Genomic DNA, 56,845 nt, shown 5'->3' with positions numbered 1-56,845 from the left:
TCGGCGGCATATTCAATCGTCGCCAAGTAACGCCACCATGCGGTGGTTTGCTTTTCTGACAACCGCTTATCAGGAAACTCAATGGTCCAAGTGAGCGATGAAGCCGGTGCGGGCTTTTTCAAACGCGGCAGTACGGCCGGTGGCCACGCATCCACTAAACCTAGAACAGCCGCAATAGTCATTTCGTGCTGTTCGTTTCTAAACCGTACCCAACCGCCGAATTCTCGTTCGACTTGACCGCTAAACGGCATACCGCCGCGCAAAATACGATAGTCGAAATGTTTAGCAAACTCAGGCGTTACGGGCGAATCGGGAATACCCATACCATGTTCGGGAGCAGCAAACTCAGGCGCAGGCTCTTGGTCTTCAAACACCTGCGACTGGCGTGCTTTACCTAAGCTTGCCAGTGCAAATAAGGTCACTTCGCCATTTTGAATAATTTGCGCACTGACCTGCACAACCGAGGATCCCTGACGTAATATATTCAGCGATAAATCCGCACTCCCGGGCGCCGTTGGCGCTACAAAAGACACGTTAAATGCGCGCATGTGATAAGCCGCATCAAACTGCTTAAGAATAAAATCAGCGGCAATACCGGCGCTAAACCCACCAAAAAATGCACGCCCTTGCGCCCACCCTTCAGGTAACTCAATACTTTGTTGATGTTTATCTTTTACAATCTGCGCTAACGTTTCAAAAAACATACAAACCTCTTTAGGTTAACTACTCAGCAAGCCCAGCACGACCAGTGCTAAGAAAGCGGCTGCTATTAAAAAGACATAAATAAAAGAGCAAATGAAAAACTTAAAGAGCGTCATGGGCCATGACTGCTGATAAAACAGTTTCTGGGTAAATAGCAGGTACGCCACCATCCACATCAGTAGAATGTTCTCTGCATAACTGGCGAGCTCATCAATCCATGGATAGTCGAATTGTGTACTCAACCAAGCCGCACTGGAATCCGTGATTGTCAGCATCATAAACGACAACAACAAAAAGGCATGGGTATGCAATGCAACAGCCAAGTGCTCAATGTAATAATGCTTACTGAAGGGGTAACACAGTTTAAGCAATAGTGCCCAGAACGGGAGCATGAGCAACATCGCTTGAGGCGCATTCCCCACTAGCCGCTCAATAAATGCGTCAGGATTCTGTTGCATTAACTTAAGCTTTTGCTCAAGCAACTTTTCATCCTCGGCATCTAATAACGGAAACTCTTTTAAATCGAGATTGAGCGTTGCCGGCTCTTCATCCGGTGGTGTTATATCCGCAGTGGGTTCTTTCTGTGTCGCCAGAACTGCGTCGGCTTTATCAATCTGCTGTTGAATTTCGGCTTGTTGCTCAGGCGATAGGTCTTGATTGACTTGTGGCGTAAAATCGACCAACGCACGCATTACCATGAACGAAATCAACGACATGAAGAAATACATACGTAACGGGGGCACGTATGAGGCATGTCGTCCTCGGACAAATTCAAGTGACAAGAAGCCTGGACGCATAAATAAGCCGCTGAGCGTTCGGTAAAACCGAGAGTCCCAATGACCCAATTCGCCCATTAAGTCGCCGACAACGGCAAATATACTGCGTAAGTAGCGTTTATCCTGCTGACCACAACGATGACAATACTCACCTTGAAGGGGGGTATCACAGTTTTTGCATAAAATGTGGGTCGCGGGTGGTTGGCTCGCTTCCATGAGGCGCACTCCATCTCTTATTATTGCCTCAGTATATTCAGCAACGCAGGTGAAGTACAATAGTAGGCTAAAACGAAAAAAGCCCGCTCAATGAGCGGGCTTTTCGAAATTTGGCGGAGAGGGAGGGATTCGAACCCCCGGTGGGTGTGAACCCACGCCTGATTTCAAGTCAGGTGCATTCAACCGAGCTCTGCCACCTCTCCGTTGTCCTTGGGGCTTTCCCCTGAAGACGAGGCGAATATTAAAGACCTTCGCGGCGCTTGTAAAGTAAAAATTTAAATAAAGTCGTCAAATGTGGTTCGTTTGGCGATGATTTAATCAAAGCGATCACTTTTCGAGCTAACTCACGGTGATAAACCGAATTTCCTACCTAAGAAACTACTTTAAAGGTAGTATCAGTACCCATATACTAAGGGTATACAAGCATCATTTATAAAGAAACTTTTTAAAAAATTTTGAGTCTTAAAAACTAGCGTTAATCAACGGAGAAAACTATGAACGATCGTAGTCAGATGTATGTCGGTCAGCAGCAGGTTGCCGGCTCAGTGAATAAGGTGTTACGTAACACCTATGCACTGCTTGCCATGACACTTGCTTTTAGTGCTGTGACGGCAACAATTAGTACCATGATGAATTTGCCTTATCCAGGCTTTTTCATCACCTTGATTCTTTATGTTGGTTTGCTGTTTGGTATTCATAAAACCAAAGACAGCGCCATGGGCATCGTTTTGACCTTCGCCCTTACCGGGTTCTTGGGTTATACCTTAGGTCCACTACTTAATATGGCGTTGCAAATGCCAGGTGGTGGCGAGATGGTTGCAACCGCTTTAGGTGGCACCGCATTGACGTTCTTTGCGACATCAGGTTATGTACTGAGTACTAAGAAGGACATGTCTAAGCTCGGCGGTTTAATTACTGCGGGTATCATCATGGTGGTTGTAGCGATGCTCGCTAACTTCTTCTTCCAGATGCCTGCGTTGCAATTAGCACTATCGGCTATCATGATCCCATTGATGGCGATGTTGATTATGTATCAAACCAGTGAAATTATTCACGGCGGCGAGCGTAACTACATCTTAGCCACGGTGACTTTGTATGTTTCGCTTTATAACTTGTTCGTTAACTTGCTAACATTATTGATGGCATTTAACGGCGACGATTAAACACACAATAGCGTGTTTAATTGAGCCCCGCCTTTTGCGGGGCTTTTTTTTACCAATAGACTCATTGAGCATCATGAACCTGACACTCATTATCAAAGCAGGTATGCACGCCGATGCACGACATCGCGCGGCGCTGCGCTTTGCAGAACAAGCAATTAACGATGGCTATACGTTGACGGGCGTTTTCTTCTACGCCGATGCGGTGAGCCTTGCCAGTGCCGCTGCGGCCAACAACCCGTACAGCCAAAGCTGGTGTGGGCTGGCAGGACAGCATCACTTCGACTTGGTGGTCTGTCATACGGCTGCAGAACGTCAGGGTATTGAGCAATTTAACCCCGCCTTTGAACCTGCGGGACTCACTCAGTTGGTAAGTTGGATGAATACGGCGGATAAAGTGGTGACCTTATCATGAGTAAGAACTATGCCATTGTTCAATTAAGCCCTGAACTTGAATGCGCCCGTTCAGCGCTCGATTTAGTCTTATCGCTCGCCAGCTTAGATCAGTCAGTACAACTCATCATGCTGGATAATGCTTGGATGTCGTTACAGTCTGAGCTTCATAAACGCTACGGTATGTTAGAACTACTCGATGCCGAACCTATCTTGATAGCTAGCGATTTTGAGCCCCAACTGGACAACGATGATATTGAATTCGAGTGGACAGCCAAACGCGATTTAAACGCCTTACTGCTTAATTTTGCGGAGGTGATCACATGCAACTGAATTTCACTCATTGGCTTCAAACGCGCCCCCTCATGAGTTGGCTTGAGCAACAGCACGCATTGCTCACTGAGCATACCGCGATCCTCCTGACCGCTGATTCTGCAAAGGACTTACCCGCGACGTGTCCCCAGGCTTTGCAATTGTGTAAAATAGTCATCCCAGCGCATGAGATGACTATAGCACCGGTCGATTGGGTCGAGGTGATTAGCGATGCTCAATGGGTGGAGCTTATAACGCATACGCAACATTGGATTTGGTAGTATGATTGAATTTAACGGTAAGCAGTACGAAACCGACAAACACAACTATTTAGCTCACCTTGACGATTGGAGCGAGCCGCTCGCTCTGCATTTTGCTGAGCTTGAGAATATCGAGATGACGCCTGCTCATTGGGAAGTGGTGCATTTTGTGCAGGATTTTTATCGCGAATATGACACCAGCCCAGCCATGCGTGTGCTGGTAAAAGCGATGAAGAAGAAACTCGGCGAAGAAAAAGCAAACAGCCGATATCTCTACCGACTGTTTCCTAAAGGGCCTGCTAAGCAGGCAACACGCATTGCGGGCTTACCAAAACCCGCGAAGTGTATTTAACCGATTACGCCTCAATGCGCTCGATACCACCCATGTACGGGCGCAATACTTCTGGAATCACAATTGAGCCATCGGCTTGTTGATAGTTCTCGAGTAATGCCACCAATGTACGCCCTACTGCCAGACCTGAGCCATTTAACGTGTGCAATAACTCGGGTTTCTTCGCGCCTTTACGACGGAAACGTGCTTGCATACGACGCGCTTGGAAATCACCCATGTTTGAACATGAGCTAATCTCACGATAGGTATTTTGCGCAGGTAACCAGACTTCAAGGTCGTATGTTTTAGTTGCACCAAAGCCCATGTCACCAGTACACAACAACACTTTGCGATACGCTAAGCCAAGCTTTTGTAAGATGGTTTCAGCGTGCTGGGTGAGCTGCTCAAGCGCATCCATTGACTGCTCTGGGTGCGCGAGCCAAACCAATTCTACTTTATCAAACTGATGCTGACGAATCAGACCGCGCGTATCACGACCGTGTGAACCGGCTTCACTGCGGAAGCATGGTGTATGCGCGGTTAATTTTACTGGCAATTCAGCTTCATCGAAAATCTCATCACGCGCTAAATTAGTGAGTGGCACTTCAGCGGTCGGAATCAGTGACAGTGGGATCTGCTCTTCTGTCTCACCCTGAATATGGAAGAGGTCTTTACCAAATTTAGGTAACTGCCCCGTGCCATAAAGGCTGTCATGATTTACTAAATAAGGTACATAGGTTTCAGCGTAACCATGGGCTTCTGTATGCGTATCCAACATGAACTGGGTCAATGCACGATGCAGACGCGCAATCTTGCCACGCATCACGACAAAGCGCGCGCCGGTTAATTTAGCTGCGGCTTCAAAATCCATACCTTTTGCCAAGGCTTCAGCCAATTCAACATGATCTTTGGGTTCAAAATCCAGTTGCGGAGGCTCGCCCCACACGCTGATTTCTTGATTTTCCGATTCATCTTTACCCTCAGGCACGCCCTCAGCTGGCAAATTCGGCACACCCATAATCAACGCGCCGAGTTTGTCTTGTACTTCACGCAGCTCTTCTTTTGCTGCATCAAGCTGTGAACCTAAATCACTCACCGCGTCTAATAACGGCTGGATATCCTCACCCGCCTGCTTTGCCTTACCAATCGCTTTCGAGCGACTGTTACGCTCAGCCTGCAACTGCTCTGTTTTTACTTGGATCGATTTACGCTGTTCTTCGAGTGCTTGGATCTCATCGATGTTCAGCTCAAAGCCGCGTGTTTTTAAACGCTCAGCGGTTTGTTGCAGTTCCTCGCGGAAATATTTTGCATCTAGCATGGATATCCTACTTCACTTAATTCGGTTTAATGATAAAGAAATTATACAACGCCATGGCTGCTGCGACACCTAGCACGCAGAGTCCCACGTTGAGTACGATATTTACTGAGGCTCGCCCCCACTCGCCTTGAGTCACCAACTGCACCACTTCAACTGAGAACGTGGAGAACGTTGTGAAGGCTCCGAGCAAGCCAACGCCGACAAATAACCGCACGGACTCTGAGAGTCCTTGATGTTGCACATGTGCGTATACAGCGCCTAATAAAAAAGAACCTATTATGTTAACGATCAACGTCGCAAAAGGGAACCGCCAACCGGTGCTTAACATCAATAAAGCCACGCCGTGCCGTGCACTTGCGCCAATCGCGCCACCCGCGGCGACCATTAACCATTGACTAAGGCTTGTCATCAGACTTTCCTCGTTGCCATTCGCTACGTTCGTCTTGTTGACGAAGCCAGAGCAATTTGTCTTTAATTTTTATTTCTAAACCACGCGGTTCAGGCTGATAGAAGTATGCGTCTGCGAGCGCATCCGGTAAGTAGCGCTCTCCTGCCACATAGGCATTAGGATAATTATGAGCATAACGGTAATCTTCACCGTAGCCTTGCTCTTTATGAATCTTGGTCGGTGCATTACGCAAATGGCTCGGCACCTCAGCCGTTGGGTGAGCTTTTGCGGCCGCGACGGCAGCTTTAAACGCATTGTAAACGGCGTTACTTTTCGCAGCACTGGCACAATACACTACCGCTTGTGCAATCGCCCGTTCACCTTCTGCGGGACCGACACGGTGAAACGTATCCCATGCATTTAAGGCAATCTGTAATGCACGCGGGTCGGCATTACCGATATCTTCCGATGCAATGGCGAGTAGTCTTCTTGCGACAATCAAAGGGTCACCGCCCCCGACAAGAATACGTGCATACCAATACAGTGCGCCGTCGGGTGATGACCCACGCACTGACTTATGAAATGCCGATAAGATGTCGTAGAAATGATCACCTTTATTATCAAAGGCCGCTTGCTGCTCGCCGACTGCGTGCAAGAGTAATTCAGTGTTAAGCTCAGCCTCGCCTTCGGATAAATAATCCGCTGCAACTTCAAGATAGTTGAGCATGCGGCGTGCATCACCGCCCGCTAAGTCCAGCAGCCTGTCTTCCGCTTCTGGGGTGAGCCTGATGTGACGCGCGCCTAGACCGCGCTCAGGATCTTGCAAGGTGCGCTGTAAAAGCGCTCGCAAATCTTCAGCCTTGATAGATTCAAGACGATACACGCGGGCGCGAGACAATAGTGCATTATTGAGCTCAAAACCGGGATTTTCAGTCGTTGCACCAACAAAGATTACCGTGCCATCTTCGATAAAAGGTAGGAAAGCATCTTGTTGGCTTTTATTAAACCGATGTACCTCATCAACAAACAGTAAAGTGCGGCGACCTTGTTGCTGAGCGCGCTGTTTTGCTTCATCAATGGCTTGGCGAATCTCTTTCACACCTGAGGTAATAGCACTTAAACGTGATACGGTCGCATCGGCGGAGGTCGCCATGAGTTCTGCCAGAGTGGTTTTGCCTGTTCCGGGCGGTCCCCACAAAACCATTGAGTGCAAACGTCCTTGCGCGACCGCTTGCCACAGGGGTTTACCTTCGGCAAGTAGATGTGTTTGACCTACATACTCGTCCAGCGACTGCGCACGCATTCGCGCAGCCAGTGGCCTAAAGTCATGTTCTTCTTCAAACGCCAGTTCACCGTTGGTCATCGACCTCGACACCTTCAGGGATAGCAAATTGAAATAGGTCGGTCGGCAAGCTTTCGTTCATTACCACATCAGTGAGTGCGATAGTGGTGGTATCCCCTTGCTTTTGTTTAAGCACGATACGAGTCAACTTATCTCCGGTGAAGCTCAAGTTTAGCTCGCTACCGGTATTCTCGTTCACCACTTCAAACGCGCCCTCTGCACCGTCGTAAGTCACGTCAAACTGCTGCCAACGCTCTTTTGAGCCTTCCATCAACAATAACAATGGACTGTTTTCAACTGCATTACTCTGGGCATAAACAGTGACTTGCTCAACAAACGGATTGTAGTACCAAACCGATTCACCATCTGCGATAAGCAAGGTGTCATCGGGGGGATTACTACGCCAACGCAACATCGCAGGTCGTTGCAACGCCAGTTCACCGGTGAGGCTTTGTAATACCTCACCACTACTGCCGGTAACCGTTTGTTCAAAGCTGGCTTGCACACTCTCGAGTTGCTGCATTTTATCTTGCAACTGCTGTTTGGCTTGTTCTGTTGCCCAACTTAAGGGGCTCATTACCACACTCGCGATAAGCGCCAGTGCGATTCCATACTGCTTCATATTAATCCCTCGGTGGTCTCGGTGCGAGTACATCACGCTGGCCATTATTGCCAGCACTACTTACGACACCCGACATTTCCATTTGTTCGACGATACGCGCCGCGCGGTTATAACCAATTCTGAATTTACGTTGTACACTCGACACAGAAACACGCTGGGTCTCGGTCACGAAGGCAACCGCCTCATCATATAAAGGATCCGATTCAGCCTCGTCCATTTCTTGTTGCTCACCCGGTAATAACGCGTCTTCGCCTTGATCACCCGAAAGGATTTCCTCGAGGTAATTCGGTTTACCGCGTTTCTTCCAATCCGCAACCACCGCGTGTACTTCGTGGTCATCAACAAAGGCGCCGTGCACACGGACGGGTGAACCGCTGCCCGGAGGCAAATACAACATATCACCCTGCCCTAATAGCTGCTCCGCGCCCGGCTGATCGAGAATGGTGCGTGAGTCGACTTTTGACGATACTTGGAACGCAATACGCGTAGGAATATTGGCTTTAATCAAACCGGTAATAACATCCACCGATGGCCGCTGCGTTGCCAAAATTAAATGAATACCTGCCGCACGCGCTTTCTGCGCAATGCGCGCGATCAGTTCTTCGACTTTTTTACCGACAATCATCATCATATCGGCAAATTCATCGATGACTACGACGATATTCGGCAGTTTTTCGAGCTCAGGCGGCATTTCATCCATCGAATCACCCGGCTTCCAAATAGGATCTTTGAGCGGTTCACCCGCTTCTTTAGCGGCCACGACTTTGGCGTTGTAGCCTTTAAGATTGCGCACACCTAAGGCCGACATGAGTTTATAACGGCGTTCCATTTCGCCCACACACCAACGCAAGGCATTGGCGGCGTCTTTCATATCTGTGACCACTTCCGTCAGTAGGTGTGGAATCCCCTCATACACCGACAATTCGAGCATTTTCGGGTCAATCATAATCAGGCGAACATCTTCCGGTGTGCTCTTGTAGAGCAAGCTTAAGATCATCACATTCACACCGACTGATTTACCCGAACCTGTTGTACCTGCCACCAATAAGTGAGGCATCTTCGCCAAGTCAACAACCACAGGCGAACCCGCAATATTTTTACCAAGAATCATGGTCAGCGGCGATTGGCTGTTTTGAAACGCGTCGCGATGAATAACTTCACTGAGCTGAACCACTTCACGGTGTTTATTAGGTAACTCCAAACCGACGTAGGATTTACCCGGAATGACTTCAACCACGCGTACGGCGACGGCTGATAGAGTACGAGCAATATCCTTCGCTAAGTTAGAAATCTTCGATACTTTAACACCGGGGGCAAGGTCGAGTTCAAAGCGGGTGATCACGGGCCCTGGCTGCACGTTGGCAACGGTAACATCCACGCCAAAGTCTTTGAGAACGGTTTCAACCGTGCGTGACACTTGGTCAAGCTCTTCTTGAGTAATGGGGTTCTCTTGCTTATTCGGTCTATCGAGCAACTCAATCGAAGGTAATGGTGGTAACGCTTCCGCCTCGTTACTTTGGGTATCGCCCTGCCCTGCTTGCTCGACTGGCGATTCAGCTTGTGCTTTGGCTTCCGTTGCGGGTGCAGGTTCACTGCGCTTACGTGCTTCCGCCGCTTGTTTCGAAAACCGTGGCGCATCGCTGTCATCTATAACGGGATCCGGTTCGAACGGCGGTTCGTCTTCATTATCAATTTCGTGTTCATCTAATGCCGATAATGAAGGTAAGTTCAGTACAGGTTCTTGCTTAGCCTCCGCCTTTTGCTCTACTAATGTGGACTCATCCCAATCCGAGGTATCGAGTGTATCATCGCCGTGTTCGTTGTCAGCTGCTGCCTTTTTAGTATCGCGATCGTGACCTTTAGTGCCATCCGACTGCCATACGCTGCGAATACGTTCATAACACCATAGTGCACCAGTAATGCATAATTCACCGAGCTTATCGGCGACCTGCAGCCAGCTAATTCCGGTCACCAAGGTGAGGCCCGTGGCTAAGAACGTCAGTAATAAGATGGTTGAGCCGACAAAATTCAAGTACGGCATCACCGAGGCTGCGATTACGTCACCAAATACGCCCCCGGCTGAAAAGTAATAAATATCATCAAAGTTAATAGAAGAGAGTGCGGCCGCACCAATGAGCGTGAGCATGGCACCGACGAGGCGCAAACTAACAGCCAGATAGTCGAGTTCGAGTAGTTGATGGGTTTTACGAAATAGCATATAACCCAACCCAGCAAAGGCAAAAGGAATTAAATATGCAACAAAACCAAACGAAAATAACATTACATCAGCAAGCCACGCACCGACCGCTCCGCCGGCATTATTGATGGTGCCTTCGAAACCCGTCTGCGACCAACTCGGATCGGCGGGGTTAAAACTCACTAAAGCGAGAAATAGAAAAATCGCGAGCGCACCGCTGATCAGTAGGCCAGCTTCTAATAATCGTTGTACACCTGTCATTGCTCGTCTTATGCTTCCTGTCATTGGGATCTTATTATAGTGGAGGCTCTCTGCCCCCGATTGTAGCGAATCTCGCTATTAATGTTAGCCCTTTACTAGAACTTTATTCTCTTGTTTTACTTCTTCCATTACAACATAGGTACGCGATTCGTCGACACCCGGCATCATCAGCAAGGTTTCACCGAGTAATTTACGGTAAGCGCGCATGTCAGGTACCCGCGCCTTAATGAGGAAATCAAAGTCCCCTGCCACTAAATGACATTCCAAAATCTCTTCGGTTTTACGCGCCGCCTCACTGAATTCAGCGAAAGCATCCGCCGATGTACGCGACAAGGTAATTTCGACAAACACCATCAAGTTAGCGCCGAGCTTGGCTGGGTTAATACGGGCATGGTAACTCTCTATAACACCCTCTCGCTCAAGCTTTTTTACCCTTTCTAAACAAGCCGTTGCGCTCAACCCCACTCGCTTCGCAAGCGCCACGTTGGCAATACGTCCATCGTCTTGCAGTATGCGTAAGATCTTACGGTCAATTCTGTCAATAGTGATTTCATCGGTGTTTTCTGGAAATCTCATGATTTTATCGCGTCATTTAATTAGTTAACCCTAATATATCACTATAAACTAGGTTAAAAAAAGTGCGTAATCCAGTTTGTTTTCAGTCTATAATTGCGCCACGAAATTTACCAATCACATCAGCAGATAAAACGCACTCAATGCGTGTCAATTATAGAGGGTGAGTATGTTAATAGGTGTTCCTAAGGAAATTAAAAACCACGAGTATCGTATCGGTTTAACGCCTGCAGCTGTTCGCGAATATGTTGCGAATGGTCACGACGTTATCGTTGAAAACAACGGCGGTGCTGCGATTGGTTTTACTAACGAAGACTATCAAGCCGCAGGTGCTTCAATTGTTGAAACGCCAGAAGAGATCTTCGAGCGCGCTGATATGATCGTCAAAGTTAAGGAACCTCAGCCAAACGAATGTAAGATGTTACGTGAAGGCCAAATCCTTTACACCTTCTTGCACTTGGCACCTGATCCAACACAAACTAAATTATTGGCTGAATCAGGTTGTACTGCTATCGCATACGAGACAGTCACTGATAACCGCAATGGTCTTCCGCTTTTAGCACCTATGAGCGAAGTTGCGGGTCGCATGTCAATTCAAGCAGGCGCGCATTACCTTGAAAAAGCGCACGGCGGCAGCGGCACATTGCTAGGTGGCGTTCCTGGCGTTGCGCCGGGCAAAGTACTCATCATCGGTGGTGGTGTTGTCGGAACTAACGCTGCGAAAATGGCGTTGGGCTTAGGCGCTGACGTCACCATTCTTGACCGCTCATTGCCGCGTCTACGCGAGATCGATGATATCTTCAATGGTCAAGTCACCACGATCTATTCAACCGTAGATGCTATCGACAAGTATTCACGTGAAGCTGATTTAGTTGTTGGCGCAGTGCTGATTCCAGGCGCAGCGGCACCTAAACTCTTGACGCGCGAGCACATCAAAAACATGAAACCAGGTTCAGTGTTGGTAGATGTTGCGATTGACCAAGGTGGTTGTTTCGAAACTTCATACGCAACAACGCACCAAGATCCGGTATACGTGATTGATGATGTTGTTCACTACTGTGTTGCGAACATGCCAGGCGGTGTTGCACGTACGTCAACTATCGCGCTTAACAACGCAACCTTGCCTTACGGTATCGCGTTGGCTAACAAAGGCAACCAAGCCATGTTAGAAAACGAACATCTGTTGCGTGGTTTGAACATGCACGGTGGTAAAATCACTTATAAAGCGGTCCACGATGACTTAGGCGAAGAATTAAGCCTCGACTACATCGATCCGCGTGAAGCGCTCTCTAAATAATTAGACAAGTAAGCGCAACTGAACAGAAAAGCTCACCTAAAATGGTGAGCTTTTTTTATGTTGTTCTTGTGCCTTTTCCTTGCAATCCATACAATCGACCCCATAGCTAAACATATAACTGAAACACATTCTGTAGTAGGAGCAACACCATGGCTGAAGCCAAGCATTGTAAACTTTTGATTTTGGGTTCTGGGCCTGCGGGCTATACCGCCGCAGTCTATGCTGCGCGCGCAAACCTTGACCCGGTATTGGTCACCGGTATGCAACAAGGTGGTCAGCTAACGACCACTACCGACGTTGAAAACTGGCCGGGCGATGCTGAAGGGTTAACCGGACCTGATTTAATGGTGCGCATGCAGCAGCACGCCGAGCGCTTTGACACAGAAATCGTGTTCGACCACATCAACAAAGTCGACTTCTCAGAGCGCCCTTTCCGCTTAAAAGGCGATGTAGGCGAATATACGGCTGACTCAGTGATTATCTCAACCGGCGCATCCGCCAAATATCTGGGTTTGGACTCAGAAGAGGCGTTTATGGGCAAAGGCGTTTCTGCTTGCGCGACCTGTGACGGCTTTTTCTACAAAAATCAGAAGGTCTGTGTTGTCGGTGGCGGTAATACTGCGGTCGAAGAAGCGCTTTATCTGTCTAATATTGCCAGTGAAGTGCATGTCATTCACCGCCGTGATACGTTCCGTTCTGAGAAGATCTTGTCGGATCGTCTGATGGAAAAAGCCGAGAACGGTAACGTGACCCTTCACTTGAACAAGACCTTAGACGAAGTCTTAGGTGATGACTCAGGCGTGACGGGTGTTCGTATCAAAGACACAAAAGACGGTAGCACGTCGGAGCTAGATGTTGCTGGTTGCTTTATTGCTATCGGTCACCAGCCCAACACAGGCCTATTCGACGGCCAACTCGAAATGAACAACGGCTATATCGTCGTTCAAAGCGGCCTTGAGGGTAACGCAACTGCAACCAGCATTCCGGGCGTATTTGCCGCCGGTGATGTTATGGACCACGTGTATCGCCAAGCCATTACCTCGGCAGGCACGGGTTGTATGGCGGCATTGGATGCTGAACGTTATCTGGACGCATTAACTAAGTAATCCTATTGTGAGTCGCCGCCTATGATAGTCGAGCTGAGTTCTAGCTCAGTCAGCTTTCCGCCAGTGTCGATGGCACTGGCAGAGCCTAACGGCTTACTTGCCGTGGGCGGCGACCTCTCAGAGGCACGCTTGGTGAGTGCCTATCGCTCAGGTATTTTCCCGTGGTTTGCGGCCGATGATCCGATTTTATGGTGGTCCCCCAATCCTCGCGCTGTTTTTGTACCTGGCGATATCCATTGCTCGCGTTCGTTAAAGAAAGCCATGCGACGCCAACCTTGGCGAGTCACACTGAACCGTGCCTTTGAAGAGGTAATTGATGAGTGTGCAACAATACGCGCCGAGCACGAAGGCACATGGATTACCGAACCTATGCGTGAGGCGTATATTGAACTGCATAGAAAAGGACATGCCCATTCGGTTGAAGTTTGGCTAGATAATTCGTTGGTCGGTGGCTTATATGGTGTCAGTGTCGGTCGTCTGTTTTGTGGCGAAAGTATGTTTCACCGTGCGACTAACGCATCTAAAGTGGCTTTGCACTGTTTTGCGAACGCCTTTGTTGAGCACGGGGGTCAATTAATTGATTGCCAAATGGAAAATCCCCATTTAACGTCACTCGGCGCGGTACCAATGGCCCGCGAGCATTTTCTAGAGCAATTATTTGCGTTACGCGATCGCCCACTAACTGACGACTTTTGGTCGTTAGGAGATATTAGTCGTTATTTATGAGTGTTAAACTCGGTATTACAGGCACCCGCCCCTGTGGTTATCTCAAGGATCAGGAAGAGCGTTTAATCGTTACCGTTGCCGACGAAGAAACACCCATGAATGCTCATTTGTATGAGCACTTAATGGCACACGGGTTTCGTCGCAGCCATAACGATGTCTATCGTCCCCACTGTGAATCCTGCCAAGCCTGCGAATCGCTTCGTATACCGGTCAGCGATTTTAGTTTCAGCAAAAACCAAAAGCGAGTGTTAAATAAAAATCGCGATTTAGTACTTTCAGTTGTCGATAAGCCTCAACCTGACTATACCTCACTCTTTTGTCGCTTTATTGAGGAACGTCACGCCGATGGCGCAATGTATCCGCCCGATCCAGAATCATTTTGGCTTTGGTGTGATGCTGATTGGATGAAACCGCAGTTTTTTGAATGGCGCGATAGTGCGGGCGAGTTAATGATGGTGAGTATCGTTGATGTGCTCAGTTGTTCTAGCTCTGCCATGTACACATTTTTTGATCCGGATGAAGCTAAGCGTTCGCTAGGCACCTACTCTATTTTGAGTTTAATCGAGTGGACAGAGGCGCAAGGACTCGATTATCTCTACCTTGGATACCAAATTGATAACTGCGATAAGATGAACTACAAGGCCCGTTTTACACCAAATGAACGGCTTATTGGCAATCAATGGAAAAAAGCGGTAAAATCTAACACACAAAAATGAACCCTATGCGTACAATGTGCGCTCATTAGTTAAATTCTAGAGGATTTTAATGGCGAAAGAAGACAGCATTGAAATGCAAGGAACCGTATTGGACACCTTGCCAAATACTATGTTTCGAGTTGAACTAGAGAACGGTCACGTTGTGACTGCACACATCTCTGGCAAAATGCGTAAGCACTACATCCGTATTTTAACGGGTGATACTGTAACCGTTCAGCTTACCCCTTACGACTTGAGTAAAGGACGCATCGTCTTCCGCGCCCGTTAATCACGGTTCAAATAAAAAAGGGGCGAAACGCCCCTTTTTTATTATTCGAACTAACTCAGTCGATTAACTTTCGATAGTTTCATTAGTGCTGTCGTAATCAAATTTCAGCTCGTCGTTGTTATCTAAGGATACTTTGACCTGACCACCGCGGGTTAAATGACCAAACAAGATCTCGTTTGCCAATGGTTTTTTCAGGTGTTCCTGAATAATTCGACCCATCGGACGTGCGCCCATTTGCTTGTCGTAGCCTTTCTTCGCAAGCCAATCGATTGCTTTGGATTCAACCTCAAGAGACACCCCTTTACGGTCTAACTGTGCTTGCAACTCGGTGATAAACTTATCGACCACCTGCAAGATAACCTCTTCACTTAGATGGTTAAACCACACGATACCATCAAGACGGTTACGGAACTCCGGCGTAAAGGTACGGTTGATTTCTGCCATCGCATCGTGACTGTGGTCCTGTTGCTTAAAGCCAATTGACTTACGAACTGTCTCACGCACACCCGCGTTAGTCGTCATCACAATAATGACATTACGGAAATCCGCCTTACGACCGTTGTTATCCGTCAACGTGCCGTTATCCATCACCTGCAACAAGATGTTGTAAACATCCGGGTGGGCTTTCTCGATCTCATCAAGCAGCAATACCGAATGAGGCTGTTTAATCACTGCGTCAGTTAACAACCCGCCTTGATCAAAACCGACATAACCTGGAGGCGCACCAATCAAACGACTGACTGCGTGACGCTCCATATACTCCGACATATCGAAGCGAATGAGTTCAATACCCATTGCTTTGGCAAGTTGCTGAGTCACCTCAGTTTTACCCACGCCTGTCGGACCTGCGAACAAGAACGACCCGATAGGGGTGTGTTCATTGCCAAGCCCTGACCGCGATAAACGAATCGAAGAACTCAGTTTGTCGATCGCTTCATCCTGACCAAACACCACCATCTTCAAGTTGCGATCGAGCTGCTTGAGAATGTCTTGGTCTGTGCGTGAAACCGACTGCTCTGGTATACGTGCGATCTTAGCGATAATCGCCTCGATATCTTGCACACCGACGGTCTTCTTACGCTTAGACGGAGGTAACAAACGTTGTTGCGCGCCCGCCTCGTCCATCACATCAATCGCCTTATCGGGCAAATGACGCTCATTAATGTATTTTGCCGCAAGCTCAGCCGCTGCTTTAATCGCGGGCTGGGTGTAACGAATACCGTGATGGTCTTCGTAGCGCTCTTTCAAGCCCATCAAAATTTTAGTGGTATCTTCCACGCTCGGTTCACTGACATCCACTTTTTGGAATCGACGCACTAACGCGCGATCTTTTTCAAAGATGTTTTTGAACTCGGTATAGGTGGTTGAGCCAATACACTTAAGCTGACCACTTGAAAGCAATGGTTTTAGCAAGTTAGAGGCATCTAGCACACCTCCACTGGCCGCGCCGGCACCGATAATCGTATGGATCTCATCGATAAAAAGAATAGCGTGCTCTTTCTCACCTAACTCTTTGAGAAGCTGTTTGAAGCGCTTTTCAAAGTCACCGCGGTACTTTGTACCCGCCAATAAGCCGCCCATATCCAGCGAGTAGATAACCGCTTCCTCAAGAATATCGGGTACCTGTTTATTTACGATACGATACGCAAGCCCCTCGGCGATAGCCGTTTTACCTACACCGGCCTCGCCGACCAATAATGGATTATTTTTACGACGACGGCATAAAATTTGTGCGCAGCGTTCCAACTCGTCATCACGACCAATAAGTGGATCGATCTTACCCTCTTGCGCCTGCACATTAAGGTTCGTACAAAAACGTTTAAGATGGGTTTGCTGCTCTTCACTTGCCGCAGCCATTTCCTCTTCATCGGCAATATGTTCGTCCATTGGCTCGTCTTGAGAGCGCGCGATGCCATGTGAGATATAATTAACGATATCTAAACGAGTGATATCATGCTTGTTCAGCAAATAGACGGCTTGTGACTCTTGTTCACTGAAAATCGCCACCAACACGTTCGCGCCACTCACTTCGGCATTACCAGAAGACTGAACGTGAAATACCGCTCGCTGTAACACCCGCTGAAATCCGAGTGTCGGTTGTGTATCGGCGCCATCATCTTGCTCATCAAAGGTCGGTGTGCTGCGGTCGATGTAACTGATAAGTTCTTCTTTCAGTTGTTCAAAATTGAGTCCGCACGCGCGCAAAACTTCGGCTGCGTCTGGATTATCGAGCAAAGCCACGAGCAAATGCTCAACCGTCATTAGTTCATGACGACGCTCACGCGCCAGTCTGAACGCATCGTTCAAGGTAAGTTCTAACGCCTTGTTTAACATACCACTCTCCTTACCGTACTACGGCTGTGCTCGAATCTTACTCATGCTCCATGGTACAGAGCAACGGGTGCTGGTTTTCACGAGCGTACTGATTGACCTGCACCACTTTTGTCTCAGCTATCTCTGCTGAGTAAACTCCACACACCGCTTTCCCTTTATAGTGCACCTGCAACATGGTGTCTGTGGCTCTTTCGTTATTCATACGAAAAAACCTTATCAGCACCTCTATTACAAAGTCCATCGGTGTATAGTCATCATTATTCAATATGACCTTATACATCGAGGGTGGTTTCAGTTCGTGTTTACTTTCTTCCTCAACATCATATACGTGTTGATGATCAAACTGGCTCATGAATTAACAACCTATTATCACTATAGCTGATTTGTCTAATCTCGCTGGACAATTTTTGTTTATTTTTTTAACAAAAATGTCGATTTTTTCATCACATCTACTTGACTATTATACTCTGTGTCCTAGAGTAAAACATGGTGTTGGATGATGAAATTTTCAACCACACTTACGACAACCAAGTCTAATAATAACAAAATTCTTTTCGATAGAAGAAGGAAGTAGATGTATGGCAACCGGAAAAGTCAAATGGTTCAATAACTCCAAAGGTTTTGGCTTTATTGAGAGTGAGGACCGCGAGGGTGACATTTTCGCTCATTACTCAACAATCGATATGGAAGGCTATCGCACATTAAAAGCCGGTCAAACCGTAGAGTTTGAACTCGAGGAAGGTCCAAAAGGACTGCATGCCTCAAACATTGTTCCTCACGCGGACAAACAATAAGAAGCCTACTTGCAAAACGCCGCAATGCGGCGTTTTGCAATTCTAGCCTCTTAAGAATCAATACCCCTTAAGAATCAATACCCCTTAAGAGTCAATACCAAAGTAACGACGCAATTGGTCGCGCAAATTAGGCGGCGTGCCATGAATCGTTAGTTTATCTGTCTCCGGATCATACTCTATACGCTCGCCCAGCTGCGTATGATCAAATGCCACACTCACGCCGCCACCTTGGCCTTGAAATTTAACCAATTTTCGTAGCGTAGACCGATCCGTAGGAAAGGACTCATCCAGTGCAGGTTTATCCTCTTGTGAGAGCGCTTGCGTAAACTCTTCAAAGCTACGTTCGGTCGGCTGTGCTTGAGAGAAATGCTCTGACAAGTCTTTGACCTTGACGTCTTCACCCTGCTTCCATTGTTGATCGCAATATTCATAAGCCACCGCATTAAGCGATTGACGTTGCTCCGGTGGCAGTTCTGCTTGCTTACCAAACTCTGTTACTGCATCCACCAAGCGTTTAGTTTGCGACTTAGCATCCAACCGCTCAGTACAGCCCAAGAAATCCAAGAAGAAGTCAGATACCTTGCGTCCAGCGCGACCCTTAATAAAAGAAATATAACGTTGGCTCTCGGGATCGGTTTGCCATTCAGTCAGATCAATCCGCGCTGCCAGTTGTACCTTACTAATGTCTAATTGTGATGACCGGTCAACAGCTAAGTTAGGGTTAATCGTCACGCCTACTTTTACTGGTAAAAACGCCACTAACAGATAATCAGTGCTTAGGTGTTGATACCGCGTCACTAATAAAAAGCCCGCTTCAAGCATTTGATAGTTCTGCAGTTGCTCTAACAAGAGCTTAGCCGCCTGCTGGCTCAACTCAACAAATTCTAGCTCTTGTGCTTGCCACTGTTTAAGTAGTACCGGGAAATCACTGACTTCTTCCGCCTCGTCGGCCTCTGTTAAGAAGCTAGCGTAGCCTTTAGCTGGTTTACTGGTATAAACCGTGGTCAGTTCCTCGAGTAACTCGTGCAGTTGCTCGTCATCAGACAAAGGTTCTGGCGCGAGACGCAAACCAATTTGGTCATCATGGCTGTAAAACTGGTGAATAATGCTATTTTCAATGGCCAGTTGCATAACTAGGACTATCCTTGCAAAATCGCTGTGTTAGACTATTTGGCAGATTGTAGCACGGGATAGACACAGAATGGGAAAGAACCAACGTCGCGATAAAATTGCACGACTGATTAGTTGGGGTCATTGGTTTACCTTCGCCAACATTATTTTGTGTGTCCTTATCGGCATTATCTATATTGATTCAACGCCGTCGCCGACCACGTTCATCAGTACCGTTTATCTCATTGTGAACTGGATCGGGCACTTCGCATTTCTGCCGTTCGTGTTCTTTATCATACTGATATTTCCGTTCTGCTTGCTTATTCCCTACTCCAAGGTATTACGCAGTATTGCGGCGCTCATTAGCTCCCTTGGCATCGTCGCACTTATCTTTGATGCACTGTTTTTTCGCCACTACGGCTATCATCTAAACGCCTATTCACTTGCACAAATGGCGAAAGATGCCGAGGCCGCATTTACCGGCGCAAGTTTTGTCATTATTTTAATGATCATGTTGGGCTTTCTTATTCTGTTAGGCTTTGAACTGCTGCTCGCTAACTACACGTGGAAGCACCTTTCTGAACTCCAACATCGTCGCCTCGGCGCACCGGCCACCACGGTATTTGTATTGTGCTTTTTTGCTAGCCACAGTATTCACGTTTGGGCGGATGCTGAGCTCTACGACCCGATAACACAGCAAGATGATACATTCCCACTCTCGTACCCGACGACAGCGAAAACGCTGATGTCGAAGCATGGCTTTATCGAAGTGGAAAATTATCAAGCACAACAACAAAAGCTGATGTCGGCCGAAAATATCCGCTTACGCTACCCGCACAATACGTTGCTGTGCTCAAAAACGTCGCAAACCCAGGGCATTACACTGGTTGTATTTGATCGTTTGAATGCCGAACAGTCACAACGTGTCGGTGAAGTAGCCAACGACAACGGCCTGACTCAAGTGGATATCCAGTTACTGGCACACCCGAGTCGTGAGGGCGGGTTGTTCCAACTGCTTTATGGTCTCCCCGACTTTTATCAAGAGACCATCGAGAATCAAAACATATCACCGGCTTACCTAAAACCATTAGCGGACTTTGGCATCGATGTGAGCTGGCATACATCGCCTAATTGGCCACAAGAACTCGGGCTTACTCAGTTTAAAACCGACTGGAACGCAGAGCCGTTAAGTAGTTTTTATCCACGCAACGAGAACCAGGTCAACGTTGTGCTGCTGAGCCATGAGGATATCAACCGCTTACCCGCAATACTCGGAAGCTTAGGCCAACAACGTGTACTGCTCTCGAGCCTAGCGCCCAGTAACACTGAGGGTCTGCTCGGACAGCAACAGTTTAAACCTGAAAATATGCGTGTCACTCTGTGGGAAAAAGATTTCGCACTACCACAACAAAGTATTGGCGGGTTGATGGATCTCATGCCAACCGCCCTATCTCGCGTCATGTCATGTGCTGGTGGCACTCAGAGCTTCAGCAATGGTGAAGACCTGATGAATGGAGGTGAGCGCTGGCCTCTAGTAGAAACCTACAGTCCGTATATCGTTATTTATGACCAAGAATTGATTACCGTGCTCGATAACAACGGTCAGTATAATATCTATCGTCGCGATGACTTCAGCCGCCTCGACGGCGCCGAACCGACGGTTCCTGTGTTAATTGATGCACTCAAAGATCTCAAACGCTTCAGCGGCCGCGCTAGAGACTGATTAAAATAACAGCGAACAGACGCGCTAAGTGCATTTGTGCCTTGCACTTAGCTCATAAATCAGTAACATAGCTGTCCTCGGTCGGCGTGTAGCGCAGCCTGGTAGCGCACTGTCATGGGGTGTCAGGGGTCGGAGGTTCAAATCCTCTCACGCCGACCAATTCTTCTCTTTTCCCTGCTTAATTACTCTATCAATTCCACATCAGGTAATTCAGAGCGAAACCACGCTGCTACAACCTACTTTTTTGATACAATGGCGGCAAAATTTTTGCTAATGGATGTTCAAATGTCTTCATGCTGCGGTGGCGGAGTGTCTAACACACAAGCGCAAATGGATAGCGCACAGAAACGCTTACTATGGACTGTATTGGTGCTCAATGGTGTGATGTTTTTCGTTGAGTTCATTGCCGGTTGGATAGCCGAGTCCAGCGGCTTAATTGCTGACTCATTGGATATGCTTGCCGATACGCTGGTTTATGCGGTGAGTTTGTATGCGGTGGGTAAGGCAATTAAATACAAAGCGAATGCGGCTATTTTTAATGGCATATTACAAACAGCTCTCGCGTTGTTGGTGCTCGGTGATGTTGCACAGCGGTTGATTTGGGGCAGCGAACCCAATGCCAACATGATGCTATGGATAGCCGGCTTAGCATTACTGGTGAATGTTATTTGTTTTGCCTTGCTGTACAGCTCACGTAATGGCGATATCAACATTCGCGCCAGTTGGATTTGCTCGCGTAACGATATGCTCATGAATGCCGGTGTCATTCTTTCTGCGTGGATGGTAAGCGCCATTAATAAAGCGTGGCCAGACTTGTTGATAGCAACAATCATCGCGATCATTGTGCTACGTTCGGCGCTACGCATTATCAAAGACGCTCATGCCGTCAAAGCGGGCGAAAAAACCGATATTTCGACGTGTTGTGGTTAATAGCCTAAGTTGTTAGTACTTAGAGGCATCTTGCACTGCCTGTGGCAATAATGGCAGTGCATAGGTGCGATAAGCTCGGATGTTAAGCCATTTCGCCAAACCAAGATAACTAATAATAATCACCGCGCTTATCACTGAGTGGTGCCAGCTCGGTAGAATTAAAAGTGCCGCCACAACGGACAACAGGGCGCACTGACGCAGCAGAAAGCTGCCCCTGCGATACAGTTTGGCGCGAAACTTAGCCACGGTAATGGCGCGGTGTGCGGTGCGGGGATTTACACCGTCTAATTCGGGTTGCTTATACCAGCCTACGAAATCAATCATAACTCACTTAATATTGATTAATTTGTACACAGTATACCACAACTCACGCGCACAGCTCTATTCGTATGATTTATGACCGCTATTTCACAAGGCCTTTAGGCTCGATTGCCGCGTTCGATTATCTAGTAATCAATACGATCAGGCACCAAGATCTGCAGTGCATGCTTTTCAACCTTGATATCTAACTCATCCGCTGAGTAAGGTTCGCCATCGACGACATAGTCTAAGCGCTCACCATCACAGCGTGCTAGGTGAATACGCTTTATGCGTGTGTGATGGGTATTCATCCCCACTTGGTCTTCGGTAATACTGGCGTACAAGAGCTCGATTAGGCTTTTTACCGGTGAACTCTCACCCTGCTCTGAATCGAGCCACGTTACATCCAGTTTGCCATCGTCGATCACGGGCTCACCATCGCCCTGTGCCAACAAGGTTGTCATCGGTGCCGCATTGGCAACAATCAAACTGGCTGTTTCCCACGTTTCGGTTTCACCCTCATCAATGGTTACTTGCAACTGCAGTTGTTTATCTTCACTCAGTGCGCGCCATAAACCTTGAATATACGCTAACTGACCTAGCTTATCTTTGGCGCTGCGATCTGCCTGCTCAATCATTTGCTGTTCGAAGCCAACGCCAGCACATAAAAGCATCAATTGCTCATTGACCCAGCCACAATCGATTTGCCGACAGCGACCCTCAATAATCGTTTCGCAGGCGACATCCACTGGGCTCAGTTTACTACTGAGTCCCCATAGCACCTGGCTCAAGGAATTTGCTGTGCCCATGGGTACGATCGCCATCTTACAATCATGGCCGATGAGCGCACGTGCCACTTCAGTCAGCGTACCATCGCCGCCACAAGCAATGACCAACTCAGCGCCCTGCTCAAGCGCCTCACGTGCACATTCGGTACCGTTTTTATCTTCTTTCGTTTCAATCACTGTTAGCTCGAAATACGGTGTGAGCGTATCCTTAAGCGGCTGTGCATATTCACTCCATTTACCGCCACCGGATACCGGATTAGCGACAATGTACGCACGCTTAATCATCAACTCTTGGTGTTCATCGATAAACTGTTGCAGTGCCTTCTTTTGTTGATGATTTAATCGCGCAACTTTGCGCGCGCCTTGAATTTTCTTCATCACGTCGTCGATGTTTTTCGTATTACTATGCGCCAGTAAATAGGCGGCCGCCATAAACACCGAACGTCCTCTTCCTAAGGCGCAATGAATTAAGACATTATGGCCTTGCCGTTGTTGCTCATGGATCCACTGCAAAGCTTGATGAATTTGTTCGTGAGACGGCGCCAAATGGTCAAGCACCGGAACGTTTAAGTAATTCACCTCGGCGCGTTCAGCTGACCAGTCAAGCGCATCAAATTCAGCCGTAACATCGAGTACCGCATTAATCGGCACGTCTTTGATCGCCTTCAGGTCGCCGCTGAATAAGCGTCTTCCTACATAGATTCCATCCGCGACCTTTTGGAACACCGGTAAATCATCTTGGCGACGTGCGATGGCGTTATAAACGCGTACGCCAATCAGGAACGGGATTAATGACCAACGTATGTACCAAGGAATACGTCCGTTCGCTTTCTTACGAAACAATCGAGCGGTATTCAACCAATAAGCAGAGGCGATTAGCGCTAAGGCGATACAGGTCCAGCCGAAGGCAATTTTTAATGGCCAGGTGGGAAGTATATAGGTGAGCACTAGCGCGACGAGCGCGCCACATAAATAATAATAAGGTATCGCCTTTGAGCCCATAAGTATCCTATCTTGGTTGCCATTGTAATTGCGCTATCATGCAGCGCGCGGAGCCTCCGCCCTGCTCAATCGTTGGCAGGTTGCATATTAGCATACGCGCTTTTTGCTCAATTTGATCCCTTTGTTGCCGGGTTAATGCCTTTGCCGCCGTTTGTGATAAAACCAATACCGGCCCTTCTCGCCCCACGAGCTCCAAGGCATTACCAGCAAAGGATTCTATTTGTGAGCCCGTGAGTTCAATCACACATCGATCGCCATACGCTAGGCGCTGTGCCAAGTCATCACGATACGCCGGCGCAACTAATTCCGGCGCGTACATAGCGATATGCTCACCCACATTCATGAGCACATTGGTGTGGTAAATAGGTACGCCCTCGCGGTCATGCGCGTCAATCACCACAGGATTACAATCGATGTGCTTACTTAGCTCTGCTAACACGACATCGCTCATTCGCTGCGAACGCACCGCGTAAACATCGTGACTCAATGGATCAAACACCAGCGCGCCGGTTCCCTCAAGACTTAACCCTTGCGACTCAAAGCCGGTCAGGTCAACGGTACGGGTGATCACGTAGTCCTGTTCTAAGCTTTGAATAATGTCGACACGTCGCTCTAACCGGCGGTTAGCGCAGTGCATGGGGTACAATACGAGTGTGCCATCTGCATGACTGGTAAACCAATTGTTGGGAAATACCGAGTCCGGTGTGTCGGTCGTGGTATCGTCAAAAACCTCAACACGAACCCCTTGCTGATTAAGCTGCGCCACCATGGCATCGAACTCTTCACGTGCATAGCGACTCACAGCGGCTTCGACACGCGCATCATCGAGCTGCTGAAAACGATTATCTGCCGCGGTTTGCTCATTACTGCGAAAATGATGTGGGCGCACCATGGCCACTCGACTGCATAATTGACTCACTACGTTAACTTCCTTTTCATCAGAAACAGCAAGCCGCTATTCTACTGGTGTTGGTTAAGTTTGCGCAATGCGAGTAACTCAGGCTTACACACGATGTCGGCTATATCTCCGTGTCAGTAAATTAAACTAAGCTACACTATGCAAAAAAAGTGAATAAGGCTAAACACTGTGAATGAACTATCCATTGAGTGGCCAATCCGTTTAACACATTTAGGTGGTACTTGGCGGGTAACAGGCTCGTGCCACTTATGGCATTTAAACGCTCGACAAACGGTGATGATCGACTGCGGCGCATTTCAGGGTAGCGCGCAAGAGGATGACTTAACGCCGTATGTCGATGTCGATAGTTTGGCGGCTGTGTTTATTACTCATGCACACCTCGATCATGTCGGCCGCTTACCGCAGTTGCTCGCGCTGGGTTATCGTGGTCCGATTTACTGTACGGCCGCCACACTTGCATTAATGCAATTGGTACTGGGCGACTCTCTGCAACTCGCAGGTATCCGCGACGAAAGCGCACTCGCGGCATTTAACACATTGCTCGCGCGGCATGTGGTTCTTTGTGAATATGGTCAAACGGTGGATGTTCTACCCTCACTTAGCGTCACGTTCGAAGAGGCAGGACACATACTGGGTTCGTCTTATCTCTGTTTTGATATTAAGCCCTTGCATAAACGTGTTGTCTTTTCCGGCGACTTAGGCTGCCGTAACTCACCGCTAATCAACGATCCAACACCGCTTAAACGCGCTGATTTACTTGTTTTAGAGAGTACTTACGGGGATCGCTCGCATGGTGACCGCAGTCAACGAACGCAACAACTCGAATCGATTATAAAACGTGCTGTTGTCGATGGCGGCGCCATCTTAATTCCTGCATTTAGCATTGGCCGCACGCAAGAGCTGCTCTATGAGTTTGAACAAATTTGGCACCAACACGCGTGTTCAAAGGACACCGATTTTCCCGAGATTGTTATCGATTCGCCAATGGCGAACAAAGTGACTGACATCTACCAACATCATGAAGCGCTATGGGATGCAACCAGCCGGTCTCGCCAAGCTCATGGACGACATCCGTTAGACTTTAGCCACGCGCATCCAGTGGATGAGCATAGCTTGCACCTCGCTTTGGTTAATCGTCTCAAATCGACGGCTGAGCCGATCATTGTCATTGCAGGCTCAGGGATGTGTACCGGAGGACGCATTATTAACTATCTTGATGCGCTGATAGAAGATCCTCGCACGGATATATTGTTTGTGGGTTACCAAGCGCAAGGGACGCTGGGTGAGCAGATTCAACGAGCGGCTACGGGTGATGTAGTGACGATTAACCAGCAAAAAAGAAAAGTAAATGCTCAGGTATATTCGCTAACCGGCTACTCCGCCCATGCTGATCAAGACGAATTACTCGCTTTTATTGGCAATGCTGAATTTCCCGTCCAAGCCGTTCGCTTGGTGCACGGTTCTGCGCCAGCACAACATACCTTGGCTGAAAAAATACGTCAGCAGTTTAGCATTCCGGTAACGATAACTGTTGCGACGGAGAAACCATAACGCGCCAATAACCGCCTCGTGGACTACCCACGCGTTCGAGCTTACCTTGTTGTTTGAGTCGGGCAAATTGCTTCTCTACGGCCCTCGAACTCAAACCCAACAGTTCGGCAATACGTTGCGCGCTAATACCCCGTTCTTTATTGACTAAAAACAGTACTTTGCGGGCTGTCGGCCATTTTTCCGAACCTTTTACCGAACACACATCCGAAAACTTATCCGAACTTTTTTGCATGTCAGGCACCTTTTGTTCACTGCAGATAGCCAGCTTTTGCGCGAATTCATTCAAGCTCGTTCGGAGAACTCCAGTCAGCCACTGGATATAAGCTTCGGATCGCTCAGTACGTTCGACTTGTCGCGCTTCTGCCAGTTCGTCGATTGATGCTAGCCAACTTTGCTCAATATTGAGCCATTGAAAAAGTGGGTGCCAAGAACGCATCAATAGGGTGAGCCAGAATCGTGTGATACAACCGTTCGCTTCGGCAAACGGTTGCCAACTTTCAAAAACATCAAAAAACAGTGCAGCGCGATACAGGGGGTGACAATGGTCGGTGTTGAGTTCAGTAAATAATTCGCTGAGTGTTCGTGCAATACCGGTGGCGGGTGGTGAAGCATAAATATTACGGCCGTGATGATAAATAGCGACTGAAGTACCGCGGTACTGACCTGCGCGCATGCTCAAGTTCAGCATTAATTGTCGGTGCGCCTTTTTTAATGCCTGCTCGTTTAGCGGATCCCAGTCCTTGATATGGTCATAAAGCGCGGAGATATTAATGCGGTGGGCATTTAGATTTTCGCATTCAATACTGGCTGCCTGCTTTTCATTCAGCCACGTTTGAGCCGTTACACTATTGACCTCAACCGATTCAAATTGAGCGATGATCCCCCCTGCCTGTTCGGCAAGGTTTAAAAGCTCAGAACGGGTTGACCACTCAAGTTGAGGCCACATGTTTTATTCCTTTTATTATTTGCCTGGCGAGACCTCCACACTGTTCCGTCCAGACTCTTTGACTTGGTATAACGCGTTATCGGCGCGCTTTACCAAACTATTACGGTCTTCACTGGGTAATAATTCTGCTACGCCAAAGCTTGCCGTGACTTGACCAACTTTGTCAAATTGAAGGTTTGATAATCGCCTTCTTAAACGCTCCGCCAGTTGACTCGCACTCTCAAGATCAGTTTCTGGGGCTATGATTAAAAACTCTTCTCCCCCCCAACGACCAAACACATCACTGCTGCGAAGCCATTGATGAATCGCTTCACTTATCAGCTTAAGCACTTTGTCACCCACATCGTGACCGTAGTCATCATTAACACGCTTGAAATGATCGATGTCGAGTAAAATGACGGCCAAGTCTCGCCCATGACGTTTACATCGCTTCACTTCCTCTTCCAGTGTCTGTTCCATGTGATAGCGGTTCCAGACTTGCGTCAAGGCATCGGTATGGACCAAGTGCTCCAACCGTTGATTCGCTTCAGTGAGCTCCTGATTTAACTGTTCAATTTGATAAGCGGACGCACCAATAGCGAGGTCTTCTGCCAGCGTTTTGGCCGCTTCAATTTGGATCCCTGTCCAGATTGGTGCATATCCATCAACATCCTGTTGCCATTGCTCAAACGAGTGACGAGGCGACAACACTTGGCGACCTTTGTATTCTCGTACCTCTCCTTTTTCAAGCTTACCCGCCCACCGAAAAACTTCAGTCTCCTGCGGTCTAAAGAACACTAACCAGCCCTGATTTCGCTTATCTATCGGCATCGACACTGCTAACACGCCGCAATATGGCAACTCTGGGATTGCCTGCCGTATCTCAGACAATCGACAGTCTCGTTCGCTAAATACTCCTGTCACGCTATGATTTTCATTAAGCCAGTCACGTACCTTGTGTAAGGTCGATACATCAATACGCTCGCCGATAACACGCTGTGTTTGAGCACTGATCAAGGCTACAGCCGCCGCTTCAAACAGTTTTAGCCAGAAATGACCTTGGTCTTCGAGCAGTTGCTGCGGCGACTTAATTTCTCGTTTTCGGTCGAGTAGCGCTTTTCGGCTCTCTTCAACACGATCGAAAAACCGATCGGCTTCAAATTGTTTTTGTAGCATTAACCGTTGTTCGGCGAGCTTGACCAAAGAGTGGATATTAAGCCGTGTCGAATAAGATAACGGTTGCGCCGATACGCCGTGACACGAAACTAAACCCCACAGCTGATTCTGGTCAAAAATAGCCACTGACATCGAGCGCTGTAGGCCCATGTTTTTCATATATTCTGTATGAATGGGTGACTTACCTCGGATCGTACCAAGCGATAGGTCAAGTGCCATGGAGCCCAGCTCTTCGGCATACACAATCACCGCATCCTCAGCATCCACATCGGCGATATAACGGATTGGGTTAACGTGATACAACGCTCGAACCTGGCTTGGAATGTCACTGGCTGGAAAGCTGAGCCCTATATATTGCTCGATATCTTCGCGTGTTGTGTGCTCGCTGATTACGCGACCGTTCCAGCTATCGTCGAACTGATAAACCAACACGCGCTCATAACCACTCAACTCACTAATTGAGCGACATAACTTTTGCAGCGTTTGCTCCGTAGTATTTGTGTTCGAAATATCAAGTAACGCTCGGTCGAAATAGCAGGAACGCTTTAACCCAGGATCAGTCACGTCGATCTCAGTTTCTACGACTAACCAAGCTTGGCTATAATAAATACGGGAAAAAAACGATTGTTCACCCGCTTCCCACGCAAATATTTCGTAGTCTGACCCTTGCTTTAACTTTTCGTCTGCGGCTTTGAATGATGTTAGAAAGTCACTCGGCATGCACTCTGCCAATGACGACCCCATTAAGGCGTCACTCGAACAACCTAACACGGCATCGCTATTGTCACTGACAGCAATAATCTGACCGCCCCGTTTAATATCAACTGCCAGTAACATCCCATTTGCCTGCACACATTGCGGTGCATGCACCGGCTCTTTGGCACAGTTCTTCATCGCCTCTTCATAGGAAATCGAAGTATTATCAGCCACTCATACCACCCTAAATTAACCCACTGCTACTGTGCTATCTCGCTGCTCTATGCGTTGTGCAATCGAATTCAACGACGCGAAGGCGTTCACAGCGGCTGAAGTCATTTCGTTGAGTTGCTCATTGGTAAACGAAAAACGCTCGAACATCTCAATAAATCGTTGCCAGCTGCGATACCTGTAAAAATTAAAATAACTTAATGCATTGCCCTCAAGATTTAAAACCTTGTTAAGGCGTTGACTGAGCATTCGACCGCCTTGTGTGCTCCCTTCAATGACATAGGCATAACCAAGCGCCTGATAAATGGAAACGGCATTAACATGATGGATATTAGGTGGTGGCGTAAACCCTCCAAGCGCATGAATATCTGCTAAAATCTGACCACTGCGCGGCTGATAGTAGTATTCAAAAAGCCGTTGATTGTCCTTGGGTAACCAAGTCTGTAAGCACATCTCATACCGCTCTAGCCATGAGTAAAGACCGTTAAGCGCTTGCAGGTAGTCTTCGTTAGACACGTGCGCTCCCATCAGCGGCTTCATTAACCCTGACTGCTCTGCTTCGCGATGTGCTTTTTCGGTCATCTGCTTGAGATGTAAACGTGCTGAATGTTTTTTCATGCCCTATCAAACGTTGTTTGCAAGGTTATCGATCAGCCTCAACTGAAATAAATTTAGAGCAAGCACTCAATTCTTTTTGGATTGCTTCGATATCTCGGATTGAATGCTGACGCTCCATTTTTTGTCCCCATATCGGCGCTGGCCAAAACGGGTCATCCGAATAACGAACAACATGATGGACATGCAGTTGGCTGACAACATTGCCAATAGCGGCGATATTTAACTTACACTGCGGATAAGTGTGTAACAACCATTCACTCAAGGCTTGGCTTTCTTTCCAAAGATTAAACTGCTCGCTTTCCGACAACTGCGTTATTTCACTGATCTCATTAACTTCAGGCACTAACAAAAACCAAGTGCAGTCGGCGGCTTTCATTAAACGGAGTTGTGACAGCGGACCCCGCGCCAGCAAAATAGAGTCGTTAGCTAAACGAGGATCGATTACAAAGCCAGTCATTTCATGCTCTCCAAAAAAAGCTCAAAGTCACGTACGACAATATCAAGTCGATTAACGAGCCGATGATCGTCGTCAATTAAGTGCAGTTCAGCGGCAATGCGCTGACAGAACTTAACACTGTGTTGCCAATCGACAATATCATCTCGCCAACCGTGGACCACACTGACAGAACCGTTCGGACGTAATGTATCGAAGTCGACTTTGCCTCCCATGTACAGCGCTGGTGCCATTAAAAAGCAACCCATCGCTTTAGCATGCTCGCTATTAGCCAGCGCAACGTATCCCCCCATACTCGAACCGACTAAGATAACTCGATCTCCTTGATAATCATCTAAGTAACGAGCCAATCGATCCGCACGATCATCTGGGTCCATTTGATCTTGGTAATCGATACTATCCACAGCAAAGCTTCGACTTTTTGCAACCTTCGCGAGGGCCCTTATTTTATGCCCCCAAGGACCACTTTCTTTGCCGTGATTGAAAACGATCTTTGTCATTTTTGTCCCTATAACTTACATTTTAAAATATATTGATTTTTTGTTACCAAAAATCGACGATAGATATGACTGTAACACGTAGAGAACCCATTTATGATAGGTACTATGCTAAAAGCATCTTTATTTATACTTCTGTTGTGTGCATCTACATGGGCTATTGCTGATCAACACGATGATATTATCTGGGGCATTAATGTCTCTCCCCCTTTTCATATTTGGCAAGGTGAATACGAAAAAGCGGGTTTTTGCGATACCTTAGTGGATACCTTTGAACGCGAACTGCCGGCGCTGTCTCAAAGCAAGCGTAAATTGCCCTCGCGCCGAATCACTATGTTAATGCGCAAAAACCAACACCTATGTTTCCCGTGCTTAATCAAAGACAGTGATTACAACAAAGACTTTATTTTCTCAGATGCGACACATGTATACCCGCCACACGGTGTCATCACGACAGCATCAAAGGCTCAACGGTTTATTAAAGCATTCGGTGAGCCATTATCGTTTACTGCCCTAGCGCAGAGCGACTATCGTTTCGCTCAGCCGATTGAGCGACGTTATGGTGAACTACAACCCATCATCGAGGACTACTTAATACCGTCAGAGCACTTCCAAGAAGTCTCTGGCGAAGGGGCTCACATGAACTTGATGGCGATGGTTGCCGCAGGGCGAATTGATTACACGCTTGATTATAAGATGCTGATGACCTACTTCCAACGTACCGAGGATCAAACGAACCCAGATTTTGAACCGCTCGTATTTATTCCTATCAAAGAAAACAAAGACGCAGTCATAATTGGCGCTGTCGGCTGCAGTAATAACCAATGGGGGCAGCATGCGATTAGCAACATGAACCGTGTGATTGAGCAGGTCCGAAGTGACTCTGACTTCCGCCAATCTCTGGATCTTTGGCTAGGTGCTGATCGACCACGTCCGGAATTTAATAATCGAAATTAACATCGAGCAATGAATACTATGGCATTGAATCAACCACCTTACCTCATCAACTATAATGTCTATCAAAGTGATCGCTTTTTGCAGCAGTGCGCTCAATATTTTGCTGAATCCAATGAACAAGATGAACGGGTTAAGCTAGGCTCATTGCTCGGTAGCGCGCAACATATTGAGCGTTGTTATGCTGCCAACCATTATCCGCCTGAATTATTTACCCATGACCGTTACGGTGAACGCATTAATCATATTGCTTACCACGCCAGTTATCATGAGCTGATGCAAATTGCGGCGGAGCAGAAGTTACACAACGGTGTCTGGCGCTCAGTGTCACCCTACTCCCATGTAGAACGAACGATTCGTTATTATTTAAATAGCCAGCTCGAGGCGGGGCATGGATGCCCGATTACCATGACGTTTGCTGCAATTCCTGTAATCCAGCAAAGCCCATTATATCCACAGTTACAAGAACAGCTTTTGCAACCGCTTTACGATGGACGCGACATTCCATTTTATGAAAAGTCAGCTTTGACTGTGGGTATGGGAATGACTGAAAAGCAAGGTGGTTCGGACGTGCGTAGCAATACGACCCACGCGACACCACAGGGAGCCACCGGTGAAGGTGAAGTCTACTTATTGAACGGCCACAAGTGGTTTTTATCGGCACCCATGAGCGACTTGTTTTTAATGCTCGCACAAACTAAGCACGGGCTCGGCTGTTTTTCTGTGCCGCGCTGGCGTGAGGACGGCACACGCAATGGCATTCATATTCAACAGCTCAAACAAAAAATGGGCAATCAATCGAACGCTTCGTGTGAGGTTGAATTAAATGATGTTGAAGGCCGTTTACTGGGTTCCGAAGGTAAAGGTGTGCGTACCATTATTGATATGGTTGCAATGACACGGTTCGACTGCATGATTGGTTCGTCTGCCTTGTTACGGCAATCCCTTGTGCAAGCGTTGCATCATTGTCACTATCGAAGCGCATTTGGCGCACGGCTCATCGAGCAGCCATTAATGATTAATCTTCTATGTGATATGGCGATGGAAAGTGAATGTGCGCTACTTTGGACACTGACGGTGGCACAGTGGCTCGATAGCAGCGACATCGAAGCCAAGCGCTTAGCACGCTTGCTCGTTCCTGTCGGGAAATATTGGATATGTAAACGAGCACCTCAGGTAACCTACGAGGCAATGGAGGTCATTGGCGGTATGGGCGTAATGGAAAATACCCCCATGCCGAGACTTTACCGAGAGGCCCCGATAAATGCGATTTGGGAAGGCTCCGGTAACATTCAATGTTTAGACGTACTGCGCGCCTGCGAAAAAGATCCCAAGTTACTGTCGACCTGGTTTAGTTTTATTGCGCGTAGCTGCGGTCAATACAGTCGCTATGACGCAGTAGTTGAGCGGTTACAGCAAGAACTTGAAAAGTACCCGCCATCGCCGTTTAATGCACGTCGTCTAGTTGATGAAATTGCACTGTTGACGCAGGCGGCGCTCGCTATCCAACATATGCAACCAGAACGCAGTCGTCTGATTTGTGATAACCTGTTGAACCGATCAGGACGTAATTTAGGCACATTGGTGGGTGACTTTGATACAGCACACCAGTGGGTTAAGGACAGTTTCACCATTGGTTAACAGAAGCTCGCTGAACACCGTCTATGAGGAGGCTCTTTATCGACTCGATATCATGGGACGCCGTTATACGCTCTCGACCCTATCAAAGCAGGCGTTTGTTGAGCGTATATTAGACATGACGCGCTGTCATTCACTGACGATCATTACGGTTGATCATCCAGGCAGTCAACGCTGTGATCGCGCCACATTTAGTCGACGACATGATCAACTGACGCAACAGTTACATCATCTTGGCGTTCGCTTTTTCCACAGTTCCGCACTCGCCCCTCAATGCGACTGGCCCGTAGAACACGGCGTTGCGATTGCAGATTTACCGCTCGCTTCAGCCTATCCGCTTAATCAGCGATTTCATCAAAATGCTTTTGTGCATATTAATAAAGAACAAGGTGTGGCGCTGCATTGGACCAATCCCTAAAAAATATTCAATCCTAAATACGATCTTGTTCGTAGTAATTGTTAATAGAAATTTTACTCAAAACAGGATACCCACTATTCCAATTTGGTATAGCGTATCTAACGAATGTCACAAGTGACTTCGGATGAGTCGAACTATAATTTTGATATACGTAATGGAAAAGCGGCGTTCTGCTGGAGGCCTTATGAAATCATCAGACTGGAATACTATGAGTGCGGCGCACAACACACGCATTCGAGGCCGTAAACTATGGGCTGCGGGCATTTACAGTGCTGTCAGTATTGCACTCATTAGTGCCATTATTGTTGTCGCTGATTGGCTTAACACCCTATTCAGCGAATCACAGACATTCCTGAGTCAACACCCGAAACTCTACACTGTCAGTCTTATCGTGATGTTGACCGCAGGAACGATGCTAGTCGTCGAGCGTAGTCTAGCTAAAAAGCAACGTTACAACGAGTGGCGAGACGATTAAGCGTGTTCAAAACGCGCTCGCAAATAATGGATAATATCATCGGATTCGTACATCCACTGTGCGTTACCACTCTCTTGGGTAATGCGTAAGCATGGCACTTTGACTCGTCCACCCTGCTCGCTAAGCTCGGCGCGATGAGTTTCATTGTGCTGTGCATCGCGTAATTCAATGGGTAAGTTTAACCGCGCTATCTCTTTCCGAACCTTAATACAGAATGGGCAAGTTTTAAATTGATACAAACTTAACTGCTTACACTCTTGTTCGACACGCGCTTGAGCATCCGTGCTGCGCTCAACGCCTTTCGGCGTTGTTAGTTTTTCCATAATCAACATAAAAGGTGTGAGGATTAAACGCACCAATCTAAAAAAATAACGAATTAAAATACGCACCGTACTGCCTCGCTTTTGGTAGCATCTCAATGGGCTGCTCAGGTTAGCATAATTTGCTTATCGTCGATAGCGATGGGATTGTGTTCAAGTGACTATCTTAGCGCCTGCCCCAGTGACTGAAAGTAGTCTAACCAACACTCAGCGACAGCATTGGCCTCGTCTTGTTTTGGATAAAGTCCGAGCTCAGCGGTTTTACTTTTTAACGTACCGGCCACGAGAAACTGGTTTTTCAGTGTCTGCTGTTGAACAACCCGTTCGAAACACCGTGCCGCAACCTCTTCCGGCATCGAAAAGTAGTAGCTTCCTTCAGCCTTATCAAAAGCCATGCAGCGTTTCATTAGAGCACTTGCTGACTGTCCATCTGATGATAGGAACAATCGCTGAAACCCCAACACAAGCCGTTCATTTAGAGTGTGCGGGCGCACGGGCTCATTCAGCAGCCAAACTTTGCTTGCGAACCGGCCTGGTTGCGTGGCTGAGCTGAATAGATGTGAGGCAATATAGTGATCAAAGGCGTGAAACCACTCGTGCGCTAAACTGCCTCCTCCTGCATTTTTCGCTAGCGCCAGTAGCCGCCGTGAAGGGATATAATGGGCGCTGGCACCGAGCCGACCGCCAATTCCATAGTTGATCGACAAACTACCGCGTAGTGATATCACTGACTCATTGACGCCCAGTATCATCTGCAAGTCACATAAAGCATCGAAAAATAAATTGGCAGCCACCTGCTGCTCATGCGCAGTGACCCACCGGCCGATACGTACCGAGTTAAATCCAAACAGTTTAACGATGTCTGCAAAGCTGACATCCGCGCCACCGCGATGAGGTGGACCATTTCTAAAATATTCGCGCATGCTCGCTATTCTATCACGGTCATCACTGCTTGTACTGAGTGGGACAATAGCCTCGTCCGTAATCGAAACCTCGAATTTTACGGTGCTTGGTCGCTCGACCCGATACCCGTGCACGCCAGTTGTTAAACGCGGTTCTTTTAAGCTGTTTGCGCATTAACTTAATCACTTGGTCTTCACTCAGACCGTAGGTCTCGTTGATCGCCTCAAACGGCGTGCGATCTTCCCACGCCATTTCAATAATGCGTGAAATATCAGCTTCATTAAGTGCCTTCATCCTAATGCTCCACTTGAATCCAGCACTCAGATACGTATTAAAGTGCTTCTTGGATGCCGGGTTGCCATACACCGCATTGCACTTGTGCAATATGGTCCGCTTGTAAAAGTAACATCACCACTCGAGACTGTCCGATGCCACCGCCGATGGTCAATGGCAGTTCACCCGCAGCTAGACGTTGATGCCAGGCCAGTTTTAAGCGATCTGTCTGTTCGGTCAGTTCGAGTTGCTTTTTAAGCGCCGCTGCATCAACACGTATGCCCATTGAGCTAAGCTCAATCGCTTTTTGTAGCTTAGGGCTCCATACCAACAAATCACCGTTCAAGCCTGTGCCGAAGTGTTCAGTTTGCGTGCTCCAATCATCATAATCAGGCGCGCGTTCATCATGCTTTTTACCATCGCTAAGTGGTGCGCCAATACCGTAAACAAACACCGCACCGAGCGCTTCAGTAATTTTGTTTTCCCGTTGTTTAGCTGTTAGCTCGGGGTATTCCGCGCGCAGCGTCTCACTACTAATAAAGGTCAATTGCCGCGGCAGGATAGACAGCCCCCCGTAAATTGCTCGCAATTTACCCTCTGTTGCCGTAAGCGCTGCATAGATAAGTTGTACCTGCTGTTTAAGGTACTGCATGCTGCGCTGCTCTTCAGCAATCACTTTTTCCCAGTCCCATTGGTCAACAAATACTGAATGCGTTTCATCGAGCGTTTCTTCATCCGGTCTTAGCGCCGACATAGTTACTACAATACCTTGACCCACCGGTGCTTGATAATCAGCGAGTAGCTGACGTTTCCACTTAGCGAGCGAGTGTACCACTTGATATTGTTTGTCTGGCAGTGCCGAAACCTTGACCTCAACGGGGCGTTCGATACCCGATAGATCGTCTTGTAACCCCGTTCCCTGCTCTGTCAGTAATGGTCCTTCACATTTAACTAACTGCATCTGCCGACATAGCCGAGAGAGAAACTCGCGTTTTATGAAGTCAATTTTTTGTTGTTTTGCCAAATACCCTTCCCACATAAAGTACTCCTGAATCGATTAATTGCGTGATGACTGTAGAAACAGAAAACCATGGAAGAGAGCAAAAACTCAATAGTATTTATTCATTTATGCTAAACTAAAAAATAATTTTTATCTAAATGAATATATATTTAAACTAAATCCAATAAATAAGCCTAATTCACATGAAAAATTATAAATTAGATAATCTCGATAAATTTATCCTAGAAACATTACTCAATGATGCGCGGGTGTCGTATGCAACCATGGCGACAACTCAAAAAGTAAGTACCGCGACCGTTCATGTCCGCGTTGAGAAAATGCGCAAGCTGGGCATAATCAAAGGCACCCGGCTCGCCATTGATCCCAAAAAATTGGGGTACGACGTCTGTTGCTTCATTGGAATAACACTAACGACAGCAGGCGATTATCCGTTAGCAATCGAGAAACTTGCTCATGTCGACGCTATCACCGAAGCGCATTACACGACGGGTCACTACAATATCTTTGCAAAGCTGATGACGCGCTCAATTGAGGATTTACAAGATATTCTGATCAATCGAATTCAGGTCATCAAAGAGGTACAAGCAACCGACACCTGGATTTCGTTGCAACAACCGATAGCGAGGCAAGTTAAGCCGTGATTTACGATGTTAATGGCATCTTTTATACGGTTAAACGAAAGCCGTGCAGCAAAAGTAGGATTTCTGTTAGTCTAGTTATATTAAAACAACTAGGAGTATAACAAATGCTGAAAAACGCGCTAAGGACTTGCTTGGCGGGCGTCGCATTACTCAGTTCTACCGTGAGTGTAGCGCAAGCCGACCCCGTTAAATTGGATTACTACCTTCCTCAAGATGTGCAGTATGATCCTGCGGTTCCGACCCCTGAAGAAGCCCTCGGCTATCAAGTCGGTGAATGGCATGTGCGCCATGATCAAATCGTACAATATATGTATCAGTTGGCAGAGTCATCTGATCGCATCACGATTGAAGAAACTGGACGTACTCATGAACAGCGTCCCTTGTTGCTATTAACCATCACATCGCCCGACAATCAAAAAAACATCGATGCGGTGCGCGAACAGCATTTGGCGGCCGCTGATCCTAATCGTGATGCGGACGACGATACGCCGTTAGTTCTGTATATGGGTTACAGCATTCACGGTGATGAATCGAGTGGCTCAAATGCGGCCCTGCTGTTTGCTTATTACCTGGCTGCGGCTCAAAACCCGGCGCTCGATAAAGCATTACAAGACACCGTTGTACTGCTTGATCCATCACTTAACCCTGACGGACTGGCACGTTTTGCACAGTGGGCAAACCAACACCGCAGCAAAAACCTCGTTGCCGATCCGCAGTCTCGTGAACACGTCCAACCGTTTGTCCGTGGTCGTGTAAACCACTATTGGTTCGATCTCAATCGCGACTGGTTATTGCTACAACACCCAGAGTCACGGGCTCGTATCGCCAACTTCCAGAAATGGAAACCCAACGTTCTGACTGACTTTCACGAAATGGGCAAGAACAGCACGTTTTTCTTTCAACCCGGTATCCCTTCGCGCAAGAACCCGTTAACACCGGATGAAAACGTGCGTCTTACTGAAATTTTGGCGGCGGCCCATGCCGACTCGTTAGATAACCTGGGCAACCTCTATTACACGGAAGAGTCGTTTGACGACTTTTACTACGGCAAAGGATCGACTTATCCCGATATCCAAGGCGCTGTGGGCGTGTTATTCGAACAAGCATCGAGCCGCGGCCACCTGCAAGACTCAGTTAATGGTGAAGTCAGCTTCCCGTTTACCATTCGTAACCAGTTCATCACATCGCTGAGCACGCTCTATGGCGCTCATGCGAATAAAAAACGTTTTATTGACTTCCAAGAACGTGTTTATGACGACGCGATAGAAGCCGGCGATGATGCGAATTTTGATGGCTACCTGATTGGTGCGAATGATGTAAACCGTCTTAGCGGACTCGTTGAGTTGCTTAAACAACATGGTATCGACGGTTATCGTGTAGAACGTGATGTTGAAACTAACAACAAGCGGTTTAAAGCAGGCTTGAGTTACTTCATCCCTGCCGAGCAAGCGCAGTACGGTCTGATTCAAGCCATCTTCAGCACGCGAAAAGATTTCCCAGACAATACGTTTTATGACGTATCTGGCTGGACTTTGCCAATGGCATTTAACACGCAGTTCACGACTTACCGTGGCCGTATCAGTCTTGATGATACGGCGTGGAATGCACCACAGCGTGATGCCGTATCTATCAACGCCAACGCGTACGCATTAGCGTTTGATTGGTATGATTACAAGGCCCCTGCGATGCTGCAAGCATTGTTAGAACAAGGTGTCCACGCACGTCAGAGTTATAAACCTTTGCACCTACCGACACTAAATGGTAAGACGGCTAACTTATCCGCTGGTTCGGTGGTTGTAACGCGCGCTTACCAAAATCAAGACTGGTCGAATGTAGTCGCGGCGGTTAAAAATATCGCTGAGCAACAAAATGTTACCGTTTACTCGGTAAAAACCGGTCTCACGCCCAAAGGTATCGATTTAGGTAGTCGCAGTATTCAGCCGGTAAAACAACCCAGCGTAATGATGCTCACGGGCGATGGTGTGAACCTTTATGAAGCGGGTGAAGCATGGTATTACCTTGATCGCCACGTAGGTCTTCCACTATCGATGGTCGATACCGACCGTATCAGTCGCGTTGACTTAAACCGCTACAGCCACATCATTTTGGTGGATGGTAGCTATTACACGCTTTCTGACGGCGAAATAGCGCGGTTAACTGATTGGGTGCGTCAAGGCGGTGTATTAATTGGCCAACAAGGTGGCGCTGAATGGATGAGTCGCCATGGCTTACTCTACACTCAGTTTGTTGAAGACAAAACGTTTAGTGATGCGTTTTCAACCGCAGGCCTGACTTATAAAGACCGTGATAGTTACTACGCACAACGCCGTATCGCAGGCGCTATTTTCCAAATGGACATTGATCCGCAAAACCCATTAATGTTTGGCTTCCCTCATCGCAGCATGCCCGTGTTTAAAGACGAGTTGAATGCGATGGAGGCTCCACAAAGCCCCTTTGTCAGTGTCGCTCAATACAGTGACCAGCCGCTACTCAGTGGTTATGCAGACAAGCGCAACCAAGCGGTGTTAGCCGGTAAAACTAACATTGCCGCACACCGCTTAGGTGAAGGCCGTGTCATTGGGTTTGCCGACAACGTTAATTTCCGTGCGTTTTTCTGGGGCACGGCAAAGCTATTGAGTAACGCGATTTATTTAGCCCCGGCTATTGAAGCCTATGCGGATCCTATCAAGGATAAAGCAGCCGCCGACGAGGCTGCCGCCGCTCACTAAATGAATTAAGCTTTGAAACAATATATATAAGCCGTCATATGAAAAATATGACGGCTTTTTTTCTAAAATTTTGATCCAACCGTTCAATTTACGACTAACGTAATAGTGAACCTTTAAAAAAATAAGGAGACATTATGTTACGTTGGGTTCTGATTTTTCTGGTCATTGCCGTCGTGGCAGCGGTGTTTGGATTTGGTGGTATTGCCGGTGCGGCCGCTGAAATCGCGAAGATTATCTTTTACATCTTCATTATTCTTTTCGCTATTTCTATTATCATGGGACTGCTTGGAAAACGACGTCGATAACTGATATGACGTCTATTAGACGTTAGTCGCATGCCTGTTGGGGTTGAATTTGCGCTACAATGGGTAGCGAATCTCAAAATCAACCACAACAAGAGGCTTCATCCATGAATGCAATATTCGTGATGCTATTGGGTCTAGCTGCGATGTTCTTGGGCTACGTATTTTATTCAAAATTCGTCGCTGAGAAGATCTACAAGCTAGACCCAAATTTCAAAACACCCGCTCATGAATTTGAAGACGGTGTGGACTTTGTCCCAACTAATAAGTATGTACTTTGGGGTCACCACTTTACTTCCGTAGCCGGCGCAGCACCGATTATTGGTCCAGCCATCGCGGTGATTTGGGGTTGGGTGCCCGCATTCCTGTGGGTCATCTTTGGCACCATCTTCTTTGCCGGTGTTCACGATGCAGGTGCGATTTGGGCAAGTAACCGAAATAAAGCCAAATCAATGGGTAGCTTAACAGGTGACGTGGTCAGCAAGCGCGCACAGACGCTGTTCATGATCGTTATCTTCCTTGTGCTTCTCATGGTCAACGCGGTATTTGCCACGGCTATCTCTGGCCTCTTGATTAAATTTCCAAGTTCTGTCATCCCTGTTTGGGGCGCTATTTTCGTTGCCTTAATCATCGGCCAAATTATTTTCCGAAAATGGATGGGACTCGGTACCATCTCAATTTTAGGCGTTGTTGCACTCTATTTACTGATTTGGGCCGGGCCTTCCGCGCCATTATCTCTGCCAGAAACAATGGGCGGTCTGACAGACAACGCAAGTTGGGTTCTTATTTTATTTGGTTATGCTGCCATTGCTTCGTTGCTTCCCGTTTGGATGCTGTTACAGCCGCGCGATTATATCAACGGTCTGCAACTGTTTATCGGTCTGATCCTGCTGTATGCTGCGGTTCTATTGCTAGGTCCAGACATGACCGCTCCAGCATTCAATACCAATTTGCCAGAAAATACGCCGTCAATGTTGCCTCTGTTGTTTGTTACCATTGCTTGTGGTGCGATTTCCGGCTTCCACGGTTTGGTCGCTTCAGGCACGACATCTAAGCAACTGGATAAAGAAACTGACCTGCGTTTTGTGGGTTACTTCGGTGCAATTGGTGAAGGCTCGCTCTCACTTGCGACCATTATCGCAGCATGTGCTGGTTTTGCGACATTAGCCGACTGGGAAGCTGTTTACAGCTCCTTCGGGCAAGGTGGTGTAGCGGCCTTCGTAGAGGGTGGCGCGAATATTATCAGCCAAGGTGTCGGTCTTGATAATGAAATTGCTGAAACTTTGCTTACAGTGATGGCAGTTTTGTTTGCTGGTACCACGATGGATACCGGTTTGCGTCTACAGCGTTATATCTTCCAAGAATGGGGTAACATCTACAATATTTCTTGGATGCAGAAAGCGTTGCCGGCGACATTGTTGGCGGTCATTTCATGTGTTGCACTCGCCTTTGGTGCGGGATCAGACGGTTCAGGTGGCTTAGCGATTTGGCCGCTGTTTGGTACCACTAACCAATTACTTGCAGGCTTGACCTTGATGGTTATCACAGTCATGTTGGTACGCTTAGGTCGTCCAATGTACGTGACATTACTGCCGTTGATTTTCTTGCTGATTATGACAGTGTTCGCGCTGTTCATTCAGTTAAAAGGTTTCTACATGGAAAAGAACTGGTTCTTGTTCGGTTTAGATATTGTGGTACTGATTGCCGCTGTATGGATCGCTCTAGAGGCCACGTCCGCACTGTCGAACCTTAAGAAAGAGCAGAAGTCTTAGTGAGAGACTTTAAGGAGTAAGACCATGCGCAACATGAACATTAAATCGATTCAACAGTGGTTGAGCCGTGCGGGTGAACTGGTAAACGAGTTTTACAACGCCCCCTATCGGTCAGCGATCGCTCGCGCCAAGCGTGACGAAGATGATTTGTTCATGATGCTGGTCTTCTCCGAAATGATGGGGGTTCCTAACCCCGCATCCTATTACACTTTAGAGCTCCAGCCTTTAATGCTGGAGCGTTTTCATGATTGGCATCAACGCATGGGAATGGAACACTCACCTCTGGATCATTTCCGCTGCTGTTAGCCCACGACTTTAAGGTGTCTTTATGAAGTCGATTCTCGACCGTAAAGTAGTATTGGTCGGCGGTAAAGGTGGGGTCGGAAAAACCACAGTCTCGGCATCTCTTGCCCTGCTCGCCGCTCAGCAAGGTAAACACGTTCTCGTTGTTTCAACGGATCCAGCACACAGTCTCGCGGACGCTTTTGATATAAAAATTGGTGATAAGTTCACGCCAATTAGCGAGCGTGTCACCGCACTCGAAATCGACCCTGATCGTGAAGTCAACGCGCACATTGACCGTGTCACGCAGCAAATGAAGCGTTTTACGAACCCTGATTTATTTCCTGAAGTTGAACGCCAGATGCGCTTATCGAAGCAATCTCCTGGGGCGCAGGAAGCTGCCCTACTCGAGCGTATTGCGAAACTGATTGATGAATCGGAGCGTGACTACGATCTATTGATTTTTGATACGGCACCTACAGGCCACACCTTACGTTTACTGACGCTACCGGAAGCCATGGCCGCTTGGACACAAGGTATGTTGCGTTCGCAAAACCGTTCAGAGGAATTCGAAGGTGTGCTCAAACACCTATCGCCGAAGTCCGGCAAAGATGTCCATAACCCAATGGCCAACCCTGACCAACATGCCAGTGATGGTTTATCTGAACGCAGCAAGGCAGTAAGCGAACAATTGCTGAATCGGCAACGCTTATTTCAACGTACTCGCCGTGTATTACAAGATGCTGAGCATACCGCTATTGTATTTGTCATGACGCCAGAACGCTTGCCGATACAAGAAACTGAGCGTGCTATGAAAGCGTTGCGCGCTGAGCACTTACCTGTCGGTGGTATTTTTGTCAATCGCGTGCTCCCTGAAGACGCCGATGGTGCTTTTCTTGCCAAACGACGTGTCCAAGAAGCTGCCTATCTTGAGGAAATTGATAAGACCTTTGCTCAACACGAACTGGTGCGACTGCCTTTACTATCTGAAGATCCACAAGGTTTAGCCGCGCTCAGCTCGTTTTCATCATTACTTTCGTCTGCACTCGGTACCAAGGAGTAATCGGAATACGTGCGCGAGGTTTGGTCATGGAAGTCTTTAAAAAACAAATAGGACCCTTGAGCATTTTGTTTCATGCTTACTGGCACGGTATAGGCATCAGCAAAACGCTGAAATTCAATTTCCATTGAGAAATCTTCGACGGTTACGGAAGTCGCAGGCGAAAATTCATTTTTATTTTTTAATGCAATGCGCTGCAGTAAATCAGTTTTGGGTAAATAGGTGATGCGCGCTTCGATTTCATCGGCAAATTCAGAAAAGTCATCAAGCTTGGGTTTAAACGAGAATTGCCAAACGGACTGACCATTTTCAACCGATTCGCCAATAAATTCGAGCGAATCAATAATAATTAAGTCGGCGAGTGATTGGCTAGGCCCCTCTTCTTGTGCACGCGCCTTCGCTTCTGTGACACGCATTTGACGATATTCTTCAAGTCGCTCTTTGCTCGGCGCTCGTTGATTTTCACTGACTAGCTGCCAGCGATAGCCGTCTTCGTTGGCACCTAAATACTCTTCGACTCGTGTCGTATCACCGATTTTTGATTCGCGATGATAATTAAACTCAACACCACGCTGCGCGCGCAAGTCGTCAATGGTTTTGATAATTTGCGCTTCTTTAGCATCTTGGTTGAGGTCTGGCGTTTGGGCTGTCGCCAACAAAGGGACTAAAGTTAGTAATAAAACGAATAGCTTATGATTCATTATTCTCTCGTTAATAATCAAAAATGAAAAATCCACGTAGTATAGTCATATTGTGTACCACACTTACTCGAAAAGGAGAAACCAGATGAAAGCCGTTGGCGTGAAAAAATCACTCCCCATTACCGAACAAGAGGCGCTTGTAGATATCGAAATCCCAAAGCCAAGTGTGGGTGACAACGAACTTTTAATAAAAGTAACCGCCGTCGCTGTTAATCCTGTAGATACCAAAATCCGCATGCGTATCGGACAAGCGGATGATTATAAAGTTCTTGGGTGGGATGCTGTAGGTATTGTCGAAAATAAAGGGAAACACGTAAGTGGCTTCGAAATCGGTGATCGTGTGTACTATGCTGGCGACATTAGCAAGCCAGGCTGTAATGCGGAATATCACTGCGTTGATTACCGTATTGTCGGTCACGCTCCACAATCACTCGATGATCTCGCGGCAGCAGCGCTCCCTTTAACCTCACTGACCGCGTGGGAACTCAGTTTTGACCGTCTGCAATTAAATCACCCATCAGTACATGAGCAGCGCTGTGTACTTATATTTGGCGGCGCCGGCGGAGTCGGTTCGATCATGATCCAGTTACTCAAACAATTGACCGATGTCACCGTGATTGCTACTGCGTCGCGAGACGAAACACAAGCATGGGTAAAACAACTCGGCGCCGATTATGTGATTAATCATCATGGCGATATCAAACAGCAGCTCGAAGGCTTACCACAACCTACGGATATTGCCCTGCTGACCCACAGCGGCGACTACTTTGAAACGGCAACCGAAGTAATAGCCCCGCAAGGCCGTATCGGCATCATTGATGATCCAGAGGATGCTTTAGATATCCGCTTACTCAAGCAAAAGAGTATCAGCTTACACTGGGAGTTTATGTACACACGTTCACTTTTTGAAACCGCTGATATCAGCGCTCAACGAGATATTTTGAATCAAGTATCTGAGCTTATAAACAACGGTCAAATCCGCTCAACCGAGGGCACACGCTTAAACGCAATGTCGGCAAGCACATTGAAACAAGCACATCAACTGCTTGAATCGGGAAAAGCTATCGGCAAGATCGTGCTACCCGTCGCATATTAAATTTACAAACATACAAGCATGTATGTATAATAAAAACGTTAAATGATAATAGTTATGACTAGAGGTCGTTCATGAAAAAGCGGAATACTCCTATTGCAGCGGTGCTCGCTGTTGCCCTCACCTCCGCTACCCTTTACGGGTGTAGTGATGAGCAGCAAGCCGCTGCTCAAGGTGGACAACAACAAGCGGTGCCAGTTGAAGCGTTAACCATCAAAACGCAGTCTGTCGAAATTCAAAACGAATTGCCCGGCCGTACCTCTGCCTACCGCGTGGCGGAAGTGCGTCCGCAGGCGAGCGGCGTGCTGCTTGAACGTAAGTTTGTGGAAGGCACAAAAGTCGAAAAAGGTCAGCAGTTATACCAAATCGACCCAGCCATTTATCAGGCTGAGGTCGCCAGTGCTCAAGCCGATTTTGAAAGCGCTAAAGCCGCACTTAAAGTGTCAGAATTACGTCAGAAGCGTTTAAAAGAACTGCTTGCAGATAAGGCTGTGAGTCAAGATGAATTTGATTCGGCTGAAGCGACGTATTTACAAAACAAAGCCGCTCTTGCGCTAGCAGAAGCTCAGCTTAAACGCGCCAAAATCAACTTGGAATACACCAAGGTTAAAGCGCCTATAACCGGGATTGTTGGACGTTCTAATGTTACCGAAGGCGCTTTGGTGACAGCTTCGCAAAGCACGCCCTTGGTGACCATCAATCAGCTTGATCCGATATACGTCGACATCAATCAGTCAAGCCGCGAGTTCCTCGAGCTCAAGGCAGAGATTGAATCGGGTCGCATTGAGGCGAATAAAAATGGTAATGCGCCCGTCTCACTGAGTTTGAACGGTTTAGACTACCAAACTCAGGGTGAACTGCTGTTCTCTGAGGTTAGCGTTGACCAAGACACTGGCGCGATTTTACTCCGCGCTGAATTCCCTAACCCTGAGAATAACTTATACCCAGGCATGTTCGTACGTGCGAAGGTCAGCGAAGGTACCTTGAATAACGCTATTTTGGTTCCACAAGAGGCGGTTACACGCGACGTCCGCGGCCGTCCTTATGTCATGCTAATTAATGATGAAAATAAAGTCGAGCAACGTATGGTGACCACCGCACGTGCTATCGACAACGAGTGGTTAATTAGCGACGGGCTCAACGCCGGTGACCGTATTGTCACCGCCGGCCTTCAGAAAATTAGACCCGGTGCACAAGTGACTGTGTCACAAGGTCAACAGCCAGCTTCCAAATAAGGGAACGACAGAATGGCCAAGTTTTTTATAAATCGACCCATATTTGCGTGGGTGATTGCAATATTGGTGATGCTCGCGGGGACGATCTCTTTGATTCAGCTCCCTATCGCGCAGTACCCAACCATTGCACCACCTGCGGTAGAAATCCAAGTTAACTATCCAGGCGCTAACGCCGAGACCGTATCCAATACGGTAACTAAGGTGATTGAGCAAAATATGACAGGCGTTGATAACCTGCTGTATTTCTCGTCACAGAGTAACGCCGGTAGTGCTACAGTAAGCTTAACCTTTGCCTCGGGTACCGACCCGGATATTGCACAGGTTCAAGTGCAGAATAAGCTATCTCAAGCGACGCCTCAGTTACCGCAAGAAGTGCAGCAGCAAGGTATTACTGTTAGTAAATCAAGCAGCTCTTTCTTGATGGTGCTTGCTATGGTCGCCGAAGATGACCGGTATCAACAGACCGACTTAAGCGATTATCTTGCATCCAACGTGCAAGATGCCGTTTCTCGAACCGAGGGTGTTGGTAATGTTCAAATTTTTGGCGCACCTTATGCGATGCGTATTTGGGTGAAACCCGATGCGTTAGTCAATTACAATATGACTATTGCTGAACTGCAGTCTGCCATTCGCGCACAGAACGCTCAGGTAGCCGCTGGTCAATTAGGTGGAGCCCCCGCAGTTGAGGGACAACGCTTAAACGCAACGATCATTGCTCAGACGCGAATGTCAGAACCGGATCAATTCGAGAATATTCTTCTTAAAGTGCTTCCCGATGGTTCGCAGGTCCGTTTGAAAGATGTCGCGCGTGTCGAACTCGGTGCAGAAAACTATGCCATTCAAGCAAACTATAATGGTAAGCCTGCCACTGGCTTGGCGATTCAGTTACAAACCGGCGCCAATGCGTTGGCAACAGCTGAAGCCGTTAAGCAAACCGTTGCTGAGCTAGAACCCTACTTCCCTGATGGGATGAAAATGGTGACGGCGTATGACACCACACCATTTATTAAGATCTCGATAAGCGAAGTGGCTCGGGTACTGATTGAAGCCATCATTCTCGTATTTGTGTTGATGTTTGTCTTCTTACAGAACTTACGAGCAACCCTCATCCCTACCCTTGCGATTCCGGTGGTTATTTTGGGTACCATGGGCGTCATGGCGCTTGCTGGCTTCTCAATCAATACCCTGACTATGTTTGGTATGGTGTTATCGATTGGCTTGCTGGTAGACGATGCCATCGTTGTGGTGGAAAACGTTGAACGACTCATGTCTGAAGAGGGTTTGTCACCCAAACAAGCCACCATTAAGTCGATGGGACAAATCACCGGCGCGTTAGTGGCAATTGGTGTGGTCATGGCCGCTGTATTTGCACCGATGGCATTTTTCCCGGGTGCAACAGGGGCGGTTTATCGTCAATTCTCATTGACCATCATCACGTCGATGAGTCTCTCGGTAATGGTCGCAATTATCTTCTCTCCTGCGCTATGTGCTACCTTGCTCAAGCCAGTGAAAAAGAAAGAGAATGGCGGCTGGGGACCACTAGGCTGGTTTAACCGCACATTGCAAAAAGCCACCATCAAATATCGCGACAGTGTGCATGGCATTCTGCGCCGCAGTATCCGTGTTGGTGTTCTCTATCTTGGCTTAGTTGCCGTATTAGCGTTCTTATTTACTCGCTTACCATCGGCTTTCTTACCGGATGAAGATCGCGGTGTATTCCTCACCCAAATGCAATTACCGGTTGGCTCTACAATGGAGCAGTCGGTTGCTGTGATGGACCGCATCGAAAACTACTACCTCAACGAAGAAGACGCCGTCCAGTCGGTATTCTCAGTGGTTGGTTTTAGTTTCTCGGGTCGTAGTCAAAACAATGGTATTGCGTTCGTGCGATTGAAAGATTGGAGTGAACGTAACGAAAGCCAAGACGTGACAGATGTGATTGGTCGTGCATTTGGTTTCTTTGCCAGTGTTAAAGAAGCCATGATCTTTGCCTTCAACCTCCCTCCTATTCCAGAGTTAGGTACCGCCACTGGCTTTAACTTGTACTTGCAAGACCGCGGTAACTTAGGCCACCAAGCGTTGCTTGATGCGCGTAACCAGTTGCTCGGTATGGCATCACAGAACCCGATGCTGCAACAAGTTCGTCCTAACGGTTTGGAAGATGCGCCGCAACTTAAAGTTGATGTGGACTATGAGAAAGCCACTGCGCTAGGTCTCACCATTGAGAACATCAACAACACGCTCAGTGCGGCTTGGGGTTCATCTTATATCAATGACTTTATTGACCGTGGTCGCGTTAAGCGCGTTTACCTGCAAGGTGAAGCCGATGCGCGCATGTTGCCGGAAGACGTAAGTGAATGGTATGTCCGCAATAACCAAGGCGACATGGTACCGTTCAGCTCTTTTGCTAGCTGGGAATGGACCTACGGTCCTCAGCGTATTGAGAGCTACAACGGGGTCTCGGCGATGGAGATCCAAGGCCAAGCAGCGCCTGGCTACTCATCAGGCGAAGCTATGATGGCGATGGAGCAATTGATCAGTAAACTACCTAACGGTATTGGCTATGAATGGACCGGTACTTCGTTGCAGGAACAACAATCGGGTGACTTTGCCCCTATTCTGTATACGATTTCGATCTTTGTCGTATTCCTGTGCTTAGCCGCACTATATGAGAGTTGGTCGATTCCATTCTCAGTCATGTTGGTCGTACCTTTGGGTATTTTAGGTGCCGTCATCGCAACGATGCTGCGCGGTATTCAAAACGATGTTTACTTCCAAGTTGGCTTGTTGACAACCGTTGGTGTGTCGGCGCGTAACGCTATCTTGATTGTTGAGTTTGCCAAGGACTTACAAGAGCAAGGTAAAGACCTGTTGGAAGCGACACTCGAAGCCGTTCGCTTACGTCTGCGTCCGATACTTATGACATCACTCGCGTTTATCTTTGGTGTCATGCCGTTAGCGCTGAGCTCGGGTGCAGGTGCTGCAAGTCGTAACGCCATCGGTACGAGTGTTATCGGGGGGATGCTAGGTGGTACGATACTGGCCATTTTCTTCGTACCTTTATTCTTCTATACAGTGCGTAGGGTGTTCCCGCCTAAGCAGCAAGAAGAGTAATAATTCCCAAGACACAAAAAAGCCCAGCTACAGTAGCTGGGCTTTTTTTATATACGAAGAATTAAGATTTATCGTTTTTATCAGATAAATCTTTATATTCACCGTCAATAACTGAGCCTTCACTATGTCGTTCAGAGTAATGACGCTCTGCTTCTTGCTGCGCTTGCCGTTGTTGCTCAAACTGCTGTTTGGCTTGCTTTCGCATTTGCCACATTTGCTTAATCGCATGGCGTTGCTTCCACATCACCGGTATCAACAAGACAAAGCCCACAGCAAGAACGATTAAGCCAAAAGCAATCGAGAAACCGACGATGGCAAGTAGCATAATGATGCCGAGTATTCGGCCCACTACACTACCGCCCGAGTTGGCTTGGCGGACATAGATTCGGTTTTTGTACTGATTCATAGGTACTCCTCAATCCTCTAGTAATTAGGACAACACCGTTAACAATCCGTTCCGCCTGTAAACAGATTACTTACGCTGCTCTTCGGTTTCTTTACGTATCGCTTCAAACTCATTACCCTCAGCCCATTGCGGCCAGTCGCGTGAGTTTGCCAACGAACGCCCTAACTGATAGAACGCTGATAAATCCTGTTGCGTTCCTCGTAAGTCCCAGTCCGGGTTATATTCATCGGCTGGCTTGTGATACGCCTCAGCGACATACTTAGCACGTTGCTCTTCAGTCCACTCTTTACCTTTCGTGATATGGTCATTACCACCTTCGGCGTACAGCATCGGTACACCTTTTTTCGCCAAATTGAAATGATCTGAGCGATAAAAGAAGCCTGCTTCCGGTGTCGGATTAGGGGTTAAATAACGACCTTGCTCCTCAAGAAACGGTTGTACATATTCATCCATTTCTGAGTTCCCGTACCCAATGACCACGAGGTCTTTCATAGGACCATAAACGTTCATAACATCCATATTGATGCCACCGACCGCTTTTGCAAGGGGGAACAATGGATGATCGGCGTACCACGCTGAACCTAACAAGCCGCTCTCTTCGGCGCCAACCGCTGCAAACACGATAGAACGCTCCGGCGCAGGTTGTTGTGCGAATTTTTCAGCAATGGCGAGTAAGCCCGCTGTGCCAGACGCATTGTCCTGCGCACCATTATAAATGGGATCATCTTCTCGCACAGGATCCGTACCTAGGTGATCATGGTGCGCCATATAAATGACATGTTCTTCCGGATATTTGGTTCCTTCGATATAACCCACAACATTATTGGTGTCTAAGAACTCAAACTTATTTTTAACCGATACCGATGCTTGCGCGTTTAACGGCATCGCTTCGAAGTCATCACTTAAGGCTTTTTGCCGCGCATCTTCAAGCGTCATACCTTGTTTTGCGAACAGCTTTTCGGCACTGTCTTTGGTAATCCAACCTTCGATTTTAGCGCGATCCATATTGTTGTTCTCGCGTTTTAAGTCGAAACGCACGGGCGAACCACCTGCAACAACGCCCCAACCGTAACCGGCTGGACCCGTTTCATGAATAATCAAAGCACCCGCCGCGCCTTGACGTGCAGCTTCTTCATATTTATAGGTCCAACGACCATAATAGGTCATCGCATTACCGTTAAAGAGCTCAGGATCTTGTGTCGCGTAGCCGGGATCGTTGACAAACATCACCACGGTCTTACCTTCAACGTCGAGACCCTCATAATCATTCCAGTCATATTCGGGTGCCACGATACCGTAGCCGACAAACACCATGTCGCTGTCACTCAGATCTACTTCATCTGTGACCTGCATAGTCCAAGCCATCATCTCAGTACGATACTTCATGGCTTCAGGCGCGTTGTCACCGCTAAAGGTCATATCACTGACTTTGTACGGCATGATCTTGACCAGTGGAAACGGTTGACGATAACTATCGTTTTCCTTGTCAATTGGCTTTAAGCCCCACTCACGGAAGTGGTTTTCAATAAATGATACGACCTTTTCTTCCCCCGCAGATGCAGGTTCGCGTCCTTCAAATTCGTCTGACGAAATCGTTTTTAGGTAGTCCCGAAAATTAGGATTAAATGCTGACCCTTTCAAATCAGCGGGTTGCTTATCAACCTTGGTTTGTTCCGCTGCTGACGTATCTTGCGACTGCTGCGGACCACACGCTGTGAGCACGGCTAATGCCACCGCGCTTATGATCAGTGGTTTCATCGCTTCTCCCCTTTTTAGTTATTTTGACACTGCTCATTTTCGTTGAGCGGTGGATTGATATGCACACGATCGCCCATTCGGATATCATGTTTAGCTAAGAAACCGGCGTTCAGCTCAAGCACGTTGTAATAAGGCTCTCCGGGTGCATAACTGCGACACTGACGTGGGTCATCACTACCACACGGCATCATCGTAAACGTTTTTACGATACTGCCATCCTTTGCTAAATAGGCAATATCAAGTGGAATAAGGGTTTGGTACATCCAAAAACCCGATCCGCCCGGGCGTTGATTCGGATAGCGAAACAACATCCCCGAGTACTCACCCAGTTCCGTACGCTGCATTAAGCCGCGTGCCTGCTGAGCCATCGAGTCCGCAAATTCTACCGTAATGGGCTGTTCAACGCCTTCGAGACACACGTGCCCTTGTTCAAAATTTTGTGGTTCGGGTACCGACCACTGTTGCGCTACAGCACTTACGCTCAGCGCACTTAACCAGCCTATCAATGCTACTTTAATCATGATTCATCGTCCTTAGATGTAACCCCTTGATTGTGTCTTATCCCGCTACAAAGCGCAATGCTGCTAGCTCGAACACGACAGTGAATTGACCTGTTCGCCTTGCATCGGTGGTTGCTGCCAATGACTGAGTTCTTCAGCGCTTAACGGCTCTCCGGTAAGTGCCGCCAAATAGCTTACCGCGGGCGCCCAATTGCCCTGCTCTGCCTGTGTAATGACCTCAGCAAGATGATGATTACGTAACGAAACATGAGGATTAGACTGAGCCATAGTGCTCAACTCGGGTTGTCGTTCGTTATAGCCCATGTAATTGTCATACCACGCTTTGAAAAGTGTATCATTCGGCATAGCTTGCTCGCCCCTTACAATGTTTTGCAACATGATAAAGCTGCCTTGGAAGTCCCACTCAAAGCGTTGCATGAGACCCATCCATTCCCCGACCAATTTAAAGGCATCAGCATCGTCGCCAGGCGCAAGACCTAAGCGCTTTCTCATTCGCTTAAGATAGTGCTGTTGCAAGAAATCCTCGTAGTCATTTAAAACAGGCGCCAACGCATCAACAGGAAATATCAGCGAAAGTGCTTGGCTCAATCGTTGTAAATTCCATAGACCAACGCTCGGTTGGCGCAGAAAGCCATAACGACCGCGTTGGTCAGTGTGATTAAAGATTTGTTGAGGAATAAAGGTATCGAATACCGTATACGGTCCAAAATCAAAGGTCTCGCCACAGATACTCATATTATCCGTATTCATCACGCCATGAATAAAGCCGAACGCCTGCCAGTCCGCAATCATCTCAGCGGTCGCTTTAACCACTGCACGAAACTGCTCAACCGGCTCAGCGTCAACAAGTGCTGGCCAACAGCGCTGCATGACATGTTGCCAAAGTTGCTTTTGTTCAGAGACCAAACGTTCGCTATAGCAGTATTCGAAATGGCCAAATCTCACATGAGTTTTAGCGACGCGTGCTAACATTGCCCCGGGCTCTATGCGTTCGCGTTGTACCCCCTGGTGCGAGCTGACTAAGGCAAGTGCACGGGTCGTCGCAATGTTCCAATGGTGCAATGTTTCGCTAGCAAAATACTCGCGCAGACTAGATCGTAAAACTGCACGGCCATCACCGCCTCGGCTGTAAGCCGTCGGTCCCGCGCCTTTAAGATGCAAATCGCTTAACTCACCGGCTTTATTTGACAGTTCGCCGAGCAATACACCACGTCCGTCACCCAAATCTGGATTAAACACACCGAATTGATGCCCAACATATTTCTGCGCATGACCCACTTGCGCTACATTACCTAAACACCACTCACGAAGCGCGTTGACCGTTCTATCAGCTAAGCCGAGCTCAGTCGCAAGTGATTGATTGAACAGCCTAATTCGCGCGCTATCAAGGGGCTCCACTCGATGCTGACTGACCAAGTTGGGGAATGTTTCGGCGTACTGTTGGCTTAGCACTAAACTCATAAAACTCCCTGCGAATGCTATCAGACTTGCGCATTTGAGATTAAATGCGCTATCGTTTTACATATTCTTTTATCATGCATCATACCACTGCTGGGTTAATTCAATGCAACTTTCAACGCTGAAACGCGTTACTGCCATTGGCGGCGGCCATGGTTTGGGCCGTGTGCTTTCGTCATTAAGGTTTTTAAAACATCGCCTAGTCGGGGTAGTGACCACAACAGACAACGGCGGTGCGACCGGTCTTTTGCGTCAATCTCATGATTGTATCGCGTGGGGCGATATTCGTAATTGCTTGTCGCAATTAGTTGAACAACCCTTAGCCGCTCAGGTACTTAATTACCGCTTTACTGGCGAAGACCCGCTCGCAGGTCATAACTTTGGTAATTTGCTTCTACACACACTCGATCAAGTCAGTGCCCGGCCCTCCGATGGAATTCGCTTGCTTAGCCGATTGTTAAACGTTGACACCCGGTTACTTCCCATGTCGGAATGCCCAACGGATCTTATGGCACTGACGCACGATAACATGGAATGCCACGGTGAAATTCTAATCGATAGCTTGCCGCAATTACCACGTTCTTTGAAACTGACGAATAATGCGGTAGCAACACCTGAGGTCGTTCGTCATATAAGCAAAAGTGAGTTGGTGATTCTGGGACCGGGGAGCTTTCTAACCTCGGTATTACCACCGCTATTGGTGCCGCAAATTGCTCACGCACTCGCCAAGACACAGGCTTACGTCGTATTTATTGATAACCTCGCACATGAGAAAGGTCCTGCAGGGTCGTTGTGCGTGAGTGAAAAATTACGATTTTTGGAACATCATGTGGGTGCGCCAGTAGTCGATGCCGTGTTAACTAACTTCCATGATGCTTCACTCGCGATTCCGCAACTCGGTGAGTTAACATCGGATAAAGACGTCTACTATCGGCACGATACTGGCGTTTTATTAGCTCAACTTGAACAACTACTCGGTCATCTCAGAACGGCGGCTTAGCCGCCATCAGCTGAAATCCTCGAGGCGACAGCCCCTTGTTGATCTTTATATTTAGCATCTGCGCGCTTGTTATAAGGGCGTTCGCAAGGGCCGCTCAATTGTTCAAAGCTGATCGCGCCAATCTTCATTCCCGGACGCAGCGCTAACGGCAACTTCCCACCATTATAGAACTCCAATACAATCTGCCCCTTCCAACCGGGATCAATGCGATGCGCGGTAACATGTACCATCAAGCCCAAACGCGCGAGCGAAGAGCGTCCATCAAGCCAACCTACCATGTCATCCGGCAAATGAATCGATTCGTAGGTAACCGCCAAAGCAAACTCACCAGGATGGATAAAAAACGCTTGATCGGGCTTTAGTTTAATCTCATCACTCATGACTTCATGAATAGCCGCCTCAATATCTGCACGCGAGCCACTGATATCAATATATGCTGCAGCGTGATCCTGCAACACACGAAATTCACTACCGAGATGAATATCGAGCGTGACCCCCGAGATGTTCTGCTTGCTTGGAGCAGGCTCGATACCGATTCGACCCTCGGCTAAGGCATTTTCTATTTCACGATCCGTTAAGCGCATAACATCCCCTTTTCCTTAATTTTTCGCCGAATGCGACTTCAGATAATAAAGCTCTGCTACTACTCGTTGAGCGGTATGCCGCTGAATTTCTGTCAATTCTAATTGATGTTGCTTTTTTAATGCGTCCAGTTGCGCGCCAAATTCCGGCGTCAATGGCCATTGACCTAGTTCGGCGACAGCATGGCGATGAGCCAGCTTTAATCCGCCGCCTTGTCCAAACAAATGCGACTGCGTACCACAATGACCGCACTCAAAATAACTCATGTTTTCTAGGACACCAATCAAGGGTATCTCAAGGCGCTCAAACATGCCGACACCTTTTTCGGCATCTTTAAGTGCGACATTCTGTGGCGTTGTAACAACCACCGCTCCTGTAACGGGTAATTGTTGCGCCATCGTCAGTTGAATATCGCCTGTACCGGGTGGCATATCAACGATCAAATAGTCCAATAAGCCCCAATCAGTGTCGTTAAACAACTGTTGTAACGCCCGACTGGCCATCGGTCCACGCCAAATAGTGGCGTCGTTATCATCGACTAGATAGCCAATCGAATTGGCGACTAGGTCTTCATACTGAATAGGCTGAAACTTATCGTTTTTTACTTCTAGCTTATGATCCGGCTGACCCAACATCGTGGGTATTGAGGGTCCATAAATATCAGCATCGAGCAGCCCAACACGCGCACCCATCCGACTGAGCGCAATGCCTAAGGATGCGCTCACGGATGACTTCCCAACACCACCTTTGCCAGACGATACCACAATAACATTGCCGGTTTTCATGGGTTGGTCAGGTTTGCTGTTGGCGAGCCGTTGCACCTGGAATTTAATGGTCCATGTCCACGTTCTTAATTCAGCGTCATCATTGATAGCGTTCAATAACGATGACTTTTCAATCGCGAAAGGAAACGTTAACTCTACTGCCTGCGCGTCATTATCGACGCATAACCAATCGGTTGGAATACCGTGTTCGCAGGCAGGATGGGCTAAATCAGACAGTAAGGCTGCCAGTTGTTCATTTTTTGCTGAAAACGACTTCATCAGCCACCTCTTGGCTCTGTGTATCATGCGTATCCTATGATAATATTTAGCATTATCTAATCATAACACTGATGGAAGCTAATTCTCGCATGAGCCACACTGATCGTAAAATTTTGGTGACAAACGCGTTGCCC

General features: G+C 47.7%; 59 protein-coding genes and 2 tRNA genes (2 of these 61 cut by a window edge). 30 read left to right on the top strand and 31 right to left on the bottom strand.

The genetic code is table 11. The annotated features are described in order from the left end of the window. The 3 genes from AWU56_RS04365 to AWU56_RS04355 all read right to left on the bottom strand — a co-directional run. Nucleotides 1-704, bottom strand: partial view of an acyl-CoA thioesterase gene (locus tag AWU56_RS04365; protein ID WP_286681859.1) — the 5' portion only. The gene continues 88 nt to the left of window position 1, outside the view; the window shows 704 of its 792 coding nt (coding positions 1-704); its start codon is at nucleotides 702-704; its stop codon lies beyond the left edge, outside the window. A 15-nt stretch (nucleotides 705-719) separates the two neighbouring features. Continuing rightward, entirely contained in the window at nucleotides 720-1,694 is a 975-nt protein-coding gene (locus AWU56_RS04360) for a DUF3667 domain-containing protein (RefSeq protein WP_006955939.1), read from the bottom strand. A 111-nt stretch (nucleotides 1,695-1,805) separates the two neighbouring features. Continuing rightward, a tRNA-Ser gene (locus tag AWU56_RS04355) sits at nucleotides 1,806-1,897 on the bottom strand. Between the two features lie 291 nt (nucleotides 1,898-2,188). Here AWU56_RS04355 and AWU56_RS04350 point away from each other — a divergent pair. The 5 genes from AWU56_RS04350 (at nucleotide 2,189) to AWU56_RS04330 (ending at nucleotide 4,171) form a co-directional block, all read left to right on the top strand. After that, the gene (locus AWU56_RS04350) at nucleotides 2,189-2,857 is read left to right on the top strand and encodes a Bax inhibitor-1/YccA family protein (RefSeq protein ID WP_006955940.1); all 669 of its coding nucleotides are present in this window, start codon (nucleotides 2,189-2,191) and stop codon (nucleotides 2,855-2,857) included. 73 nt (nucleotides 2,858-2,930) lie between these two features. Further along, nucleotides 2,931-3,269, top strand: coding sequence for a DsrE/DsrF/TusD sulfur relay family protein (locus tag AWU56_RS04345; protein WP_286681858.1), 339 nt, complete (start codon nucleotides 2,931-2,933; stop codon nucleotides 3,267-3,269). Further along, nucleotides 3,266-3,580: a hypothetical protein gene (locus AWU56_RS04340; protein WP_286681857.1), complete on the top strand. Its 315-nt coding sequence runs from the start codon at nucleotides 3,266-3,268 to the stop codon at nucleotides 3,578-3,580. Before AWU56_RS04345 ends, AWU56_RS04340 begins: the two co-directional genes overlap by 4 nt. Further along, the gene (locus AWU56_RS04335) at nucleotides 3,571-3,840 is read left to right on the top strand and encodes a hypothetical protein (protein ID WP_286681856.1); all 270 of its coding nucleotides are present in this window, start codon (nucleotides 3,571-3,573) and stop codon (nucleotides 3,838-3,840) included. Before AWU56_RS04340 ends, AWU56_RS04335 begins: the two co-directional genes overlap by 10 nt. Nucleotide 3,841: 1 nt before the next feature. After that, nucleotides 3,842-4,171, top strand: coding sequence for a TusE/DsrC/DsvC family sulfur relay protein (locus AWU56_RS04330; protein ID WP_006955944.1), 330 nt, complete (start codon nucleotides 3,842-3,844; stop codon nucleotides 4,169-4,171). 4 nt (nucleotides 4,172-4,175) lie between these two features. Here the strand turns inward: AWU56_RS04330 and serS are convergent, their stop codons facing one another. The 6 genes from serS to lrp all read right to left on the bottom strand — a co-directional run bounded on the left by serS (nucleotide 4,176) and on the right by lrp (nucleotide 10,854). After that, entirely contained in the window at nucleotides 4,176-5,468 is a 1,293-nt protein-coding gene (serS, locus tag AWU56_RS04325; RefSeq protein WP_006955945.1) for a serine--tRNA ligase, read from the bottom strand. 16 nt (nucleotides 5,469-5,484) lie between these two features. Beyond that, a complete protein-coding gene (crcB, locus tag AWU56_RS04320) occupies nucleotides 5,485-5,877 on the bottom strand; it encodes a fluoride efflux transporter CrcB (protein ID WP_286681855.1) in 393 nt (130 codons plus the stop codon). After that, on the bottom strand, nucleotides 5,864-7,219 hold the full coding sequence (locus AWU56_RS04315; RefSeq protein WP_286681854.1) for a replication-associated recombination protein A: 1,356 nt from the start codon (nucleotides 7,217-7,219) through the stop codon (nucleotides 5,864-5,866). The genes crcB and AWU56_RS04315 overlap by 14 nt, the downstream gene beginning before the upstream one ends. After that, nucleotides 7,206-7,820, bottom strand: a complete 615-nt coding sequence (gene lolA / locus AWU56_RS04310) for an outer membrane lipoprotein periplasmic chaperone LolA (RefSeq protein ID WP_272977554.1) — start codon at nucleotides 7,818-7,820, stop codon at nucleotides 7,206-7,208. Before lolA ends, AWU56_RS04315 begins: the two co-directional genes overlap by 14 nt. 1 nt (nucleotide 7,821) lies before the next feature. Continuing rightward, nucleotides 7,822-10,278 (bottom strand): DNA translocase FtsK, encoded by a 2,457-nt coding sequence (locus tag AWU56_RS04305; RefSeq protein WP_286681853.1) that lies wholly within the window; start codon nucleotides 10,276-10,278, stop codon nucleotides 7,822-7,824. A gap of 84 nt (nucleotides 10,279-10,362) precedes the next feature. After that, nucleotides 10,363-10,854: a leucine-responsive transcriptional regulator Lrp gene (lrp, locus tag AWU56_RS04300; RefSeq protein ID WP_071463781.1), complete on the bottom strand. Its 492-nt coding sequence runs from the start codon at nucleotides 10,852-10,854 to the stop codon at nucleotides 10,363-10,365. A gap of 166 nt (nucleotides 10,855-11,020) precedes the next feature. Here lrp and ald point away from each other — a divergent pair, with 166 nt between their 5' ends. From ald to infA, 5 genes are all read left to right on the top strand, one after another. Beyond that, nucleotides 11,021-12,148 carry an alanine dehydrogenase gene (gene ald, locus AWU56_RS04295; RefSeq protein ID WP_006955952.1) on the top strand — a complete coding sequence of 376 codons (1,128 nt, stop codon included), beginning with the start codon at nucleotides 11,021-11,023 and terminating at the stop codon, nucleotides 12,146-12,148. Between the two features lie 149 nt (nucleotides 12,149-12,297). Continuing rightward, the gene (gene trxB / locus AWU56_RS04290; RefSeq protein ID WP_006955954.1) at nucleotides 12,298-13,254 is read left to right on the top strand and encodes a thioredoxin-disulfide reductase; all 957 of its coding nucleotides are present in this window, start codon (nucleotides 12,298-12,300) and stop codon (nucleotides 13,252-13,254) included. A gap of 21 nt (nucleotides 13,255-13,275) precedes the next feature. Continuing rightward, the gene (aat, locus tag AWU56_RS04285; protein ID WP_006955955.1) at nucleotides 13,276-13,980 is read left to right on the top strand and encodes a leucyl/phenylalanyl-tRNA--protein transferase; all 705 of its coding nucleotides are present in this window, start codon (nucleotides 13,276-13,278) and stop codon (nucleotides 13,978-13,980) included. Continuing rightward, nucleotides 13,977-14,696 (top strand): arginyltransferase, encoded by a 720-nt coding sequence (locus tag AWU56_RS04280; RefSeq protein WP_286681852.1) that lies wholly within the window; start codon nucleotides 13,977-13,979, stop codon nucleotides 14,694-14,696. Before aat ends, AWU56_RS04280 begins: the two co-directional genes overlap by 4 nt. Before the next feature lie 49 nt (nucleotides 14,697-14,745). After that, nucleotides 14,746-14,964, top strand: coding sequence for a translation initiation factor IF-1 (infA, locus tag AWU56_RS04275; RefSeq protein WP_071463778.1), 219 nt, complete (start codon nucleotides 14,746-14,748; stop codon nucleotides 14,962-14,964). Nucleotides 14,965-15,027: 63 nt separating this feature from the next. Here the strand turns inward: infA and clpA are convergent, their stop codons facing one another. Together clpA and clpS are read right to left on the bottom strand one after the other, a co-directional pair. After that, entirely contained in the window at nucleotides 15,028-17,298 is a 2,271-nt protein-coding gene (gene clpA, locus AWU56_RS04270) for an ATP-dependent Clp protease ATP-binding subunit ClpA (RefSeq protein WP_286681851.1), read from the bottom strand. A gap of 37 nt (nucleotides 17,299-17,335) precedes the next feature. Next, nucleotides 17,336-17,650 carry an ATP-dependent Clp protease adapter ClpS gene (gene clpS, locus AWU56_RS04265; RefSeq protein WP_006955959.1) on the bottom strand — a complete coding sequence of 105 codons (315 nt, stop codon included), beginning with the start codon at nucleotides 17,648-17,650 and terminating at the stop codon, nucleotides 17,336-17,338. A 226-nt stretch (nucleotides 17,651-17,876) separates the two neighbouring features. On the opposite strand from clpS, the gene cspD reads away from it, so the two are divergent. After that, nucleotides 17,877-18,092 (top strand): cold shock domain-containing protein CspD, encoded by a 216-nt coding sequence (cspD, locus tag AWU56_RS04260; protein ID WP_071463775.1) that lies wholly within the window; start codon nucleotides 17,877-17,879, stop codon nucleotides 18,090-18,092. Between the two features lie 84 nt (nucleotides 18,093-18,176). On the opposite strand, the gene yejK is transcribed toward cspD, so the two are convergent. After that, nucleotides 18,177-19,223 (bottom strand): nucleoid-associated protein YejK, encoded by a 1,047-nt coding sequence (yejK, locus tag AWU56_RS04255; protein ID WP_286681850.1) that lies wholly within the window; start codon nucleotides 19,221-19,223, stop codon nucleotides 18,177-18,179. Nucleotides 19,224-19,293: 70 nt separating this feature from the next. On the opposite strand from yejK, the gene AWU56_RS04250 reads away from it, so the two are divergent. The 3 genes from AWU56_RS04250 (at nucleotide 19,294) to AWU56_RS04240 (ending at nucleotide 21,855) form a co-directional block, all read left to right on the top strand. Continuing rightward, nucleotides 19,294-20,925, top strand: a complete 1,632-nt coding sequence (locus AWU56_RS04250) for a DUF3413 domain-containing protein (RefSeq protein WP_286681849.1) — start codon at nucleotides 19,294-19,296, stop codon at nucleotides 20,923-20,925. A gap of 82 nt (nucleotides 20,926-21,007) precedes the next feature. Beyond that, nucleotides 21,008-21,084: transfer RNA gene (locus AWU56_RS04245), tRNA-Pro, on the top strand. A gap of 126 nt (nucleotides 21,085-21,210) precedes the next feature. Further along, nucleotides 21,211-21,855: a cation efflux transmembrane domain-containing protein gene (locus AWU56_RS04240; protein ID WP_286681848.1), complete on the top strand. Its 645-nt coding sequence runs from the start codon at nucleotides 21,211-21,213 to the stop codon at nucleotides 21,853-21,855. Nucleotides 21,856-21,867: 12 nt separating this feature from the next. Here AWU56_RS04240 and AWU56_RS04235 read toward each other — a convergent pair whose 3' ends face one another. From AWU56_RS04235 to ctlX, 3 genes are all read right to left on the bottom strand, one after another. After that, entirely contained in the window at nucleotides 21,868-22,179 is a 312-nt protein-coding gene (locus AWU56_RS04235) for a hypothetical protein (protein WP_071463771.1), read from the bottom strand. 122 nt (nucleotides 22,180-22,301) lie between these two features. Beyond that, nucleotides 22,302-23,945, bottom strand: coding sequence for a diacylglycerol kinase family protein (locus AWU56_RS04230; protein ID WP_286681847.1), 1,644 nt, complete (start codon nucleotides 23,943-23,945; stop codon nucleotides 22,302-22,304). A gap of 7 nt (nucleotides 23,946-23,952) precedes the next feature. Then, nucleotides 23,953-24,864 (bottom strand): citrulline utilization hydrolase CtlX, encoded by a 912-nt coding sequence (gene ctlX / locus AWU56_RS04225; protein WP_286681846.1) that lies wholly within the window; start codon nucleotides 24,862-24,864, stop codon nucleotides 23,953-23,955. Between the two features lie 168 nt (nucleotides 24,865-25,032). Between ctlX and AWU56_RS04220 the strand changes: the two genes are divergently transcribed. Beyond that, nucleotides 25,033-26,415, top strand: a complete 1,383-nt coding sequence (locus AWU56_RS04220; RefSeq protein WP_286681845.1) for an MBL fold metallo-hydrolase RNA specificity domain-containing protein — start codon at nucleotides 25,033-25,035, stop codon at nucleotides 26,413-26,415. Here the strand turns inward: AWU56_RS04220 and AWU56_RS04215 are convergent. Genes AWU56_RS04215 through AWU56_RS04195 form a run of 5 tightly spaced genes read right to left on the bottom strand, consistent with a single transcriptional unit; the run spans nucleotide 26,372 to nucleotide 31,015 of the window. Further along, a complete protein-coding gene (locus AWU56_RS04215) occupies nucleotides 26,372-27,361 on the bottom strand; it encodes a Fic family protein (protein ID WP_286681844.1) in 990 nt (329 codons plus the stop codon). The two genes, AWU56_RS04220 and AWU56_RS04215, sit on opposite strands and share 44 nt — an antisense overlap. Nucleotides 27,362-27,376: 15 nt before the next feature. Then, entirely contained in the window at nucleotides 27,377-29,446 is a 2,070-nt protein-coding gene (locus tag AWU56_RS04210; protein WP_286681843.1) for a sensor domain-containing diguanylate cyclase, read from the bottom strand. 15 nt (nucleotides 29,447-29,461) lie between these two features. Further along, complete coding sequence (locus AWU56_RS04205; protein WP_286681842.1) at nucleotides 29,462-30,061, bottom strand: biliverdin-producing heme oxygenase; 600 nt, start codon at nucleotides 30,059-30,061, stop codon at nucleotides 29,462-29,464. Nucleotides 30,062-30,086: 25 nt separating this feature from the next. Continuing rightward, entirely contained in the window at nucleotides 30,087-30,518 is a 432-nt protein-coding gene (locus AWU56_RS04200) for an HIT domain-containing protein (RefSeq protein WP_286681841.1), read from the bottom strand. Then, on the bottom strand, nucleotides 30,515-31,015 hold the full coding sequence (locus AWU56_RS04195; RefSeq protein ID WP_286681840.1) for a YqiA/YcfP family alpha/beta fold hydrolase: 501 nt from the start codon (nucleotides 31,013-31,015) through the stop codon (nucleotides 30,515-30,517). Before AWU56_RS04195 ends, AWU56_RS04200 begins: the two co-directional genes overlap by 4 nt. Nucleotides 31,016-31,120: 105 nt before the next feature. Between AWU56_RS04195 and AWU56_RS04190 the strand changes: the two genes are divergently transcribed. The 4 genes from AWU56_RS04190 (at nucleotide 31,121) to AWU56_RS04175 (ending at nucleotide 34,497) form a co-directional block, all read left to right on the top strand. Then, nucleotides 31,121-31,969, top strand: coding sequence for a hypothetical protein (locus AWU56_RS04190; protein WP_286681839.1), 849 nt, complete (start codon nucleotides 31,121-31,123; stop codon nucleotides 31,967-31,969). A gap of 18 nt (nucleotides 31,970-31,987) precedes the next feature. Next, a complete protein-coding gene (locus AWU56_RS04185; protein ID WP_286681838.1) occupies nucleotides 31,988-33,607 on the top strand; it encodes an acyl-CoA dehydrogenase family protein in 1,620 nt (539 codons plus the stop codon). Beyond that, nucleotides 33,600-34,022, top strand: coding sequence for a DUF3293 domain-containing protein (locus tag AWU56_RS04180; protein ID WP_286681837.1), 423 nt, complete (start codon nucleotides 33,600-33,602; stop codon nucleotides 34,020-34,022). The genes AWU56_RS04185 and AWU56_RS04180 overlap by 8 nt, the downstream gene beginning before the upstream one ends. Nucleotides 34,023-34,206: 184 nt before the next feature. Beyond that, nucleotides 34,207-34,497: a hypothetical protein gene (locus AWU56_RS04175; protein ID WP_006955976.1), complete on the top strand. Its 291-nt coding sequence runs from the start codon at nucleotides 34,207-34,209 to the stop codon at nucleotides 34,495-34,497. Here AWU56_RS04175 and AWU56_RS04170 read toward each other — a convergent pair. From AWU56_RS04170 to asnA, 4 genes are all read right to left on the bottom strand, one after another. Beyond that, nucleotides 34,494-34,829: a glutathione S-transferase N-terminal domain-containing protein gene (locus AWU56_RS04170; RefSeq protein ID WP_272977859.1), complete on the bottom strand. Its 336-nt coding sequence runs from the start codon at nucleotides 34,827-34,829 to the stop codon at nucleotides 34,494-34,496. The genes AWU56_RS04175 and AWU56_RS04170 overlap by 4 nt on opposite strands. Before the next feature lie 149 nt (nucleotides 34,830-34,978). Continuing rightward, nucleotides 34,979-35,740 carry a CLCA_X family protein gene (locus AWU56_RS04165; protein ID WP_286681836.1) on the bottom strand — a complete coding sequence of 254 codons (762 nt, stop codon included), beginning with the start codon at nucleotides 35,738-35,740 and terminating at the stop codon, nucleotides 34,979-34,981. 22 nt (nucleotides 35,741-35,762) lie between these two features. Further along, nucleotides 35,763-36,014, bottom strand: a complete 252-nt coding sequence (locus AWU56_RS04160; protein ID WP_006955979.1) for a TIGR03643 family protein — start codon at nucleotides 36,012-36,014, stop codon at nucleotides 35,763-35,765. Nucleotides 36,015-36,051: 37 nt separating this feature from the next. Beyond that, the gene (asnA, locus tag AWU56_RS04155) at nucleotides 36,052-37,032 is read right to left on the bottom strand and encodes an aspartate--ammonia ligase (protein WP_286681835.1); all 981 of its coding nucleotides are present in this window, start codon (nucleotides 37,030-37,032) and stop codon (nucleotides 36,052-36,054) included. 164 nt (nucleotides 37,033-37,196) lie between these two features. Between asnA and asnC the strand changes: the two genes are divergently transcribed. The 6 genes from asnC (at nucleotide 37,197) to AWU56_RS04125 (ending at nucleotide 43,803) form a co-directional block, all read left to right on the top strand. Further along, nucleotides 37,197-37,655, top strand: coding sequence for a transcriptional regulator AsnC (asnC, locus tag AWU56_RS04150; protein ID WP_006955981.1), 459 nt, complete (start codon nucleotides 37,197-37,199; stop codon nucleotides 37,653-37,655). A 104-nt stretch (nucleotides 37,656-37,759) separates the two neighbouring features. Beyond that, complete coding sequence (locus AWU56_RS04145) at nucleotides 37,760-40,384, top strand: M14 family metallopeptidase (RefSeq protein ID WP_286681834.1); 2,625 nt, start codon at nucleotides 37,760-37,762, stop codon at nucleotides 40,382-40,384. Nucleotides 40,385-40,518: 134 nt separating this feature from the next. Further along, complete coding sequence (locus AWU56_RS04140) at nucleotides 40,519-40,689, top strand: DUF1328 family protein (RefSeq protein WP_006955983.1); 171 nt, start codon at nucleotides 40,519-40,521, stop codon at nucleotides 40,687-40,689. Nucleotides 40,690-40,793: 104 nt separating this feature from the next. Continuing rightward, nucleotides 40,794-42,458, top strand: a complete 1,665-nt coding sequence (locus AWU56_RS04135; protein ID WP_272977853.1) for a carbon starvation CstA family protein — start codon at nucleotides 40,794-40,796, stop codon at nucleotides 42,456-42,458. Between the two features lie 33 nt (nucleotides 42,459-42,491). Beyond that, nucleotides 42,492-42,764, top strand: coding sequence for a cory-CC-star protein (locus AWU56_RS04130; RefSeq protein ID WP_040488029.1), 273 nt, complete (start codon nucleotides 42,492-42,494; stop codon nucleotides 42,762-42,764). A 22-nt stretch (nucleotides 42,765-42,786) separates the two neighbouring features. After that, on the top strand, nucleotides 42,787-43,803 hold the full coding sequence (locus AWU56_RS04125) for an ArsA family ATPase (RefSeq protein ID WP_286681833.1): 1,017 nt from the start codon (nucleotides 42,787-42,789) through the stop codon (nucleotides 43,801-43,803). On the opposite strand, the gene AWU56_RS04120 is transcribed toward AWU56_RS04125, so the two are convergent. Beyond that, nucleotides 43,695-44,501: a hypothetical protein gene (locus AWU56_RS04120; RefSeq protein WP_286681832.1), complete on the bottom strand. Its 807-nt coding sequence runs from the start codon at nucleotides 44,499-44,501 to the stop codon at nucleotides 43,695-43,697. The genes AWU56_RS04125 and AWU56_RS04120 overlap by 109 nt on opposite strands. 85 nt (nucleotides 44,502-44,586) lie before the next feature. Here AWU56_RS04120 and AWU56_RS04115 point away from each other — a divergent pair, with 85 nt between their 5' ends. The 3 genes from AWU56_RS04115 to AWU56_RS04105 all read left to right on the top strand — a co-directional run bounded on the left by AWU56_RS04115 (nucleotide 44,587) and on the right by AWU56_RS04105 (nucleotide 49,943). Continuing rightward, the gene (locus tag AWU56_RS04115; protein WP_006955988.1) at nucleotides 44,587-45,597 is read left to right on the top strand and encodes a zinc-binding alcohol dehydrogenase family protein; all 1,011 of its coding nucleotides are present in this window, start codon (nucleotides 44,587-44,589) and stop codon (nucleotides 45,595-45,597) included. Nucleotides 45,598-45,668: 71 nt separating this feature from the next. Further along, on the top strand, nucleotides 45,669-46,829 hold the full coding sequence (locus AWU56_RS04110; protein ID WP_286681831.1) for an efflux RND transporter periplasmic adaptor subunit: 1,161 nt from the start codon (nucleotides 45,669-45,671) through the stop codon (nucleotides 46,827-46,829). Nucleotides 46,830-46,841: 12 nt separating this feature from the next. Continuing rightward, nucleotides 46,842-49,943 (top strand): efflux RND transporter permease subunit, encoded by a 3,102-nt coding sequence (locus AWU56_RS04105; protein WP_286681830.1) that lies wholly within the window; start codon nucleotides 46,842-46,844, stop codon nucleotides 49,941-49,943. A gap of 61 nt (nucleotides 49,944-50,004) precedes the next feature. On the opposite strand, the gene AWU56_RS04100 is transcribed toward AWU56_RS04105, so the two are convergent. From AWU56_RS04100 to AWU56_RS04085, 4 genes are all read right to left on the bottom strand, one after another. Continuing rightward, entirely contained in the window at nucleotides 50,005-50,349 is a 345-nt protein-coding gene (locus AWU56_RS04100) for a DUF2371 domain-containing protein (RefSeq protein ID WP_286681829.1), read from the bottom strand. 66 nt (nucleotides 50,350-50,415) lie between these two features. Next, nucleotides 50,416-52,107 carry a M28 family metallopeptidase gene (locus tag AWU56_RS04095; RefSeq protein WP_286681828.1) on the bottom strand — a complete coding sequence of 564 codons (1,692 nt, stop codon included), beginning with the start codon at nucleotides 52,105-52,107 and terminating at the stop codon, nucleotides 50,416-50,418. A 14-nt stretch (nucleotides 52,108-52,121) separates the two neighbouring features. Further along, nucleotides 52,122-52,628 (bottom strand): DUF192 domain-containing protein, encoded by a 507-nt coding sequence (locus tag AWU56_RS04090; protein WP_272977512.1) that lies wholly within the window; start codon nucleotides 52,626-52,628, stop codon nucleotides 52,122-52,124. Between the two features lie 63 nt (nucleotides 52,629-52,691). Beyond that, nucleotides 52,692-54,089, bottom strand: a complete 1,398-nt coding sequence (locus AWU56_RS04085; protein ID WP_286681827.1) for a protein adenylyltransferase SelO family protein — start codon at nucleotides 54,087-54,089, stop codon at nucleotides 52,692-52,694. A 103-nt stretch (nucleotides 54,090-54,192) separates the two neighbouring features. Here AWU56_RS04085 and AWU56_RS04080 point away from each other — a divergent pair, with 103 nt between their 5' ends. Beyond that, nucleotides 54,193-55,086: a gluconeogenesis factor YvcK family protein gene (locus AWU56_RS04080; protein WP_286681826.1), complete on the top strand. Its 894-nt coding sequence runs from the start codon at nucleotides 54,193-54,195 to the stop codon at nucleotides 55,084-55,086. Here AWU56_RS04080 and dcd read toward each other — a convergent pair. Beyond that, entirely contained in the window at nucleotides 55,083-55,670 is a 588-nt protein-coding gene (gene dcd, locus AWU56_RS04075; RefSeq protein ID WP_006955996.1) for a dCTP deaminase, read from the bottom strand. The genes AWU56_RS04080 and dcd overlap by 4 nt on opposite strands. A 15-nt stretch (nucleotides 55,671-55,685) precedes the next feature. Further along, entirely contained in the window at nucleotides 55,686-56,711 is a 1,026-nt protein-coding gene (locus AWU56_RS04070; RefSeq protein ID WP_286681825.1) for an Mrp/NBP35 family ATP-binding protein, read from the bottom strand. Nucleotides 56,712-56,800: 89 nt separating this feature from the next. On the opposite strand from AWU56_RS04070, the gene metG reads away from it, so the two are divergent. Next, nucleotides 56,801-56,845, top strand: the start of a protein-coding gene (gene metG / locus AWU56_RS04065; RefSeq protein ID WP_286681824.1) for a methionine--tRNA ligase. 1,998 nt of this gene lie beyond the right edge of the window; the window shows 45 of its 2,043 coding nt (coding positions 1-45); it begins with the start codon at nucleotides 56,801-56,803; its stop codon lies off the right edge, out of view.

It is taken from the genome of Idiomarina sp. T82-3, assembly GCF_001577655.1.
Taxonomy (GTDB): Bacteria; Pseudomonadota; Gammaproteobacteria; order Enterobacterales; family Alteromonadaceae; genus Idiomarina; species Idiomarina baltica.
Note: the sequence above shows the minus strand (reverse complement) of the source record. Positions and strands in the feature narration are given on the sequence as shown.

Coding starts and splice junctions, on each gene's coding strand:
- AWU56_RS04360 (WP_006955939.1), bottom strand. CDS start 1,694: ATGGAAGCGAGCCAACCACCCGCGACCCACATTTTATGCAAAAACTGT.
- AWU56_RS04350 (WP_006955940.1), top strand. CDS start 2,189: ATGAACGATCGTAGTCAGATGTATGTCGGTCAGCAGCAGGTTGCCGGC.
- AWU56_RS04345 (WP_286681858.1), top strand. CDS start 2,931: ATGAACCTGACACTCATTATCAAAGCAGGTATGCACGCCGATGCACGA.
- AWU56_RS04340 (WP_286681857.1), top strand. CDS start 3,266: ATGAGTAAGAACTATGCCATTGTTCAATTAAGCCCTGAACTTGAATGC.
- AWU56_RS04335 (WP_286681856.1), top strand. CDS start 3,571: ATGCAACTGAATTTCACTCATTGGCTTCAAACGCGCCCCCTCATGAGT.
- AWU56_RS04330 (WP_006955944.1), top strand. CDS start 3,842: ATGATTGAATTTAACGGTAAGCAGTACGAAACCGACAAACACAACTAT.
- serS (WP_006955945.1), bottom strand. CDS start 5,468: ATGCTAGATGCAAAATATTTCCGCGAGGAACTGCAACAAACCGCTGAG.
- crcB (WP_286681855.1), bottom strand. CDS start 5,877: ATGACAAGCCTTAGTCAATGGTTAATGGTCGCCGCGGGTGGCGCGATT.
- AWU56_RS04315 (WP_286681854.1), bottom strand. CDS start 7,219: ATGACCAACGGTGAACTGGCGTTTGAAGAAGAACATGACTTTAGGCCA.
- lolA (WP_272977554.1), bottom strand. CDS start 7,820: ATGAAGCAGTATGGAATCGCACTGGCGCTTATCGCGAGTGTGGTAATG.
- AWU56_RS04305 (WP_286681853.1), bottom strand. CDS start 10,278: ATGACAGGTGTACAACGATTATTAGAAGCTGGCCTACTGATCAGCGGT.
- lrp (WP_071463781.1), bottom strand. CDS start 10,854: ATGAGATTTCCAGAAAACACCGATGAAATCACTATTGACAGAATTGAC.
- ald (WP_006955952.1), top strand. CDS start 11,021: ATGTTAATAGGTGTTCCTAAGGAAATTAAAAACCACGAGTATCGTATC.
- trxB (WP_006955954.1), top strand. CDS start 12,298: ATGGCTGAAGCCAAGCATTGTAAACTTTTGATTTTGGGTTCTGGGCCT.
- aat (WP_006955955.1), top strand. CDS start 13,276: ATGATAGTCGAGCTGAGTTCTAGCTCAGTCAGCTTTCCGCCAGTGTCG.
- AWU56_RS04280 (WP_286681852.1), top strand. CDS start 13,977: ATGAGTGTTAAACTCGGTATTACAGGCACCCGCCCCTGTGGTTATCTC.
- infA (WP_071463778.1), top strand. CDS start 14,746: ATGGCGAAAGAAGACAGCATTGAAATGCAAGGAACCGTATTGGACACC.
- clpA (WP_286681851.1), bottom strand. CDS start 17,298: ATGTTAAACAAGGCGTTAGAACTTACCTTGAACGATGCGTTCAGACTG.
- clpS (WP_006955959.1), bottom strand. CDS start 17,650: ATGAGCCAGTTTGATCATCAACACGTATATGATGTTGAGGAAGAAAGT.
- cspD (WP_071463775.1), top strand. CDS start 17,877: ATGGCAACCGGAAAAGTCAAATGGTTCAATAACTCCAAAGGTTTTGGC.
- yejK (WP_286681850.1), bottom strand. CDS start 19,223: ATGCAACTGGCCATTGAAAATAGCATTATTCACCAGTTTTACAGCCAT.
- AWU56_RS04250 (WP_286681849.1), top strand. CDS start 19,294: ATGGGAAAGAACCAACGTCGCGATAAAATTGCACGACTGATTAGTTGG.
- AWU56_RS04240 (WP_286681848.1), top strand. CDS start 21,211: ATGTCTTCATGCTGCGGTGGCGGAGTGTCTAACACACAAGCGCAAATG.
- AWU56_RS04235 (WP_071463771.1), bottom strand. CDS start 22,179: ATGATTGATTTCGTAGGCTGGTATAAGCAACCCGAATTAGACGGTGTA.
- AWU56_RS04230 (WP_286681847.1), bottom strand. CDS start 23,945: ATGGGCTCAAAGGCGATACCTTATTATTATTTATGTGGCGCGCTCGTC.
- AWU56_RS04215 (WP_286681844.1), bottom strand. CDS start 27,361: ATGTGGCCTCAACTTGAGTGGTCAACCCGTTCTGAGCTTTTAAACCTT.
- AWU56_RS04205 (WP_286681842.1), bottom strand. CDS start 30,061: ATGAAAAAACATTCAGCACGTTTACATCTCAAGCAGATGACCGAAAAA.
- AWU56_RS04200 (WP_286681841.1), bottom strand. CDS start 30,518: ATGACTGGCTTTGTAATCGATCCTCGTTTAGCTAACGACTCTATTTTG.
- AWU56_RS04195 (WP_286681840.1), bottom strand. CDS start 31,015: ATGACAAAGATCGTTTTCAATCACGGCAAAGAAAGTGGTCCTTGGGGG.
- AWU56_RS04190 (WP_286681839.1), top strand. CDS start 31,121: ATGCTAAAAGCATCTTTATTTATACTTCTGTTGTGTGCATCTACATGG.
- AWU56_RS04185 (WP_286681838.1), top strand. CDS start 31,988: ATGGCATTGAATCAACCACCTTACCTCATCAACTATAATGTCTATCAA.
- AWU56_RS04175 (WP_006955976.1), top strand. CDS start 34,207: ATGAAATCATCAGACTGGAATACTATGAGTGCGGCGCACAACACACGC.
- AWU56_RS04170 (WP_272977859.1), bottom strand. CDS start 34,829: ATGTTGATTATGGAAAAACTAACAACGCCGAAAGGCGTTGAGCGCAGC.
- AWU56_RS04165 (WP_286681836.1), bottom strand. CDS start 35,740: ATGCGCGAATATTTTAGAAATGGTCCACCTCATCGCGGTGGCGCGGAT.
- AWU56_RS04160 (WP_006955979.1), bottom strand. CDS start 36,014: ATGAAGGCACTTAATGAAGCTGATATTTCACGCATTATTGAAATGGCG.
- asnA (WP_286681835.1), bottom strand. CDS start 37,032: ATGTGGGAAGGGTATTTGGCAAAACAACAAAAAATTGACTTCATAAAA.
- asnC (WP_006955981.1), top strand. CDS start 37,197: ATGAAAAATTATAAATTAGATAATCTCGATAAATTTATCCTAGAAACA.
- AWU56_RS04145 (WP_286681834.1), top strand. CDS start 37,760: ATGCTGAAAAACGCGCTAAGGACTTGCTTGGCGGGCGTCGCATTACTC.
- AWU56_RS04140 (WP_006955983.1), top strand. CDS start 40,519: ATGTTACGTTGGGTTCTGATTTTTCTGGTCATTGCCGTCGTGGCAGCG.
- AWU56_RS04135 (WP_272977853.1), top strand. CDS start 40,794: ATGAATGCAATATTCGTGATGCTATTGGGTCTAGCTGCGATGTTCTTG.
- AWU56_RS04130 (WP_040488029.1), top strand. CDS start 42,492: ATGAACATTAAATCGATTCAACAGTGGTTGAGCCGTGCGGGTGAACTG.
- AWU56_RS04125 (WP_286681833.1), top strand. CDS start 42,787: ATGAAGTCGATTCTCGACCGTAAAGTAGTATTGGTCGGCGGTAAAGGT.
- AWU56_RS04120 (WP_286681832.1), bottom strand. CDS start 44,501: ATGAATCATAAGCTATTCGTTTTATTACTAACTTTAGTCCCTTTGTTG.
- AWU56_RS04115 (WP_006955988.1), top strand. CDS start 44,587: ATGAAAGCCGTTGGCGTGAAAAAATCACTCCCCATTACCGAACAAGAG.
- AWU56_RS04110 (WP_286681831.1), top strand. CDS start 45,669: ATGAAAAAGCGGAATACTCCTATTGCAGCGGTGCTCGCTGTTGCCCTC.
- AWU56_RS04105 (WP_286681830.1), top strand. CDS start 46,842: ATGGCCAAGTTTTTTATAAATCGACCCATATTTGCGTGGGTGATTGCA.
- AWU56_RS04100 (WP_286681829.1), bottom strand. CDS start 50,349: ATGAATCAGTACAAAAACCGAATCTATGTCCGCCAAGCCAACTCGGGC.
- AWU56_RS04095 (WP_286681828.1), bottom strand. CDS start 52,107: ATGAAACCACTGATCATAAGCGCGGTGGCATTAGCCGTGCTCACAGCG.
- AWU56_RS04090 (WP_272977512.1), bottom strand. CDS start 52,628: ATGATTAAAGTAGCATTGATAGGCTGGTTAAGTGCGCTGAGCGTAAGT.
- AWU56_RS04085 (WP_286681827.1), bottom strand. CDS start 54,089: ATGAGTTTAGTGCTAAGCCAACAGTACGCCGAAACATTCCCCAACTTG.
- AWU56_RS04080 (WP_286681826.1), top strand. CDS start 54,193: ATGCAACTTTCAACGCTGAAACGCGTTACTGCCATTGGCGGCGGCCAT.
- dcd (WP_006955996.1), bottom strand. CDS start 55,670: ATGCGCTTAACGGATCGTGAAATAGAAAATGCCTTAGCCGAGGGTCGA.
- AWU56_RS04070 (WP_286681825.1), bottom strand. CDS start 56,711: ATGAAGTCGTTTTCAGCAAAAAATGAACAACTGGCAGCCTTACTGTCT.